The sequence below is a fragment of the Telluria sp. RB2R28 genome (assembly GCF_059685835.1).
The window spans coordinates 283,209-340,879 of sequence record NZ_JCASIK010000004.1 but is presented as its reverse complement, the minus strand read 5'-3'; the positions used below and the strand labels follow the sequence as shown (position 1 = coordinate 340,879).

Sequence of the window (57,671 nt, the reverse complement as noted above, 5' to 3'; positions counted from 1 at the left end):
CAGACCTGGACCCCGGGCGCCTGGCGTGTGCGCGGCACGGCCGCACTCGGCGCGGTGACGCTGGATCGCACGCTTTACCAACGACAGCAGCAACTCCAGGCACGCGTGAGTCCGCCGCTTGGGCTACCGTCCGAGGTCGAGTTCGCGTTTTCGGGCAATGCCAGTCGGGTCAGCTACCCGACGCGCCCGGCCTATGATGGCAATACCATGGAGCTGGGAGGCATCCTAGGCTATCGCAACAAACGCCACCTGACCCAGGCCACCCTGACGCGGCTGCATGACGACAGCAGCACGAGCCGCCCGGGCGGCGATCGTGAAGGCTGGTTCGGCAGCGTGCAATGGTATGGCGAAGTGTCGGAGCGTCTGATCCTCGAAGCGGGGCTGAGCCATCAGCACTGGCGCAGCGCCGACATCTATTCCGCCGGGTTGATCGAGGCGCGGCGCAAGCAGAACATGACGACCGTGCGTGCTGCCGGCCAGTGGAACCTCCGGTCCCACACGAGCCTGGTGCTGGAATGGCGCGGCACGTTTAATAAAGAGAACATTTCGCTCTTCCAATATAATAGCCGTGCCCTGCAGCTGAGCCTGCGTTGGGATAATTTCTGATGCCGGGTTTCGGTGTACACAAACTTAGGCGGATGATGTCCTGGGAATTGATAGTCTTCATAGCCGCCTCTGGCGCGGTCGTCCTCGGTTGCTTGCTTCCTGCGGGATGGATTCCTCCGCTTCCCCACGACAAGCTGTTGCACTTTGGGGCCTTTGCGTTACTGACAACGCTGGCCCTGCGCATCGAACCGGACTGGACACTGCGTGCGTTCTGGCTGACCGGTCTGCTGGTGGCAGGCTTTGTGATTGAAGTGCTGCAAAAACGCGTACCTGGCCGTAATTTTTGCTGGCGCGACATGGCAGCCAATGCAGCGGGCATCGCACTGGTGGCGCTGGTTTTCGTACTGGTCCAGGCCGGCTGATACAAGCGACCGACATTGCACGATGAGATACCGATGACATCTTCGAACAAACGCAAGAACGACGCCGAGATCGCCCCGAGCGAACTCGTGCCCGACCCAGGCGCAGTAATGGACGCCAATCCGGTACCGCAAGAAGTCAATCTGCACATCCATTTGCGCAAGATTCCGCTACTTTCGAACCTGACCGACGAAGAGATCCTGCAGGTCAAGTCGCATATCCGGATCCGCCAGTACACCAAGCGCGAAATCGTGCTGCAAAAAGGCGCACCGGGCGACAGCCTGCTATTCCTGCTCACCGGTTCGCTGCAGGTGATCGACATTACTGAGGACGGCCGGGCAATCGGTCTCCGCCTGTTGCAGCCGGGCGACTTTTTTGGTGAAATTGCCGTGATCAACGGCTCGATGCGCTCGGCATCCGTCGTGGCACTCTCAACGGTGCTGGTGGCCCTGCTGCCGCGCGCGATTGCCCTGCACCTGTTTTCGCACTCGCCGTCGGTGGCCAACCAGATGCTGCGCTTCCTGGCCGAAAAAGTGCAGCGCGATTCCGAATTTCGTGCCTTGCTCAGCATTCACAACACGTCGCGTCGCATCTTCACCTTCCTCGACCTGCTCAAGGAAAAGAAGGACGGTGACGTTCATGTGGTCGAAAACCTGCCGACCCACCAGGATATCGCCAACATGATCAATACCAGCCGCGAAACCGTGACGCGCGCATTGCTGGCACTGGTGCAGCAAGGCATCATCGAAAAAGGCGCGCACCGCATCACCATCGTCAAGCCGGAAGAGCTGCAAAAGCTGATCCAGGGCTGAACCGCACGCGCCGCCGTGCGGGCGCCATGCGGCTGCCTGCCTCATCAAAATGTCACCATTTGTAGTGCGCCGTAGAAACTTGTGACACCCTGCCACGTGTCAAATGGCGATACTTGCCATGTTATAATCGACGACTTATCCCCATTTTTTTCGCCACTGGACGCGTCTCGCGCGACCCCGATTCCCGATGCATTGAGCAGCGTTTTCTACCTATGATTTCCCGAAATATGTTGGGCGGCGTGTGGCGTTACCGCGGTTTCATCGCGGGTAGCGTCCGCCGCGAATTCCAGGCCAAGTACCGCAATTCGCTGCTCGGCGCAGCATGGACGGTGCTCAATCCGCTGGCCATGATCATCGTCTACACGGTGATCTTTTCGCAGGTGATGGGCACCCGCCTTCCGGGCGGCACCGGCAACTTTGCCTACAGCATCTACCTGTGCGCGGGCGTGCTGACCTGGGGCCTGTTTGCCGAGATCACCACGCGCGGGCAGAACGTCTTTCTCGAACATGCCAACCTGATCAAGAAGCTGCAATTTCCACGCATCTGCCTGCCGATCGTGGTGGTGCTCAACGCGCTGGTCAATTTCGCGATCATCTTCGGCCTGTTCCTCGTGTTCCTGGTCGCGACCGATGCCTTCCCGGGCTGGAGCGCGCTGGCGCTGCTGCCGGTGCTGGCGATCCAGATCATGTTCTCGATCGGCCTGGCGATGGTGCTGGGCGTGCTCAACGTGTTCTTCCGTGACGTTGGCCAGTTCTTCGCGATCCTGCTGCAGTTCTGGTTCTGGTTCACGCCCGTCGTCTATCCGGTGACGGCATTGCCGGCCGAAGTACGCCCGCTGCTGGTCTGGAATCCGATGGCGTCGGTGGTGCAGGCTTATCAGGGCATTCTGTTGCACGGCGAACTGCCGCACTGGGAGAGCCTGATTCCCGTGACCGTGCTGTCCGTGCTGCTGTGCATGCTGGGCATGCACCTGTTCCGCAAGCGTGCGGGTGAAATGGTGGATGAATTGTAATGGGCGCGATTATCGTCAAGGACCTGGGCAAGGCCTACAAGCAGTATGGCAACCGCTGGAGCCGCCTGGCCGAGTGGGTGCTGCCCGGTAACAAACCACGCCACAAGCTCAAGTGGGTTTTGCAGGACATCAACTTCCAGCTGGCGCCGGGCGACGCGGTCGGCATCATCGGCATCAACGGCGCCGGCAAGAGCACGCTGCTCAAGCTGATCACGGGCACGGCCCAGCCCACCAGCGGCAGCGTCTCGATCAGCGGCCGGGTAGCTGCCCTGCTCGAACTCGGGATGGGCTTCCACCCCGACTTCACAGGACGCCAGAACGTGTTCATGGCCGGCCAGTTGCTGGGCCTGGCGGTCGACGAGATCGCCACGCTGATGCCGCAGATCGAGTCGTTCGCCGAAATCGGCGACTACATCGACCAGCCGGTGCGGGTGTATTCGTCGGGCATGCAGATGCGCCTGGCCTTCAGCGTGGCTACCGTGCGCCGGCCCGACGTGCTGATCGTCGACGAAGCGCTGTCGGTGGGCGATGCGTACTTCCAGCACAAGAGCTTCGAGCGCATCCGCGAATTCCGCAAGCAGGGCACGACGCTGCTGATCGTCAGCCACGACCGCGCCGCCATGCAGTCGATCTGCGACCGCGCGATCCTGCTCGACAGCGGCCGCCTGGCCAAGCAGGGCACGCCCGAAGAAGTCATGGATTACTACAACGCGCTGATCGCTGAACGCGAAGGCAGCACCGTCGAGCAGGTACGCACGCCCGAGGGGCGGGTGCGCACCACGTCCGGCAATGGCAGCGCGAGCGTGATCGATGTGGCGCTCGAGAACGAGGCCGGCCAGTCGCTGGAAATGCTCAATGTCGGCATCCCGGCCACGCTGCGCATCCGCGTCCAGGTCAACAAGAACCTGCCGCGCCTGGTGCTCGGCTACATGATCAAGGACCGGCTGGGCCAGCAGATCTTCGGCACCAACACCCATTACCTCGACCAGGCACTGACGCAGCTGCGCGCGGGCGAAGTCATCGAGTACCGCTTCCGCTTCCCGCTGAACCTGGGCCCGGGCAGCTATTCGGTCACCACCGCGCTGACCAGCAGCGAAACGCACCTGGCCGATAACTACGAGTGGCGCGACCTGGCGGCCATCTTCATGGTCATGAACATGAACCGGCGCGAATTTGTCGGCAGCAGCTGGCTCGAGCCACAAGTGGAGATCCAGCGATGAGCCAGACCACGTTCTACCGCGCGTTCGAAGACCGCTATCGCGGCTCGCGCGACGTCATCAAGGAGCGGCTGCGCGCCTATGCCCGCTTCACCGATACCCTGCGCACGCTGCCGGGCGAGCCGGTGGCGCTTGACCTGGGGTGCGGCCGCGGCGAATGGCTCGAACTGCTGGGCGAGAACGGCTTCCGGGCCGAAGGCGTGGACCTCGACGATGGCATGTTGGCGGCCTGCCACGAACGCGGCCTGGCCGCGCGCCATGCCGACGCGCTGGCGGCGCTGCGCGCCTGCCCGGATGCCAGCCTGGCGCTGGTATCGGCCTTCCACCTGGTCGAGCACCTGCCGTTCGACCTGGTGCGCGAACTGATCGCCGAAGCGCTGCGCGCGCTCAAGCCTGGCGGCCTGTTGATCATGGAAACGCCCAACCCCGAGAACCTCACGGTCGGCGCTACCAGCTTCTACCTCGATCCATCGCACCTGCATCCGCTGCCGCCAGGCCTGCTCGGCTTTGCCGCCGACCACGCGGGTTTTGCGCGCCACCGCATCGTGCGCCTGCAGGAAGACCCGCAGCTGCACACGGACGCGCCGGTGGGCCTGATCACCGTGCTCGAAGGCGTCAGCCCCGATTACGCGGTGGTAGCGCAAAAAACCGCCGGGCCGGCGCTGCTGGCGACGTTCGATGCCGCCTTCGACGCGCCGCTGGGCGTCACGCTCAGCGCGCTGTCGCAGCGCTATGAACAACAACTGGCCGGCCAGCACGCCGAGATCCACCACATCCTGGGCCGCATGGGCCTTGAGGCGAGCCACACGGCGCGCGACCTGGCGGACGAACGGGCGCATACCGTCGAACTGGCGAAGGCGCATGCGGGCCTTGCACTGCAGCAGCAGCAGTTCGCGCAGCACGGCGCCCAGCTGGCACAACAGCTCGACGAATTGCGCCAGCAAGCGGCGCGCCAGGAAGCGCGCCTGGCCCAGGCCGAAGCGTATGCGACCGAGATGTCGCAGCGCGTGGTCGACCTGCTCGCCAGCAGCTCGTGGCGCGTCACCGCACCAATGCGCAGCGCCATGACGCTCGCCTACCGGCTGCGCAATGCGCAGCGCGAAGGGCGCCTCGGCAGCGCAGCCCGTTCGCGCGCAATGCGCCTGACCCGGCGCCTGGGCGGCGCCGTGCTGCGCCGGCCTGCCATGAAGCGCGCGGTACGAGCCGTGCTGCGCAAGGTGCCGGCGCTCGAAGCGCGCCTCTACAAGCTCATGCTGGACCAGAGCAGCGCCACCCCGGTGGTGCTCGACACGCAACCCGGCGAACTGTCGCCACGTGCGGCGCGTGTCTATCAGCAGTTGCAGCAATTGCAAAATCAATCGAAACAGAATCAGGCAAGGACCAGCGATGCGGATAGTCATTGATCTCCAGGGCGCCCAGTCGGAAAGCCGCTACCGCGGCATCGGGCGCTACTCGCTGGCATTGGCGCTGGGCGTGGCGCGCAACGCCGGCCCGCACGAGGTGTGGCTGGTCCTGAACGCAGCGCTGGGTGAAGCCGTCGCGGACATCCGCCAGGCATTCGCCGGCCTGGTGCCGCCGGAGCGCATCTGCCTGTTCGATGGCGCTGGCAACAGCGCCGAAGTGCATCCGGTGAACTCGCCGCGCGCGCGCGCCGGCGAGCTGCTGCGCGAATATGCCATCGCCCAGCTGCGCCCGGACGCGGTGCTCGTCACCAGTCTGTTCGAAGGCTATGTGGACGACGCCGTGGTCTCGATCGGCCAGTTCGACGATGGCGCCGCCACCGCTGCCGTGCTGTATGACCTGATCCCCTTCCTCAAGCCGCAGCAATACCTGCGCCAGCCCGAACAGCGCAGCTACTACGATCGCAAGATCGCGTCGCTGCGCCAGGCCGGCCTGCTCTTGGCGATCTCGGACTACTCGCGCCAGGAAGCGATTGACGCGCTCGGCCTGGATCCGTCGCGCGTGGTGTCGATCTCGACCGCCGTGGACGAGACCTTCCACCCGGCCGCACTTGACCCGGACCACCTGGCGGCGCTGCGCGCCCGTTTCGGGATCGTGCGCCCTGCCCTGATGTGCGCGCCGGGCGGCTTCGACGCCCGCAAGAATATCGACGGCCTGATTGCTGCCTGGGGCCTGCTGCCGGCGCCACTGCGCGCCGCGCACCAGCTGGTCATCGCCGGCAAGATCAATGACGACGAACGGCATCGCCTCGAACAACTGGCGCGCCAGAACAACCTGGCTGCGGACGAACTGGTCCTGACCGGCTACCTGAGCGACGCCGACCTGATCGACCTGTATCGCAGCGCCGCGCTGTTCGTGTTCCCGTCGCTGCACGAAGGCTTCGGCCTGCCGGCACTCGAGGCAATGGCCTGCGGCGCGCCGGTGATCGGCGCCGACAGCACCAGCATTCCTGAAGTGATCGGCAATCCTGACGCACTGTTCGACGGCCGCAAGCCGGCCGCCATCGCCGAACGCATTGCCGCCGTACTGGGCGACCCGGCGCTGCAGGCGCGCCTGCGCGCGCATGGCGCCGTCCAGGCCCGCAAGTTCAGCTGGAACCACAGTGCGCAGCGCGCGATCGCCGCACTTGAAGCCCACGTGGCGCAACCTGCCACGCCAATTGCCGCATCGGCCAAACCGCGCATTGCGTTCCTGTCGCCGCTGCCACCGGAACGCACCGGCATCGCCGATTACGCGGTGCGCGTGCTGCCGGCACTGCTGCCGCACTTCGAGGTGGAACTGATCGTCCAGCAGTCCGAGGTCGTGCTGCCGCCGGAACTGGCGCACCTGCCACAGCATCCGCCGGCCTGGCTCGACCAGCACCCGGAGCGCTACCAGCACATCGTCTACCAGTTCGGCAACAGCCCGTATCACAGCCACATGGTGCCGCTGCTGCAGCGCCATCCGGGCGTGGTGGTCCTGCACGACTTCTTCTTGAGCAGCATGCTCTCGTACGAGCAGATCACCGGCGCGATGCCGGGCATCTGGACCCGCAGCCTGCTGCATTCGCACGGCTACGCCGCAGTGCAGGCCAGCGTGGCGCCGGACGGTCTGGAGCAGGCCAAGCACGACTGGCCGGGCAACCTGGAAATCCTGCAGGATGCCAGCCACGTGATCGTGCATTCCGAGTATGCGCGCCAGCTGGCGCGCAACTGGTACGGCCCGCAGGCCGGCGCCGACTGGAGCCAGGCGCAGTTGCCGCGCGCCGTGCCGCTGGAAAACGACCGCGCCGGTGCGCGCCGCGCGCTGGGGATCGGCGCCGATGATTTCGTGGTCTGCAATTTCGGGTTCATTGCGCCGACCAAGCATTGCATGGCCCTGCTGCAGGCCTGGATCGCCTCTAGCCTGCACGCCGACCGCGCCTGCCACCTGGTGTTCGTTGGCGCCAACCACGGCGGCGACTATGGCCGCCAGATGAGCGAGACCATCGCCGCCGCCGGCGCCGGGCGCGTGCGGATTTCGGGCTGGACGTCGGACGAGGATTACTTCCGCTATCTGCAGGCAGCCGACGTCGGCGTACAACTGCGCACCGGTTCACGTGGCGAAACCTCGGGCACGATCCTCGACTGCATGATTTACGGCTTGCCGACCGTCGTCAATGCCAATGGCGCGATGGCCGAGTTCCCGCACGACGCCGTGTGGATGCTGCCGGACATGTTCGCGCAAGAGCAACTGGTCGACGCGCTTGAAACCCTGCGCACCGACGATGCGCGCCGGCTGGCGCTGGCCCGCGCCGGCTTCACGCTGATGGGTACGCGCAACAGCCCGGAACGCGTCGGCCTGATGTACAAGGCGGCGCTGGAACACGACGCGCGCCGCCGCCGCGTGGACGGGCGCGCCCTGAGCCGCGCCCTGCTCGCCACGCCCGGCCTCGAACCTGACGACGCGATGCTCCAGCGCCTTGCGCGCTCGGTGGCGCGCGCACCCGATCCGCTCCAGCCGCGCCAGTTGCTGCTGGACGTGACGACCATTGCGCGCAACGATCTCAAGACCGGCATCGAACGCGTGGTGCGCAACCAGTTGATGGAACTGCTGCAACTGGGCGCCATCGGCTACCGGATCGAGCCGGTCTACCTGGACAACAGCGGTGAACAGCCGCACTACCGGTACGCGCGCAACTACGCGGCCCAGCTGCTTGGCATCGAGGCCGTGCTGCAAGGTCCGGATCCGGTGGTGGACGTGCTCGCGGGCGACATTTATTACTGCGCCGACCACTCGCCGCATGCGGCAATGGAAGCGGCGCGCAGAGGCCTGTATGGCGCCTGGCGCGCGCGCGGCGTGTCGATCAACTTCGTCGTCTATGACCTGCTGCCGGTGCTGCGGCCCGAATTCTTCCCGGCGCATGCCGATATCACGCATGCCGCCTGGCTCGAGTGCGTGGCGGCCGAAGCCGACCGCCTGATCTGCATTTCGCACGCCGTGTGCGCTGATCTGGATGCCTGGCTGGTCGAGCGCGGCATCACGCCGCGCAAGGGCCAGTTGCGCACCGGCCTGCACCTGGGCGCCGACCTCGAACTCGACATGCATGCCAACGCCGCGCCGTCGCCCATCGTGCAGCAGATCGCAGCCCGCCCCAGCTTCCTGATGGTCGGCACGATCGAGCCGCGCAAGGGCCATCTGCAGGCGCTCGAGGCGTTCGAGCAGCTGTGGGCCGACGGCGTCGACGTCAATCTGGTCATCGTCGGCCGCGAAGGCTGGAAGGGCCTGGCCGACGCCGACCGGCGCACGCTGCCGCGCATCCTGGAACGACTGCGCGCGAGCCCGGAACTGAACCAGCGCCTGCTGTGGCTGGAAGGGATCGACGACGACACGCTGCAACAGGTCTACCTGGCCAGCACCTGCCTGCTGTTCCCGAGCGAAGGCGAAGGCTTCGGCCTGCCGCTGATCGAAGCCGCGCACCACGAACTGCCGCTGCTGGCGCGCGACCTGCCGGTGTTCCGCGAAGTCGCCGGCAACCATGCCTGGTATTTTGACGGCATGGCGGGCGCCGACCTGGCCGCTGCCGTGCGTGCCTGGCTGGCGCTGTTCGCTGAGGGGCGTCACCCGACGCCGCAGGGCATGCGCTGGATGACTTGGCGCGAACAGGCGCGCGCGCTGCTCGCCCTGCTCGATGGGTCAGCCCCGCCCGTGCCGGCGCCATGAGGCCGCTGCTTCGCAGCGCAGCGCCCGGCGCCCGACGCTGGCGGCCCGATGCAAGCTGGTTGGGCGTGGACGACGCCGCCGGCCTGCTGCTGGCCGCCGCACTGGGCCTGGGCTACGCCTGGTGGTTGTACGGCTACCCGATGCTGCGCGGCACGTCGCCGTTCTGGTGGCGCGACAATGCCGACATCACGCAGTACCTGGCCGGGTTCAATGCCTACGTCCACGAATCCTGGCACTGGCCGCTACTGCGGCTGAACTCGCTCAACACGCCCGACGGCACCGTGGCCACCTTCCTCGACACGGTGCCGCTGTACGCGCTGATGCTCAAGCTGGTGCACCCCGGCGCCGGCTACTGGAATCCGTACGGCCTGTGGATCGCGCTGTGCTTCACGCTGCAAGGCGTGGGGGCATGGTGGATCTGCCGCGAGGCGCGCGTGCGCAACTGGGCCGCGCTGGCTGCACTTGCGCTGCTGCTGGCCAGCTTCCCGGCGCTGACCTTCCGCATCTCGCATACCAGCCTGATGTCGCAATGGCTGCTGGTGTTCGCGTTCGCAGTCTATCTGCGCAGCTCGCGCCTTGAGCGGCTGGCCACCACGGTCTGGACGCCGCTGCTCATCGGCGCGTTCTACATCAATATCTACCTGTTTACGATGGCCTCGGCGATCTTCGCCGCCGACGTGCTGCGCCAGCTGCTGCGCGCCCCTGCCACACGCGCCTCGATCGGGCATGCGTTGCTCGCGCCGGTCGTCGTCTACGGCCTGCTGTTTGCCAGCATGTGGATCATGTTGCTGCCGCTGCCGCCCGGGGCAAGCAGCCGCGAATGGGGGTTCGGTTACTTCTCGATGAACCTGCTGGCGCCGCTGCATGGCGGCTATCTCCTGCAGCTGGTGCACCCGATGGCGCACGACGGCCAGGGCGAAGGATTCAACTATCTCGGCGTCTTCGTGCTGGGGCTGGCGCTGACGTCGTACAAGCTCCTGCAGCGGCGCGAGCCGGACTTCTGGCGCCGTCACGGCGCCCTGTTCGGCGTGCTGGCGCTGCTCACGATCTTCGCGCTATCGAATATCGTCTGGCTCGGCAACACGCGCCTGTACGCGCTGCAATTGCCGGAGTGGATGGAAACCGTGACGACCACGTTCCGCGCCTCGGGCCGCTTCTTCTGGCCGGTCGGCTACGCGATCGTGATCTTCGCCGTCGTCGGCGCCGCGCGCCACCTGGCCTCGTGGCGCGCGGCCGCGCTGCTGGCGCTGGTGGTGTGGCTGCATCTGTGGGACCTGCAGACGCACCAGGATTACGTGCGCCAGACCGTGGCCCAGAACGCTGCGCCATCGATCGACGAAGCGCGCTGGAACGCGTTTCTCGGCCCCGGCGTGCGCGCCATGCACTTTTATCCGCCGTTCCGTTGCGGCGAAACGGCCGGTTCGCATGCACTGCTTCCAGTGATGCGCTACGCAGTCGCGCACGGCTATCCGCTCTCAACCGGCTACATCGCGCGCGCCGCCAAGTCATGCGAAAACTATGGCGTGACCATCTCACGCCTGCCGGCCAGCACGGCGGTCGCCTTCGAGAAAAAGCTGTTCCCTCTTCAGGCCGATGCCGAGCGCCTGATGGGCAATGACGCTACCTGCGCCGACATGAACATCGTGTTCCTGTGCCGCCGTAACAGTATCCCACTTGCCAACGACAAACCATGAAGAAACGCGTATCCCTGGTTGCCCCGTTCTACAACGAATCGGGCAATGTGCATGAGTTCTTCCGCCGTGTGGCGGCGCTGGCGGCCACGCTGCCGCAGTACGATTTCGAGGTTATCGCCGTCAATGACGGCAGTCGCGATACGACCTGGGACGAGCTGCTCCAGATACGCGCCACCCACCCGTGGGTCAGCGTGATCGACCTGTCGCGCAACTTCGGCAAGGAAGCGGCCATGACGGCGGGCCTGGACCGTGCCAGCGGCGATGCCGTGGTGCCAATCGACTCCGACCTGCAGCACCCGCCCGAGCTGCTGACGCAGATGCTCGAGCAGTGGGAACTGGGCGCCGAGGTCGTGCTGGCGCTGCGCACCGACCGCAACACCGATGGACGCCTGCAAAAGTTGTCAGCCACGTCGTTCTACCGCTTCCACAACATGATTTCGAAAGTCGAAGTGCCGATGGATGTGGGCGACTTTCGCCTGATGGACCGGCGCGTTGTACAGGCGCTGCGCCAGCTGCCGGAGAATCACCGCTTCATGAAGGGCCTGTTCGCCTGGGTCGGCTTTCGCACCGTGACGGTGCCGTACACGCCCGCCAGGCGGCATGCCGGCGAATCGAGCTTCAATGCCTGGAAGCTGTGGAACCTGGCGCTCGAGGGCATCACCAGCTTCTCGACCGCCCCACTGAAGATCTGGACCTACATCGGTTTGGGCGTCTCGCTGCTGTCCCTGATCTACGCCATCACCATCGTGCTCGACACCCTCGTCGTTGGCGCGGACGTACCGGGCTATCCGTCGCTGATGGCCGGCATGATGTTTCTGGGCGGCGTGCAGCTGATCGGCATCGGCGTGCTGGGCGAATACGTCGGCCGCATCTACCATGAGGTCAAGCGCCGCCCGGTGTACCTGGTACGCGAAGAACACGGCAACGAAAGCATCGATGACGTTCGCTGAGCGCCTCCGGTACCTGCTGGCCCGCTATCGCGCGTTTCTCGTCTTCGGCGTGATTGGCGTGATCAACACGCTGCTGCATTCCGGCACCGTGATCCTGCTGGTTGAAACCGGACTGACAGGACCGGTCGCGGCCAATGTGGCCGGGTTTGCCGTTGCCAACACCGTCTCGTTCTTCGCCAACTGCCGCTATACGTTCCATGCTTCACCTGACTGGCAGCGTTACCGCAAGTTCCTGGCCGTATCGATGGTCAGCCTGGCGCTGACCGTCGCCCTGTCGGCACTGGCTGAGACGATGCACTGGCATTATTTGATCGGACTTTTGCTGGTCCTGCTGTTCGGTCCCGTGCTCACATTCGCGCTGCACCGCGCCTTCACGTTCCGCCCTCAGGCCTGATATGACCCAGCCCCTTGCCACGCCGTCACGTGACCATGCACTGGACGGCATGCGCGTCGTCGCCACGCTGCTCGTCATCGTCATCCACGTCAGCGCCAAGGGATTCGGGCTGATGAGCGAGCGCAACTGGTGGGCGGTCAACGCATGGGAAAGCATCGCGCGCGTATCGGTGCCCCTGTTCTTCATGCTGAGCGGTGCGTTGCTGCTGTCACGGCAGCACTCGGTCGCTTCGATCGGCCGGCGCGAGTGGCGCATCGTGTTGCCGCTGATAGCCTGGTCAGTGCTTTATCTCCTGTGGTTCCGCCACACCGGCCAGCAGCAGACCAACTGGCCAGCCCTGATCGTCAACGGGCCCGTGGTGGGCCACCTGTGGTACCTGTATGCGCTGGCCGGCGTGTACATTTTTCTGCCTGTAATGGCAGCATTCCACCAGAACACCACGCTGCGCATACAACTGTTCTGCCTGTTTTTCTGGTTTATCGCAGCCAGCGTCGTGCCGCTTGAAATCGCGCTGACCGGGCGCCGGGCGGTGGGGATCGACTGGGCCGCGCTGCATCTGTATCCCGGCTACATGGCGCTGGGCGCCGTGCTGTACCGCTACCTGCCGGCAGTGCCGCGCCGCCCGCATGTGGTCGGCGCCTGGCTCGCGTGGATCGTGCTGTCCGTGGCGATCGCGGTGGCGACCTGGTGGCGCAGCCATACGCTTGGTGGCGCCAATGAAACCTTCTATGTCTATTCCAGCCCGCTCGTGGTGCTGGCCGGCGCAGCCGCCTTCGTGGCCCTCCGCGCGCTGGGTGCAACGTGGGCGCCCGAGGGCACATTCAGGCACCGGGGCATTGCCTGGTTTGCCGCTACCAGCTTCGGCGTCTACCTGATCCATGTCTGGGTCCTGTTTGCTCTCGACGCCAAAGGGATCGACTACCGCTTCATCAACCCCTGGCTCGGCATTCCGCTGCTAACGCTGCTGGCCGCCGGGATCTCGGCGTTGTTGATTCGCATCCTGCAAGCCATCCCGTTCGTGCGCGCAATCGCACCGCGCTGAAGGTAACCCCGGGGTTTGTGCGCTCACGAACGGAAACGAGCCTGCCAGTCCAATTAAAGTACAGGCCACAACCTCCGCTTCAAGGAAACGCATGGTACTCGGACCACCCAAGGACGACACGCTCAAGAAAGACCTCGATGTGCAAGGAGGCGGCCAGAGCCGCGGCGTACCGGCCGCCGGCCAGGTCGAGGGCAATGCCGTCAATCCGATGGGCCCGACCGAGGACAATCCCGGTGTGAACCACTGGCAGGCCAGCTATATCGAGCACGGCGGCCTGGACGAGCGCGGCAACATCTTCTTCGCGGCCGTGGAAATGACCCGCATGCCGATGCTGATCACCGACCCGCGCCAGCCCGACAACCCGATCGTGTTCGCCAACGGCGCGTTCGAAGACCTGACCGGCTACAAGCAACAGGATATCCTGGGCCGCAACTGCCGTTTCCTGCAGGGCCCCGACACCGACCGCAACACCGTGGCCGAGCTGCGCCAGGCCGTCGATGAAGCGCGCGCGGTAGCAGTCGACCTGCTGAACTACAAAGCCGACGGCACGCCGTTCTGGAATGCGCTGTTCTTCGGTCCGATCTTCGACAAAGACGGGCAGCTGCTGTTTTTCTTTGCGTCGCAGATGGACATCACCGAGCGCCGCACGACACAGGAATCGTTCCTGCAGGCGCAAAAGATGGAAGCGATCGGCCAGCTGTCGGCCGGCATGGCGCACGATTTCAACAACCTGCTGCAAGTCATCAACGGCAACCTGGACGTGGCGCTGCTGGGCACCGAACGCCAGCACAAGGCGCTCGAGCCGATCCGGCGCGCCCAGCGCGCGACGATGCAGGCGGCCAAGCTCACCCAGCAACTGCTGACCTTTGCACGCAAGCAGCGGCTCGAGCCGAAGCGCCTGAGCCTGAACAGCCTTGTGGTCGAGTTTTCCGACATGCTGGTGCGCACGCTGGGCGACAAGATCGACCTGCAGCTCGACCTCAAGCCGGGCTTGCCGGCCTGCACGATCGACCCGACCTATCTCGAGATGGCGCTGCTCAATGTGGTGCTCAATGCGCGCGATGCGATGCCTGGTGGCGGTGCAGTCAAGGTCGGCACCACCGTGCTGTCCGAAGAGCGGCGCCGCCAGCTGGGGCTGCGCGCCGGCGACTATGTCTGCATCTGCGTGGTCGACGAAGGCCAGGGCATGACGCCCGATGTCCGGCGCCGTGCGACCGAGCCGTTCTTCACGACCAAGGGCCCGGGTACGGGTCTGGGCCTGGCGATGGTGCACGGTTTCGTGCAGCAGTCGCATGGCCGCCTGGACATCGACAGCGAACCGGGGCGCGGCACGCAGGTGCGCATGATCTTCCGTGTGGCTGACCAGGCCGAGGGGGCTGCGGACGCCGGCGCAACGGCGCAGGGACCGGGCGCCGATGGCAAGCAACGCTGCCGCATCCTGGTGGTCGAAGACAATATCGACGTGCGAGAACTGGCCGAGGCGATGCTGCAGATGGCGGAGTATGACGTGGTGGCCGCGCCCAGCGGCGAGCGCGCGCTCGAGATTCTCGATGCCGACCAGGGGTTTGACCTGCTGTTTACCGATGTGATCATGCCGGGGGGAATGAACGGACTGGAGCTGATCGAGCGCGTGCACGCCCGGCTGCCCGAGATGCCCGTGCTGGTCACGACCGGCTATATGGAGCAATTGCCAGGCTCGGACCTGCGCAGCGACGGCCTGAACGTGCTGGCCAAGCCGTACCAGCACCAGGACTTGCTGGACCGGATCAAGGCGGCGTTGAAGCGCGCGCCCTGAGGCTGGTTTGAACGCGTGGACGGGAAACCCGTCCGTGCGAACCAACGATTACTTCGGCCCGCCGCCGAGCAGGAACGCCAGCTTCTGCTTGCCCGGCTTGGCCGGTGCGTTGACCGGATCGGGATCCTTGCGCGGGCTGCTGGTTGGCTCGTAGGGCTTCAGGAACCACGGGTCGACGCGCTCGCGGCGCGAACCCGGGCCAGGTCCGGTGCGCGGTGTGCGTGGCGCGCCACGGCCGGCTTCGGCGTCGCGGCGCGGGCCGCGTTCGGTATCGCGTGGCGCTGCCGCGTCGCGGCTGCCATCGCGCACGAATTCGCGGCTGGCGTCGCGCGGTGGACGGGCAGACTCGCGGCCAGTGTCACGACCGGATTCACGGCCGCCAGCAGCATCACGCCCACGGCCGGCCGGCGCGACGAAGCCGTCGAGCGTGCCGCGCGTGATCGTCTGCTTGATCAGCTTTTCGATGTCGAGCAGCAGGCGCTCGTCTTTTTCGGAATACACCGACAGCGCGTCGCCCGAAGCGCCGGCGCGGCCCGTGCGGCCGATCCGGTGCACGTAGTCTTCGGCGTTGTACGGCAGGTCGTAGTTGATCACGGCCGGCAGGTCGGTGATGTCCAGGCCGCGGGCGGCGACGTCGGTCGCGACCAGCACTTCAACACCGCCATCCTTGAACGCGTCCAGGGCCGCCATGCGTTCCTGCTGCGTCTTGTCGCCGTGGATCGCCGAGGCCTTGATGCCACGCTTTTCGAGGTGCGTCGACAGGCGCGAGGCGCCGATCTTGGTGTTGGAGAAGATGATCACCTGCTTGAGGTTGCGCGAGCGGATCAGGTGCTCGACGACGTCGCTCTTCTGGCCTTCGTCGACCTTGTAGACGATCTGCGTGACCTTGTCGGCGGTGGCATTGCTGCGCGCGACTTCAATGGTCAGCGGATTGTTCAGGAAGGTGTTGGCCAGCTTCTTGATCTCGGGCGAGAACGTGGCCGAGAACATCAGGTTCTGGCGCTGCTTCGGCAGCAGGTTGATGATGCGCTGCAGGTCGGGCAAAAAGCCCATGTCGAGCATGCGGTCGGCTTCGTCCATCACCAGCATCTGCACCTGGCCGAGGCTGACGTTCTTTTGCTCGATATGGTCCAGCAGGCGGCCCGGCGTGGCGATGACGATCTCGACACCGGCGCGCAGCAACTCGGTCTGTGGCTTCATGTCCATGCCGCCGAAGACGACGGTGGCGCGCAGCGGCGTGTGCTTGGCGTAGGCCTTGACGTTTTCGGCCACCTGCACCGCCAGTTCGCGGGTCGGCACGAGGATCAGCGCGCGCACCGGGTGGCGCGCCGGCGACATGCTCGGATTGGCATGCTGCATCAGCAGCTGGATGATCGGCAGCGAGAAGCCGGCCGTCTTGCCGGTGCCGGTCTGGGCCGCGCCCATGACGTCACGGCCCTGCAGCACGACAGGAATGGCCTCGGCCTGGATCGGCGTCGGGTGCACATAGCCCTGGTCCGTCAGCGCGCGCAGGATTTCCGGCGCCAGGCCGAAATCGGCAAAGCGCACGGCCGGGACGGCGTCGGCAGCGACCAGCACGTCCACGTCTGGCGTGACAGCGACTTCGGTATTGTTCGGGGTATCAGACATAGTTTTTTCGGGAAATCATTCGTTCAGCTCTACGATCGGGCATGTTGACCCATCGCGATCGGCAGTACGCAGCGAGGGGTGACAACGGAAACCGGACGCCGGCGCAAGGCGGCGGGACCGGAAGATTGGCCTGCAAGCGGGCCGGAGAAAGCGGACGTAGAGACACTTTTAGCGGGTGACAAGATACCCGAAATCGGCACCCCTGTATATGCCCGCCACTTTTTTAAGCAGTTTATCAGAAGAAACACCGGGAAGTGTGCAGCGCGCGGCGATGCCATCCTTACCGGATCCAGCCGCGTTGCTGGGCGGCGCGTTCGGCGGCCGGGTCGAGCGCGTTACCGGCGATGCGGGCCTCGATGGCGGCGCGCACGGCAGGCGGCGGAATGCTGCCGTCGAGCCAGGCAGCGCCGGCCGTGCCCTGGGACAGGACCGGAATCGTCCAGCGCCCGCGGCGCAGGCAGGCCAGGCCCGCGGTGGTATCGACCACGAAGCTGCGGCAATAGCCGCCATCCTTGGCCACGAACGTGATGCCGATGCGCACGCCGCTGTCGGACGGGCCCGGCGTGGCCAGTTGCTCGGCCAGGGCCGTGACCAGCGCGCCGCGCGCGATCAGTACGCCGTTGTCATGGTCGAGCACGGCCACGCCCGTGCCCTGCCCCAGGTGATGCCAGCCGAACGCGCCCAGGATGGCGCTGCCCAGCAGGGCCGCCGCCAGCGTCACCCAGTGCAGACCGACGACGCGGTTGGGCGCGGGAGGTTGCGGCATTGGCATCGGGCGCCCGGGGCGCAGGCTGTTCAGGTGCACCACCTTGGCCCCGTGCGGCACGGCGCGCTGCGCGTTGGGACCGCCATCGTGGCCATTGGCCGACACCCCGATGCTGCGCCCGTGCCCGCTACGCAGTTCGGCCCGGAGCTGGGCCACGCGCGCCGCCAGGACCGGATCGGCCCGCGCAGCCCGTTCGACCGCCGCACGCGCCGGTTCGGCAAGGTCGCCGTTGATGTACGCAATGAGCAAGTCGTCCGAGAATGTCATGCTGGCTGGACCCCGATGAGCGGCTAGGAAGTGATCAACCCATGTTCGTCGAGGACATCGTGCAGCAGTTCGAGCCGGATCACGGGATTATCAAGCATCAGCATATTGTGCTTTTGCTGGTTGGGCAATGGCAATAGCTCGCACCAGCGATTGGCGACCCAGCCACAGTCGTCGAGCCGGAACGGCGGCTGCACCGGCCAGCGGTGCTGCGGGACTTCGTGCAGCGAACTGAGCACGCGGTCGAGCGCATCGGCGGCGCCCTGCAGCTCGGATGGAATGCGCACGATCTGGTCGTCTTCGGCCAGTTCGGCTTCGGCCACCCACAGGCCGTTGACGCGCTGCTCGGCGGTGACGACATTGAAGCGCGCCCCGCCACGGCACAGCACCTGCAGCAGGCCAGGGGATTCAGCGGTGGTTTCGGTGACCGAGGCGATGGTGCCGGCCGCCACGAAGCGCTCTTGCCCGGCGTCGGCTTTGCGCACCTCGTGCCCGCTGGTGAGCAGGACAACGCCGAACGGCGTGCCGTCGACGATGCAACGGCTGATCATGTCGAGGTAGCGCACCTCGAACACCTGCAGCGGCAGCACCCCGTCCGGAAACAGCACCGTACTGAGCGGGAACAGTGGCATGGAAATCGTCGACATGGGTTCATGATGACAGAATCGCCGCCAACACGGGACACGATTGCCCGGGCCCACGGCTGCTGCGGATCACCCCGCCTCAGAGCCCGCGCCGCAGCCCATCAGTCTTGCGGCGAGCGCAGCGGCAGGTAGCGCACCCACTGGCGCAGGCTGCCCAGACGCCAGACCAGGCGCGCCCAGCCGGGACCGGGTGCGGCCACCACGCGCACGCGCACCACCTTGCCCAGCACCGGCGGGCACACGTACTCGAACACGCCTTCGTCACTGAATGGCAGACGCACGTCGCGCCCGGGCGCAACCTTGAGCGGACCGAACACGATTGGCACCCGGTCACTGTTGCGTAGAAGCAGCACATCCTGCACGCCACGCGTCAGGCGGATTTCGCCCGGTACAGTCATGCCACTCACCGTCACGCCGGGTGGAAATGCCAATAGTAACTGGTGACTGCGCCCCTTGATCGGCGCCAGCATGCTCCACAGCACGGCCAAGCCAAGCGCCGCGGCCAGCACCGTGAATGGCAGATGGCGATGCAGAAATTGCCTCATATTGCACCCTCGTACTTACAAGAAAGGCGATTCCGGCTAGAATGTTTCATAAAATAAATTAACAAGGGACGAGCCCGATCGACAGCTCATTAACAAATTAGCAAAGTTGCGTGCGCCCCGTGAATGCGAGGGTGCGTATCCTGTGGAGACCTTACCGCTCCCATCTACTGCGCCACCACGGCTGCACTACACAAGGACATGCAGCAGACTCCCACCCGCCCTCCTGCCTCACCGCCGCCGCCCACCGCCGGCCATGCGCCACTATTGATGGCGCTGCTGGTGTTCGTGCTCACGCTGCTGGTGACCTGGGCAGCGTGGTCGAGCGCGCAGCGCAATGCCGAGGCGCAGCTGCGCGAAGCCTTCGATTATCGCACCCGCGCGATGACCTACAACATCAGCCGGCGCATGCTCGTCTATGAACAAGTGCTGCAAAGCGCACGGGGCTTCCTGCGCGGCTCGGTCGACCTGCCGCGCGCCGTGTTCGGCGAGTATTACCAGAGCCTGGACCTGGTGCAGAATTTCCCCGGCATCGGCGCGCTCGGCATCGCCACCCGGCTGGCGCCCGGCGACGTGGCGGCGCACGAGGCGCAGGTGCGCGCCGATGGCTTTCCCGATTACCGTGTGCAGCAGGCGCCAGGCGAGCCGCCAGCCGGGACAGTGCTGGCAGTCATCTCGCACATCGAGCCGTTCAATGCCCGCAACCTGCGCGCGTTCGGCTTCGACATGGCCAGTGAACCGACGCGCCGCGCGGCCCTGGTAGCGGCGCGCGACAGCGGCCAGGCGACCCTGAGCGGCAAGGTGGTGCTGGTCCAGGAAGACGATGGCAGCGCCGAATCCGGGGTGCTGATGTACCTGCCCGTGTATCGCACGGGCCGCCTGACCGACGACGCCGCGCAGCGCCGCGCCGCGCTGACCGGCTGGATCTACGCGCCGTTTCGCATGGATGAGCTGATGCGCCGCGTGGGCGGCGTCAGCGCGCCCGAACTCGACGTCACGATCCACGATGGCGACACTCTCTCACCGGCGACGCTCCTGTACCAGTCGGCCGGCGTCGCCACGCACACGGCGCCGCGCCTCTCCACGACCACGCGGATGATGATCGCGGGCCGTGTCTGGACCGTGCGGATGGGCTCCGGCGCCGCGCTGGACGCCACGCTCGACACCGCCAGGCCGCGCATGATCGCCCTCGCCGGCATCATGCTCGGCGCCCTGGCCAGCCTGATTGTATGGCTGCTGGCCAGCTCGCGCCGGCGCGCGCTGGAACTGGCGCACGCGATGACGCTCGAATTGCGCGAGTCGCACGACCGCATCGCCGCCGACGGCCGCCGTACCCGCGTGATTCTCGAAACCGCCTACGACGGCTTCGTCGCGCTCGACCGCCAGGGGCGCGTGACCGACTGGAACGCGCAGGCGTCGCAGATCTTCGGCATGGAAGCCGAAGACGCCATCGGCCGTCGGGCCGAGGAGTTGCTGCCCGCCGAAGGCCATGCGGCCTTCCGCAGCGCGTTCGACGCGTTTGCCAGGAGTGGCGTGGGCCCGCTGCCCGGCCAGCCGGCCGAGACCGAAGTGCTGCACACGAGCGGCCGGCGCGTGCCGGTCGAACTGGCGGTGGCGCTGTTGCCGCCCTCGGACGGCGCCGGCGCCACCGTATTCGTGCGCGACATCACGTCGCGGCGCGCCGCCGAAGAACGCGAACTGCAGCGCCAGGCGCGCCTGGTCGAAGCGCGCATGGCGCTGCACCGCGCGCAAAAGCTCGAAGCGGTCGGCAAGCTGACCGGCGGCGTGGCGCACGACTTCAACAACATCCTGCACATCATCAGCGCCAACGTGCAGCTGATGCTGCGCGCCGATGGTCCGCCCACGCGCAAGCGCCTGCACAACGTGCTCGATGCGGTCGAACGCGGCTCGAAACTGGCCGGTCAGCTGCTCGCGTTTGCGCGGCGCCAGCCGCTGCACCCGAGCGTGGTCAACGTGGCCGAGCTGCTCGACCGCAGCGACAGCCTGCTGCAGCGCGCCGCCAGCGACGCCGTCAAGCTCGAGCGCAGCAGCGCGCCCGACCTGTGGCCGACACTGGTCGATCCCAACCAGCTCGAGCACGTGCTGCTCAACCTGATCATCAATGCACGCGATGCGATGGACGGCGGTGGCCACATCGCGCTGCGCCTGGCAAACGTGACGATCAGCACTGCCGCCGGCCAGCTCGATGCCGAGCTGGCGCCGGGCGACTACGTGATGATCACGGTGGCCGACACGGGCCACGGCATGCCGCCCGAAGTGATGGAACACGCGTTCGAGCCGTTCTTCACCACCAAGCCGGAAGGCAAAGGCACGGGACTGGGACTGTCGATGGCGCACGGCTTCGTGCGCCAGAGCGGCGGGCAGATCCGGCTGGCGAGCAAGCCGGACGCCGGCACCACGGTAACGATCTACCTGCCGCGCCATACGGCGCATGTGCTGCCGACGCAGGCTGCGCCAGACATGGGCGCGCTGCTGTGATGCCGGCCGCCGGCTGTCAGCCGACGCGGGTGCGGTAGCGGCCCGAGATCCGGTTGCGCCCGTGCGCCTTGGCGTCGTACATCGCCAGGTCGGCGCAGTGCAGCAGCGCTTCGCCATCGTCGCCGCAATCGGGATACATGGCGTAACCAATGCTGCCGGAGATATTCAGTTCGCGCGGGCCGTCGATGAACGGTTGTTCCAGGCAGGCCAGGATGGCGACGGCCACGCGCTCGGTGTCCTTGGCCTGCGCGCAGCGCGGCAGCAGCACGGCGAATTCGTCGCCACCTACCCGCGCCAGCGTGTCCGATTCACGCAGCACCGCGCACGCGCGCCCGGCCACCATGCACAGCAGACGATCGCCCACCGCGTGGCCGTAGGTGTCGTTGACCGGCTTGAACTTGTCGAGATCAAAATAGATCAGGCCCACCTTGTGGCCGTCGCGCGCCGCGACCCGGATCGCCTGGCGCATGCGGTCGTCGAGCAGCACGCGGTTGGGCAGCTTCGTCAGCGGGTCTTCATGCGCCATGCGCCGCATGCGCTCTTCTTCCTGCTTGCGTGCGTCGATGTTCGAGAACGTGCCGACCATGCGCAGCGGTTCGCCACGTTCGCCCCATTCGGTGACGGTGCCGCGCGCCTCGATCCAGCGCCAGCTGCCATCGCGCATGCGGATCCGGTGGACCATCGCATAGTCCGGCGTGACGCCGTCGATATGCTCGCGCAAGGCCTTGCGCACGGAATCGAACTCGTCCGGGTGCACCAGCTCGCCCAGGCCCTTGCTGCCGAACCACGACACGGTTGCGTGTTCGCTGTCGAGGATGCGCTGCGCACTGGGAGAGAGCAGCGCCGTGCCATTTGTGACATCGCAATCCCAGACACCGTCGCCGACAGCGTTGAGCGCCAGCTTCCAGCGCGCCTCGGCGGCCGCCAGCGCCCTGAGCGCGCGCCGGCGCCGGTCGGCAGCGCCGATCGCCGCCCAGCCCAGCAGGCCCAGCACGAGCGAGACGACCACGCCCACATTGCGCATCATCGCACTTTGCTGGTTGAAGCGCGCTTCAGCATCGTGGACGGCCTGGCCGACCGTGACCACCAGGCCGTAGTCCGGCATCTTGTACCAGGCAAAGAAGCGCTCGATACCATCGAGTAAGCTGACTTTGCGGAACATGCCGCTGTTACCTTTGGCGCGAAGATGCGGCGCCTGCGCCATATTGACGCTTATATAGCGTTCGCCGTCCGGGCGCGAGCTGCGCGCGATGATGGTGCCGTCCAGCCGCATCAGGCTGACAGCGGCATCCGGGCCCAGATCGATGCTGTTGTAAAAGCGCAGGAAATACGACGGCGGAACCGCAGCAGCAATCACGCCCGTCAAGCGCCCGCCGGCATCGCGGATGGGGCGTGTAAACTGGGCCGACCACTGCCCGCTGACGCGATGTCTCTCGGGGCGCCCAACATACAACTGGTCGCCGGCCTGCGTGCGGTGAATGGCGAACTCGGGCAACTCTCCCAGCGCCAGCCCCGGCGGCCCAGCATCATCATTCGAGTACAGCAGACGGCCGGCGGCATCGGTGACGGTGAAATGGATTGGCATGCGCAGATGACGCGCGTGCTCGGCCACACCCTGGGCGAAATCGGCCGGATCGCGCTGCCACGTGCCGCGCAGCTGGACCAGCGACAGATCGATCAGCCCGACGGTGGCCTTGACTTCTTCCGAAAATGCGCGCGACAGGTTCTGGACATTGCTCTTGCCGCCGGCTTCGGCCAGCTCGGCAAAGCGCGCCTGCTCGACGGCGACCAGGCCCCAGACGACCAGCAGCATCAGCGCCAGGTACTGCAGCAGGTGGCGCAGTACGCGGCGCCTGACGTAGCCGCCGAACACGGCCACGGATGTATGGGACGACATGGGATAAGGCATGGAAGACGGCCGGATCGAGCCAGGCAACAGACGGCAGCACATGGAATGGATAGCCGGGCGTCAAAACAATTCCTGGTACTACCAAAAAAAACGCGCCCGTCGTTGGACCCGACATTATACTGATTTATGCGCCAAAAGTTGCAAAGGGGAATTTAAAGTTGCGTAACGATATACGGGACAACCACGCTTCATGCGGGTGAGTCGCAGACGATGCATACTGAATAGTCATTTCGACAAGTTTGATCCGAGGGTGCTAGAGTAACGCCATGAAAGTCTTCTACAACGTCCTCGGCGTGCTCGCTGTACTGCTGGGCATCCTCGGCATTTTCCTGCCGCTGCTGCCGACGACGCCCTTCCTGCTGCTGGCCTCGGCCTGCTTCGCGCGTGGCTCAGTGCGCCTGCACCGCTGGCTGATCGGGCACCGGGTATTTGGCAAGTACATTGCCAATTTCGAGGCCGGCCACGGCATTCCGCTCAAGGGCAAGATCGTGGCGACGGTGATGCTGTGGGGCTCGATGGCATGGTCGTCGCGCCACTTCGACAGCATCGCGATCCTGATCATGATGGGCGTGATCGGCGCCTGCGTGAGCACGTATATGTGGTGGTACCTGCCGACCCTCAAGCTGCCGCCCACTTCCGCCACACCCACCGAACCCATCGTTTCCCGCACCGAGCTGCCGTAAATTCCCGTTTTTTCAGCGCGTCGTGATCTGCTGACCGTTTTTGTACTATCATTAGTTACATGAAACGCGACAGCAAACTCTCTTCCGTCCTCCACGTGCTGCTGCACCTGGCCCACAGCGACCGCCCGATGACCTCGGAGCAGATGGCTGGCATGCTCGGCACCAACCCGGTATTGGTGCGGCGCGTGCTGGCCGGCCTGCGCAAACGCGGCTACATCAGCTCCGAGCGCGGCCATGGCGGCGGCTGGACCGTGACGTGCGACCTGGCCCAGGTCACGCTGCGCGATGTCTACGATGCCGTCGGCGCGCCCACGGTGTTCGCGATGGGCAACCGCAACGAGCACAGCGACTGCCTGGTCGAGCGCGTCGTGAATGCCTCGCTCGAAAGCGCCTTTGCCGACGCCGAAGCGCTGCTGGTCGAGCGCCTCGGCCAGGTGAGCCTGGCCGACCTGTCGCGCGACTTCAACGGGCGTTACGACAATCACCTTCATACGAGGCCCAAGCATGAACACGACTGAACCGACACCTGCATCTGTTTTTGACAGTGACTACGACGCCATCATCATCGGCGGCAGCTACGCCGGCCTGTCGGCCGCGCTGCAACTGGCGCGCGCACGGCGCCGCATCCTGGTAATCGACGCGGGCCAGCGCCGCAACCGCTACGCCGCCAATTCGCACGGCTTTTTGACGCGCGACGGCCAGCCGGCCGCCGACATCGCCGCCGGGGGCCGCGCCAACGTTGCCGCCTATCCCAACGTGGACTGGCACGATGGCACCGCGACCTCGGCACGCCGGGATGGCGATGCGTTCGTCGTCGAACTCGATGGTGCCGGCACCGTACGCGCTGCACGCCTCGTGCTGGCCACCGGCGTGCGCGACGACCTGCCACCCATCGACGGCCTGGCCGAGCGCTGGGGCAAGAGCGTGTTTCACTGCCCGTACTGCCACGGCTACGAACTGAACGAGGGCCGCATCGGCGTGCTGGCGAGCGGCCCGCTGTCGGTGCACCAGGCGCAGATGCTGCCGCACTGGGGCCAGGTGACGTTGTTCACCAACGGCGTGTGCCCGCTCGACGACGCGCAACGGGCCGACCTGCACGCACGCGGCGTGGAGGTCGATGAGACGCCGGTGCGCCGGCTGGTGAATGTCGCCACGGTCGTGCTGGAAGACGGACGCCAGGAAATCATGAGCGGGCTGTTTACCTACGGGCGCGTGCACATGGCCAGCCCGATTGCGGAGCAACTCGGTTGCGCATTCGATCAAGGGCCGCTGGGGCCATTCATTCGCACGGACGAAGGCCGGCAGACCACGGTGCCCGCCGTGTTCGCCGCTGGCGACGCGATGCGCGCCGCCAGTTCGGTGGCGCTGTCGGTGGCCGATGGCGCGATGGCGGGCGTCGGCGCGCATCGCTCGCTGCTGTTTGGCGTGACGCCGTTTGCGGCGCCGATGATCCCTGCCGCGGCATCGGCGTCGCCTGCGGGCACGCGCGAATGAGCTTCTGCCGGTTTGCGTTGGCGTGACGGATAATGGCAACGTCACTTCACGGGAACCGCTTATGGAAATCATTGTCCTGGGTACGTCGGCCGGCACGCCGACCCGGCAACGCAATATGTCCGGCCTGGCGCTGCGCCTGCGCGGCGCCAGGCAGTGGATCCTGATCGATTGCGCCGAAGGCACGCAGCACCGCATCCTGCGCACACCCCTGTCCGTCATGAGCCTGCGCGCCGTGTTCATCACGCACCTGCACGGCGACCATTGCTACGGCCTGCCGGGACTGCTCGCCAGCGCCGCCATGGCGGGCCGCAGCGACGCCTTGACGGTCGTCGGCCCGCCGCCGCTGCGCGGCATGATCGAAGCCATCATGGTGGCGAGCCAGCTGAGTCTACCCTTCCCGCTCGTCTGGCTGACGCCGAACGACCTGGCTGGTGACCTGGCCGATGCGCCGCTCATGCCCGAGCTGGCGGTGGATGCAACGGCGTTGTCACACGGCCTTCCCTGCTGGGCCTATGGATTCACGGAGGCGGCAATGGCGCGCCATCTGGACACGGAAAAATTGCGGGCGGATGCCGTGCCGGCGTCGCCGTTGTGGGGCGATCTCCAGCAAGGGCGCGATGTGACGCTGGCCGATGGGCGCGTCATCAAGGCGACAGACTACCTGCTGCCGCCACGCAGGGCGCGGCGCATCGTCGTCGCCGGCGACAACGATCGGCCAGAGCTGCTGGCCACCGCAGCGCATGGCGCAGACGTGCTGGTACACGAGGCGACCTACACCGAAGACGTGCTGCAAAAGATCGGGCCGGGCCCGCAACACACTTCAGCAATGCGGGTAGCGCGCTTTGCCGAAGAAGCGGGCGTGCGCAATCTGGTGCTGACGCATTTCAGTCCGCGCTATCAGGACCGTGGCGCGCTGCCGATGTCGCTGCTGGAGGATGAGGCACGCGCGCAGTACAACGGCAATCTGATCCTGGCGCGCGATCTGGATCATTATGTGCTGGACCGCAGCGGCGCCCTGGTGCGCACGGAGCAAGCGCCCACCGGCGTCAGGGCGGCGCCGCCAACTTCCGACACACAACCGCGTTGAACTGGCACCGTATTACGCTGTTTCACCAAATTCGGTTCTGGCGACCTGCACCCGTTTCATGGCGGTATCCGGATCGATGCCCGCCATGATCAGGTTGACGATTTCCTGCTTGTCCTCCTGCCCCATCCAGGCGCATTCCTTGCGGTGCGAGCAGAAATAGGCGTACCACGAAACGTCGGCGGGCCGCTCCTTGCGCGGCTTCAGGCGTGCCGACACGGCGGCGCGTGCGGTCGCAGCGTAGTCGGCAAGCTGCGCGTCGATCGTGGTCCAGTCGAATGCGGCAACGGCGTGGCGGTCAGCGTCCCAGTCGCCCTCGTACTGCGCAGGCGGCCGCATGGTCGTCGGCCCAACGGCCAGCGACGCCAGATTGGGGTAGTCATGGGCCGCGCAGAACGCCTCGACGAACCGGAGTTTTGCGCCAATACCAACCTGCACTGCGCGGTCGAGGATCAGGTCTTTCGGATACAGAAGACGGGCTTGCCTGAGCAAGTCCTTGTAGTTGACAGGCATGCCCTGCGCAGCGCCCGCGTGGTGCCGCAGAGCGTCGACCAGACGCACGCCGACGTCGATATCGTTGTGCGTACGCTGTGTATCTGCGGCGGTGTGAATAACCATGCGAATGTCTGTCAGAAGAATCTGGCCGTGGCCCTAATCCGTCATTATGCATGGCTTTGCACGCCCGATGAATGGTGCTCGACCAGATTCCACGCCCCGCGGCAAGCGGATATGGCATGTCAATGTTTCGCCGAACGCTGTGCTTCATGATTTCGCCCTACAATTGGACGAATAACGTTCTGACATACAGCACTCACACCGATGGAGGCTGCAGGCGTCTTGCCTGGGAGGCCGACCATGATGTATGAATTCCTGTCCAACAATGCCGACGATCTGATCCAGCGGTGTATCGACAAAGTGAACAAGCGCCCTCAACGGAACGCATCCAGAGAGCAACTGCGTACTGGCATACCCATGTTTTTGGAGCAATTAACCAAAACGCTGCACGCAGAAGAAATGATTGACACAGCGGCTGCGATGGCCATCTCTGGCGCCTCCGGGGGCGAGAGAAAGGACGCATCAGAAATGGGCGCGACGGCTGCCGCGCATGGCGCCGCGTTGCTTGCGCTGAATTACACGGTGGACCAGGTGGTCCACGATTATGGCGACTTGTGCCAGGCGATCACGGACCTGGCCATCGAGCGCGACGCACCATTTTCAGCGAATGAATTTCGTACCCTCAACCGCTGCCTGGACAATGCCATCGCCAGTGCCGTCACTGAATTCTCATTCCAACGCGACTGCGCCGTCTCTGATCGCCACGCCTCCGAAACCAACGAGCGCCTTGGTTTCCTGATGCATGAACTTCGCAATTCACTGAGCGTGGCCACCATGGCGGTTGCGGCGATGGAAGTTGGCCATCTGTCCATTTCAGGCGCAACCGGCGCCTTGCTCAAACGTGGGCACGCGGCGATGCAGCGCCTGATTAACCTGTCACTGGAAGATGTGCGAACCGAGGGCGCAGCGTCGGGGCCGAAGGGTGTTTTTTCGCTTGCCGATTTTATTCACGAAGCACGTGATTCGGCGCAACTTGAAGCTGACACGCGAGGCTCGGCACTCGTCGTCGCTGACGTCGACAAGCTGCTGGCCATTCAGGGCGATCGGGATCTGTTACTCGCCGCGCTGGCCAATCTGCTCAATAACGCGCTGAAATTTACATGCGCGCATACCGCCGTCTCACTGACAGCCTATGCGGAAGGGCAACGTGTTCTGATCGTTGTGCGAGACCACTGTGGTGGTTTGCCAGCGGGGAATGCAGAAAAAATGTTTTCACCGTTCACGCAACGTGGCGATGATCGCTCGGGGCTGGGCCTGGGCTTGTCGATTGCGCGCCAGAGCATTTCGCGTAATGGTGGTCAGCTGTCGGTGGAGGATTTTCCGGGTGTGGGCTGTGCATTTACGATGAGTTTGCCTCGTCATCTGGCGCTGGATGGGATTCCGCCTGCTGAACCGACGCATTGAGTGATTAAAAAAGGGTCAGCTTGTCAGCTAACCCTTTTTATTGCTGGACCTCCGGCTTGTGCAGGGCTTTAGGGCAAGTTGCGTAGGTCACTGACGTTCATTATTTCTTGACTCGCACAGCATCAAAAAACCAACCTTGCCAAAAAATGACCAAGTGGTTTGGCTTGGTGATAAAGACCGAAGTAAAGCTCAGGTCGAAGACCGTAACTGGCGTAGGCATACCGAGTTCCTTTGAACTCGCATGAAACGCTTCGCGCAAATGAAGCTGTGGTTCGACCTTGTGCGCTTCGAACGCCGTTTTTCCGCAGTCCATTTTTACAAATTTTACCTGCTCTTTTCTTATTGTAAAAACTTGGCCAAGTAGTTGTTGTGCTTCATTCTCGTCGAGGGGGGCAATCTCCGCACCGTCAAGCGCAGCAGTAAATCGCCATTCACCAGTGACTCTGCGCTCAATCGAGTCCGAGGCGTGAGCGGATGGCAATATGCTCATAGCAATGAGTACAATAAACAACAATAAATTGCAGCGCTTAGTCAAAGCCGTACATGCAAGAAAAGACATCTCCATTCTCCTCATTTACTGGCGGCAGCTGAAGTATCTTTCATAAGAAACGGGGCGCATTCTTCAGCTCGCCGCTTTATGAGGCTCGGTGCAATGGACGTATTTCCTCTTGCCGTCCACGACCACTTGGACCTTGATCATCAATGCCATATTTGCGGCCGCCCCAGCAAAGTCCCCTTTATTCACAAGATTAGAAGTGGTCGAGGGGCCCTTTGCCCCGGCATTGTAAGACAAGCTGCATAGCGCATCGAACTTGGCTTGATTAAGTGGAACATTATTATTACGACGCGAATCGAGTCGAAGCCCAGCTTGATGTGGCTAACTACATCGCCGGCCTTTACAACTGCGAGCGCTTGCATTCTGTATTGGGCAATCTGCCGCCCAGCGTCTATGAATGCGCAATGGCAAAGAAAGAACTTATCGTCGTGTCCAGAAATACTTGACCACTACAGTCTTGCCGACAGTGTTGTAGATAGGGAAGCGGTAAAGTGCCCTCAGCGTGCTCGTAGTCGAAATATTCGAATGTGATGTCGGCTACCAACGCCGTCGAGGCGCTCGCGCGTGACATCGTGTGCTGCGAGATGGCTAGCTGCAGCACACGATGTCAGCTGGAGGCGTGATCGCGCCGCGTTTCGGCCTCACCTACTTCTGAGCGGCGCACGTTGAGTGCCGCAGTTTTTTGAGTGTGAGGTTAGAATGCACATCCAAGATAGCTTCGACGCCAGCGGCGCGAAACTGTTCAAGGTTTGAAATGCAGATGCAAGAGGAGTTATCGAATCGGCCATGGAGGCTAATATCTCGATTGATAAGGTCCCGCGCCTTGGCGCGGCGCAGGATGCATTAACTGATAGCGGAAAATTGTTAGTGATATCAGTTAGCGGATAGGTTAGTGCCATTCGAGCCTAATTTAAGCTTTGGCCTGCATGTCATGGATCTCAAGCCCTGCTCCCTTGTGCTTCTGGCTGTTCTTAGCAGACACGACCTCTTCAGAGCGTGTTTAAATCGACTACGCAGCCGATTTGAGAATTCGGTACACAGATGCGATACCAACGGAGCAGGAATCTGCAATTCCCTGTTTCGTCAAACCCTCGGCGTATAACGACAGTACCTTGGATGCCTTTGCTTTTGCTGTGGAGGCTCGGCCTCTGTACTTTCCGGCCTCCTTTACAACGGCGATGCCTACTTTCTGACGTTCAAGCACGATTTCCCGCTCGAACTGTGCGATGGACCCGAATAGGTTAAAGGTGAGACGTCCTTGTGGCATGCTGGTGTCAACATTCATATCGAGAATGCGAATGGAAGCGCCAGCTACAGCAGCTTCAATCTCAATCATGTGGACCATCGAGCGTGCGACCCGAGACAAGCTAGTGAACACCAGGACATCACTATTATTAAGCTTTGCCAAAACCTCTGAAAATTCTATTCGATCAGCCATTGACGCTGCTGATCTGTTCGGAATAAATCGCCTGATCGGTGCAACCTGCGGCCTTGAGCTTTGCAACCTGATCAGCCAACCCCGCAACCTGTGAAATCGTGCTTGTTCGTGCGTATCCGTAAATTTTCATCTACTAAGCCCTATAAAAAGAGTCCGGACCCAGAGATATTATCACTAGGATCTAGAACTTACGATGCCTTTGATAGTTTTTAAACAAGAGTTAGCGAATACTACTGGACCCTGCCTCAACGATCGACAGCTTGCTCATTCATTTGCAGCAACGCTGAGCTGAAAATTCGTATCGCCATGTCAAGACAAAGTCTCAGATAATCCTTCCGAAGTCGTAAAAATCGAAATCTCGCAGGTCCCATGAGTTGGCTCGACAGCTGTCGAAATAGTTAGAATTGTTATCGCTTGAGTCGATAGATGCAGGCTCTCACCAAATTATATTGACTAACGGAAAATATAGTAATACATTGTCTATATTTGAATTCTATACAGAAAATATGACTACCGAGAATTTTCTTTTAAAAGAATCTGCGTTGGCAGGAAACTTACTTCCTATCGTAGGCGCAGGCGTGTCGATGTCGCTGTTAAGTCCTTCTGGAGTGCGCGTCTACCCATCCTGGGCGGAGGTATTAGAGAAGGCTGCGGCAACTTTACAAATTCACGGAAAAAATCCTCAGGCGTCTGCGATCCGAGCCCTCGCGATAACTCAAGAATATCAAATGGCCGCAGATTTTGCGAAGAAAAACTTTGTTGGTTCTACCTGGCAGGATTTCTTCAATGCTACGTTCGATATCCCCATAGAGAGCATAGATGAAAGTTCATTAGACCTCCCAAAAAGTCTATGGAAAATCAGCAAGAAATTAGTAACACTGAATTTCGATAAAGTCTTGAGGATAACATGTCCCACGCGCACAGTCATAGAATTTGATAATACACAGTCATCACAATTAGCAAACTTTCTGGACCCAAATGATTTGCGGCATTTTGTATGGCATCTGCACGGCAGAATTGACAACCCAGAGTCTATAATCTTCACGGGAGAAAGCTACAAAAACCTTTACTCTGCGGATTCACATTTTGCTGCCGCGATCTCAGCTTTATCTAGTATATTGACCACTAAGCGAATGTTATTTGTAGGTTGCAGTTTATCTGATGCAGAACTTCTGCATAAGATTTCTGAAATGTCTAAATTGTTCGCGGAAAATGTCGGCCCTCATTTCGCACTTGTGCATAAAAATGACGAGCAAGTGGTGCGCGAGAAGTTGAAAGAGCTACCATTTGAGATTATTTGTTTCTCCGACTTTGGCCCACCACTAGTCCAGCTAATTGAGAAATTACGGCCGTCTTCTGAGAAATCTATCACTGCTTCAGATATAGAAAAAAAGAGTGCGATAAACGAAGTACAAAGGATTGCGATTTTAGTTGCTGATCCAATAAATCGCCGATACACCGATTCCGGTTTGATGCTTGAACTCAAAAAACTGAAAGGTGACGTCCATTATTACTCATTAGATCTTGAAAATCTCCGGGCGCTTGAAGATTTTAAGTACGTATTTATTGTCAGCAGTGTCTTAAAGGGTAACCTCGTTGTAGAGGATGCAGCGTTTGCTTCGATGCGGATCGGTATTGATGATTTGCTTGATAATATTTCTACAGCTAACTTACTGGGAATATTTGTCTTTTTGGACTCCTTAGAGCTCGACGTAGAAGCGTTAGAGAAAGCCAAGTCATGCGGTATGCCGGTAGCCATTTACGGAAAATTCGATCAAGCACAGTACAGTAGCGTTGCCTTTAAACTATTCAAGAAGAAAACGTTGGATTTAGGTGCAGATAACATTTTAATAAACTCAAACGACTTTGCTCTACAGGTATCAAGCGATCAGTGCCGCGAATACCGCAAGCTATCGCCTTTGTCGGATCTGATAGATCCAAATAATAAAAGGAACTTTGTTGGTCGAGCCGACGACTTACGGATCCTGTGTAAGAGAGTTTTAGAAGCTAATGAGAGAAATGATATTGTGACACTAAAAGGTGCCGGCGGCATGGGGAAGACGGCACTAGCAAAACGTGCTGCGCTCGAGTTTAGATCACGATATCGCTTCTCAGCTGGAATTAACTTCATCGACTGTGAGTTTATTGATAGTTCCGTGACTCTACTTCAGCAATTTGGAGTGGTGTTCGATCTATCTGCATCTAACGATATTCGTGGGAGTATGCGTGAACATAAGGGTTTGGAAGATAGATTAATTATTCTCGATAATGCCGAAAGTTTGCTGCTACTTGATGACATTGATGAGATCAAGAGCTCTATTAATTTTTTCGCATCTTACTGCACAGTGCTTTTGACAAGCCGCGAGCTTCTCGAATTTGACAATGAATCGGTTATTGAACTTAGAGCTATGACCACTGATGAAGCGTACCAGCTTTTTCTGACTGGCCTCGATAATCGTCAGTTTTCCGCCACAGAGGAAAAATTTATTCGCCAAGAAATATTGGAAGAGCTCTTGGACAATAACCCACTAGCAATTAAGTTGGTTACGAGGAACGTCCCGAAGACAAAGAATATGGGATTTCTTGCTAGGGAACTAAGTGAGGATGTATTTGCAAAATTGAAGGATGAAGACGTTGACATATTTACGTCAAAATCTGATCGGAATGTTGAAAGAAAGCGTTCGATTTTCGCTTCTATTCAATATTCCTATGGGAATCTAAATGATAAAGAAAAGTCCGCTTTTGAAATTTTATCTCTTTTCCCGTCGGGCATAAGCATCGAAGGTTTCAAAAGAATATCCGCCTTGTCACCAAATAAAAATAAACGAAAAAATAACTCTCAAAATAATCCTGCTACCAGTTTAATCGTCACAGATTCTTTGATCAAATCATTGGAATCGAAATCGCTCGTCGAGATGGATAAAAGCAATGTTTCCCTTCAATCTATAGTGGGACGTTTTGCAGAGCACGCATTTATCAAACGTAGTGCTGCAGACATCCGCAAATATAGAAGGAACACTTTTTTCTATAATAGTGACTTTGCTGATTACCTCAGCGATATAATGTTTCGTGAATCGCACATGGTTGGCAGGTACTTTTGGAAGTACCAAAAGAATTTCCTAAAGACGTTTCGGGAAATTGGAAAGCTCGATCTTGATTCGGAAGTTATTTCCGAATATGTGTTGAATATTTCGAGACTTTGCATGCATACTTGTGCTTACAAAACATTCTTAGAAAATTTGAAAATTGCAGAATTGAATTTCGAGCCTGGATCAGTTTCGGAAAGTTCAGTAAGGATCATGGAATTGAATCATCAATATTTCGATGGCGATTTTACGAACGCTTTCGCTGATATGCAGAATGAGTACCCACTGAGTTCAGTTGCTCTTATGTCTGATGCCGATCTGGAGAGCAGGAGTATGGCTACAGCTGCCTTGGGCATGTACCAGATGGAAGGATATATTGTTGAGGTACTCCCTTTATTGCCGCGGTTCATGCGCGCTCATGAAGGATATCCAGATTTATTATTTAGTACAGGTGACTTCGATCATGCGCTAATAATCAATTCTACAGACGACTTTATGACTTTCGAAGCAAAGCTCGCCATCGGCATTCTAAGTATTGAGGAAATTGACGAATACATAGATTCGCTGCACAAAAGTCAGCACCTAGAACGCATGCAAGCGAATTACGTTAGAGTAAAGATGGCAGGCGCTACAAAGATCCCTATTGATCAGTTTGTTGTTATAAATCCATATACCAATGGAATTAAATTATTAATGTTAGCAATGATAGAAACCAATATTGAAAAAAGCATAAAATATTTTGATAGTGCATTCGATCACCTCGTGCATATAAAATATTACCATGTTGAGGCGCACGTGCTTTTTTCAATGAGATTAAAAAAAGCCAGAATGGAAGAGAGATTCAAAGAAATGGCTGGTCTTGCGCTAAAAATGGCTCATCAACACTCATATAGGTACTTGGAGTATTTGGCAGTCCGTAGCTTAGACGAATTCTCACAAGAATATAGTGCATTTTTTTACAAACTAAGTGATGAGGCAGAGCAAGGGTTGGCGACCATAAAAGCGAATCAGAAAAAATATGGCCTTACAAAGTCAGATGTAGCAAAATATCATAGAGTTAAAAATCGACGAGATGGCTAAGTAGAGAAAATTTTGTGAATTTAATGCGCATAACAAGTTATCAGATGGACTAATTCTTACTTTATACGGCGTCGTGGCTCTAGATTTTCAATCCCAACATCTTTATGGAAAGACTCCTATTGGGCCTTTACATTTGCCGAGGCTTTCACGTCTGATCGGCACTAAATATGTAATTTGGAAACAGCAAGCATTGCCAAACCTCCCATCAAAAAATGAAAATGTTTAATAATAAGGACGCTTTTTCCTAACAAAAAAAATCCGCTTTTCCCTTGGGAAAGCGGATTTTAGGTTGGTCATAGCGCTGTCAACGACAAACGTTGGTTTGCCCCGAAAACTGACCCGCTTAGCCGCATAGTTTTGCATCAGAAAATCTGACCCACGCTTAAGACACAATCCTTCTTATAACATCGAGTGGAAAATTGGAGTAATCAACGTGTCATTACTGGTAATTATCCGACGCTGGCCCATGCGCGACCAGATTCCACGGTGGGAAATCGCCAGACGACTTGGCATCTCAAGAAACACCGTCCGACGCTATCTATGCTAGGAAACGACAGAGCCGTCCTGCGCAGACAGGCGCTCACCCAGTGCAATTGACAAATACGCTTTCCAACTTTCTGGCTTGCTAAAGACCGAGTCGGCCAAGTCACGCAAGCAGCGGCGCACCTCGAAGCAGCTTCATGAAGAACTAAGGGAATTAGGCTCTGAAGGGTCTTACAACCGGGTCGCAGAATTCGTGATGGTATGGAGGGCGAGTCAAACTGACAGGGTAAATTCAGCTAGCAAGCGCACATTCACGACCATCAAAACACCTACGATATCACCTTGAGAGCTCAAAGAAACGCACGTCTTGTATGCACACTGCCTAGGTGGGGGCTGAGCACAACCTATAACACCAGGTCGACACGACTGCGGGCAACTAGATGCATACATCTAGCGGTCGCACGTACTGCCATTGAATGTTTGTTTCCAGCATATTAACGAAATTTTTCGACTCGGAAATTCATGGATCCTAGTCGATCGTCTGATATATCGCCATGGTTAAGCTCCAACTTTGATGCTATATGAGCCTACTTTGACAATATACAAATCGTTGATAAGAGCCGTGTGATCGAAGACCGGCGTGGGCCTCGCGCTTAATCCTGAGTCGCTCGGCATGAACGCTCCTTCATCGCATCGCACGGAGCTTAGGATTACCGAAAAAGGGTTCGCTTAAATAGCTAACCCCTTAATTTTATTGGTAGGCCTCCCGTGAGGCGAACAGGGCACCAACGGATTATGAGTCCGCAAAAATGGGGATTCAGGCTCGTTGAATAATGTTGAATATTTCGACAAAAGCTTTAAAAATCATAGTCTTAGAATTTTATCACGGGTTCTTGGTGTTGATGAGAGTTCATTGATATACTTAAAATTCACTTACATAGCCGTTACATGAAACTCATCAGCGGACAAGGGCACAGCGATAAATGTCGAGAGTAAAACTGACAGCAGGCCGGATTGAGGCCTTCAGGTGCGAGGACGGGAAATCGCAGTCGTTCCTGTGGCACGCGACGGTGCATCAGCTAGCACTGCGGGTTACCAGCACCGGAGCCAAAGCATTTATCTTTCAGTCCACCCTGGCGAGCAAGACGATCCGCATGACCATCGGTTCGCCCAAGGCCTGGACAATCGAACGCGCCGAGAGCGAAGCCAGGAGGCTACAAACCATCGTCGACAGCGGTAAGGATCCGCGCCAGGTCAAGCAAGACGAAATCGAAGCCATGAAGTTGGCTGCAGCCGCGAGGGCTGCCGCTGACCTGGCTGCGAAACACGCAGCAACGCGAGACGCCCTCACTTTGAAAACAGTCTGGGAAACTTATGTTGCGGACCGGTCGACGCACTGGGGCGAGCGCCACTACGCTGATCACCTCAAGCTAATTAAACAAGGAGGGGAACCACGGACGCGAAGCAAGAAAAAAGTGACGGAACCTGGTCCGCTCGCAGCCCTCGCTGACGTGCGCCTTGTCGACCTCGCACCAGAACGAATCGAAGCATGGGCAAAGGCAGAGGCGGCCAAAAGGCCTACAAGTGCGAGACTTGCGCACCGCATGCTCAAAGCTTTTCTGAACTGGTGCATCGAACATCCTGTCTATGGCAGCGCCGTCACCACCAATGCTGCGCGCAGCAAGAGGGCTCGCGAGGTCTTGGGCAAGCCTGGTGTTAAACGTGACTCGCTACAGCGGGAACAACTTGCTGCATGGTTTGCCGCAGTTCGAAGCCTTGGCAACCCTGTGATGGCGGCTTATTTGCAGACCCTGCTTCTCACCGGGGCGCGGCCGGGCGAAATCATCACAATGAGGTGGGACGATCTGAACCTTCGATGGAAAGGGCTTACGATTCGAGACAAGGTAGAGGGCGAACGGGAGATTCCGCTGACCCCATACGTTGCAACCCTTCTTGCTGCCCTACCCCGCCGGAATGATTGGGTGTTCTCAAGTACGAAAGGTGGACATATCACTAGTCCAAACTATCAACTCAACTCCGTATGTGCTGTTGCTGGCATAGGAGGGCTAACGTTGCATGGGCTTAGGCGATCCTTCAAGTCGCTGTCAGAATGGCTCGACTTGCCTGCTGGTGTGATCGCACAAGTCCAAGGGCATAAGCCGAGCGCTACGGTTGAGAAACACTATACGAATCGCCCCTTGGATCTTCTCCGAATTCATCATGAGAAGCTGGAAGCTTGGATTCTAAAGCAAGCAGGCGTCAACGTTCGCTCGGGAACTCCCGCATTTCATGCAATTGCTGCGTGAGAGAATGGTATCTGCCGTGCGAGTGCGTCGGGCATTGAAGACCATGCCTTGGCATTTCCGAAAAATTCTTGCAATTGATTTTAAAGAGGTCCGACGGGCGCAGCATCCTGCGGATCGACGCTTTCAAATGCGGAATAACCCTTCAGAATTCTACTTCAACGTGCGTAGAAGCGGTATCAGCTGCCATTCTGCAAATTTCTTTGCCCGTATTCTTCAGTTCTGGATGGAACTGACAGCGCCATTTTCGAGATAGATATAATTGCCACTTCCGTAAACCCACTGCTCGTGAACGCCGTAGGAACCGGTACTACGATTAATTTTCTCTGGCTTGCCCCAGTTGGACGCGCGTACCTGCTCTGCGGTCATGCCAACCCTAACTCCTCCTCTAGCTTTGCGCGTGGCAGCAGCAGCGGCGGCGACAGCGGCCGACTTTTCACGCCGTTTACGTTCAGCACTACGAAACTGCTCAGGCGACATAGGGAGTATGTGCTCAATATCACCTTTCTGCCTTCGCTCTCCTGGACGGAGCAAATTTTTGAACAAGGGATACTCGGCCTTCCCATCGAAAAGCGGGTACTCCTCGAGGTAAGCGATTTTCCCGTCAGGAAAGCGAACTTTTACGTATTTCCCACCGGTCTCGTCTTCGTCAAACGCTTCGACGACGAATGAAGTTGCCTCCGTCACAACAAATTTACCACGTCCGCCGGCTTCGCCATAGCGGAAGTTCTGAAGAAATTCATTGCGATGGAAGGCGTCCGCATCTGGGACGATCCAAAACGTTCGGCCCAAGTATTTTTCACGCGCGGCTTCCAAGACTTTTTGCGTTGCTGAATGGCGAGAGTTCGCCGCCTCTGTTACCGACGCGTACTGAGCATATACTGGCGCGCTGAGCGTCACAACAAGAACAGTGAACCAGTAGCGTACAATTATTGACATGGAATTTATCGAACCTTAATCTCAAGCGAGAATCATAATGGTTTGCGTCAAAAGTTGTCAAAAATTTAGCTCGCTACGCCCATCAGCTTCAACTGGTGCTGGACGGAGCAGAACAGCAACAGCGTTTCCTCTCCCCTATACCTGCTGAATCTGCTCAGATCAGGTTCGTGCAGCAAAATTCAACGCGAATCGTTGCCCGTTTCGAGGTTGCCACGCCAGCAAAACGGCAACGGCCCCTTTAGAACGCACATAGCTGTTGCTGCCGCCCAGTGCGGAGCATTATTGCCTGCAGCGCGGTCGCTGTGTAGACGTGGTATCTCTCTGGCGCGCAATGCGCCTGAGCTAATCGGCTAGGCTGCGTTTGTCAAACAGGCCAATGGCATGCTAGGTTCGTGCGTTTATCTTGGGCTCCCGTGCCTCGACGCGCTCCTCCGCGGTGGCGCGCTTTGTAACCGGTAAATGAAGGCGCAGTTGCGACAAGGCTGTATCGGCCCGGCTCTCGCCTCCCGCAACGGCGAGCAGGCACCATTCATATGCTTTTATCGAGTCCCTCGGCACGCCTACTCCGGCCATGTAGACACGTCCGGCGGCGTCTACTGAACAATCTCTTGAAGCCCGCATGGGGTGCGGGTCTTGTTATGACTCTGATAAAAGTTACTCGCAAAGTTACTCCCGCAAAGGACTCGCTGCTCGACATGTACTTTTCAGGAACTTCGGTCCTTACCTGCTCTGCCGAAGGGGATTGAACTAAGGTTCGCAAGTATTCTACTCGCCTGCCAGCTTCATAGCGCTGGTGCTAGTCAATGCGGGGTACTCAGGCAACCGCACGCGAGGGCAACCAGCACCAGTAAGTGTCCAGCACGGCTGTCTCCTGTTGCGCGCGCGGCAGACAGGTCAGAAGCGGTTGGCTGGGGACGCTAAGCTGTTGCCCGCAACCGCAACCGCAACCGCAACCGTAACCGTAACCGAAAGCGAAAGTAGTTCAGCGCGTGCAATTTGGCGGGATGCGTCGTTAATATTTCCGCACGCTTTCCGAACGCACGCACGCGCGTGTGTGTAAGAAAATTCAGGGAGAGCATTCGCCACTTGTACTTCGGGCGGGGTCTGGCCTCATTGAGCAGCAAACGCTCTTGCACACGGCCGCCACTCACTCAGTTGCCGTTTGGCGATGAGGTTGGCCGTTCACTCAGGGCAAAGACGCTTGAATTCATTCGCGCCATAGGCTGTTCAATAAAGCAACAGTTTGAAGGGCAGCCGGTCGTCGATTTTGACATCCGTCATTGCATTTGTTACTGTTATATTTCTTCCTAACAAGTTTCCCAGAGGCTCAAATTGCGTTACATTCTCGCCATCATTTTGCCGCCACTGGCGGTCCTTTTATGCGGCAAACCAATCCAGGCCGTACTAAATATTTTTCTCACTCTGCTGGGCTGGATTCCGGGCATGATTCATGCAATTCTCGTAGTGAACAGCCTTAAAGCAGACCAGCGCGCCGCCCGGATCGAAAAGGCAATCAAGGCGGCTGCGTAGGCAGCTAAAACAGAGAGAAGCGCGGGTTTTGCATAGACACAACTTGACCAGCCGCTAGCAGCTTGTGCGGAACTCAGGCGCGGGTTCTGTCGCGTTAGCAAGCGCCGGCGGGCCAATCAGGTAAACTGCGGCGCCCGAACCGAGGACGAATCGACATGCTCAACTTCAAAGCGATGCGCTTTCCGATCGATGTGATTCTGGTCTGCATCCGCTGGTATGCGGCCTACCCGCTAAGCTACCGGCACCTCGAGGAGATGATGGAAGAGCGCGGCGTGTCGGTTGACCATTCATCGATCAACCGGTGGGCCATTCGTTTCCTGCCGCTCATCGAGAAGATGGCCCGGAAACACAAGCGCCCGGTTGGCGGCAGCTGGCGCATGGATGAGACCTACATCAAGGTCAAGGGCGTCTGGAAATACCTCTACCGCGCTGTCGACAAGCAGGGCAAGACCGTCGACTTCCTGCTGACAGCCAAGCGCGACATAGCTGCGGCGAAGCGCTTCTTTGACAAGGCAATAGGAGCGAACGCCGATCCGAACAAGGTCACGATGGACAAGAGCGGTGCCAACAAGGCGGCCATTGATGCGATCAACGCCGGCCGCGACGTGCAGATCCTTGTGCGCCAGGTTAAATACCTCAACAACATCGTCGAGCAGGACCATCGAGCCATCAAGCGGGTGACCAGGCCAATGCTCAACTTCAAATCATTCCGCGCCGCCGGCTCCGTGCTCGCCGGCATCGAACTGATGCACATGATCCGCAAGGGCCAGTTCGCAATCAACGGCGCCGATGCCATGTCGTTCGCCGACCAATTTTCTGCGCTGGCAGGAATGGTCTGTGCAGTTTGAGCGGTACAGTGCCGTTCCGGAAAAATTCCGCCGCTTGACCAGCAGCGCGACAGAACCGACCAAGATCACGTCAATCGGAAAGCGCATACCTTTGAAGTTGAGCATGTCGATTCGTCCTGGATTTGGGCACCGCAGTTTACCCGACCGCACCGCCGACGTTCGCCAATGCGACAGAACCGGAAATCGACGGTCTTACCCTGCTTGTCGACAGCACGGTAGAGATACTTCCAGATGCCCTTGACCTTGATGTACGTCTCGTCCATTCTACAGCTCGTGCCGAAGTGGCGCTTGTGCTTGCGCGACTGCTTTTCGATCACTGGCAGAAAACGGATGGCCCAGCGATTGATCGTTGAATGGTCGACCGACACGCCGCGCTCTCCCATCATTTCTTCGATGTGCCGGTAGCTCAGCGGATAGGCTGCATACCACCGGATGCAAACCAGGATGATATCGGTGGGAAAACGCTTTCCTTTGAAGCTGAGCATGTCAAATAGTTAAGTCTTCGGGTGGCACAGTCTACCTGACAGGGCCAGCCACGTCGTCAATTCGACAAAGCCAATTGGCCAGCGTCCCTTTTGGAATGCTGACGCGTGCCGCCACCTGCTCAATGGACAGGCCCTGCGCCAGCACCAGCTTCACGGCTTCTTCTTTGAGTTCCGGGGTGTACGTCTTTTTCAATGTCTTCTTAAAGGCTCCTGTTGGTGGACTTTACCAGACAAGAGTGTCCGAAAAAATCAGAGTACTCAGAGTTCGTTCATGAGACCTCGTACTTCAAGATTGATGGGATGTGAAATACCTTGTTTTCGGAGCAGCATCGCAAAAATATGTACCAATAGTCAATGAATATTTGCAATAATCCATACAGCAGCCTGTCTGGAACTGAAAGCAAACAAGAACCACAGCAGTGTTGCCGTACGTTCTAAATTGACAATATTGCAACGTTTGCTTCATTTCCCGCACTCTGGCTACGATCATTCTGAAAATTCATGACCATCAATTCCTCAACAGCGAATTTTGAGACCTACGGTCAGCCGAGTGCTGCACAACATTCGGAACTAGCGCAATTCGTTTCAAAAGACCCTACCTTCCCATCCGCCTACCTTAGGGCGGTCGCTGCGATCGCCAGCTCTGATGGTGTGCTTAACGTTGCTGACTTTAATGCCCTAAGCGACGTTGCATCGCTGTTCAACGATTCCGCATTGGCTCAAGTCGTGTTGCTAGAAAACGTTGAGCATCCGCTGCCGTTGAAGGTTGCACTTCAAGATCTAGAGCGCGCGTCTGCAGGGATTGACGAAGCTACTGCGGCAACCTTCTTCAAAGCAGCACGTGGGCTCCTTGCGGTGCAGGGCACCCGTAGCAGGGACATGGCCAAGAGTTTAGCCAACGCATTGCGTTATCAATTTCGCCAAAATGAGTTGGAAGCGTTCGCCGCTGACGAGCAAACTATCTGGAGCAGAGTCAGTACCGGCTCAGTGCGGATGATCAAAGGGCATAAATATGCAGACTTGGCCGATCTGTGCGTTCGAACCACCGGCGATCTAGCTCTCGCTGCTGCTGTCCTTGAATTCGAACAAGGCTCACTAGACAAAGCCGAACTAACTCAACGAATGACCGTCGCATGTGCCCGTGCAACTCAGGAAATCTCCGCGTTTAACCAACGAATCGCAGAGATGGAACGGACCCATGACGCATCTGCAGCCTTCCTTCAATCAGCTTATGCGCTTCAAAAGCAAGTGAGCCAGCGCCTGGTAATGGCCGATGCGCGGATTGCATTCGAACGCGAAACTTTCGATGAAGATATGGAGGAATATATCCATGATGCAGGGAATGCGTTCGAACGAGACATCGTCGATCGCTTGAAAACCGACCAGTGGAAACGTACTACTGCGTGGGAAAGTATCGCCAAGTCGACATTCGGAAAAGAGCTCGAGCGAAGGGTGAATCGAATAATTTGCCGCCGTGAAGACTCGCTTCGGCTCATTCGCGAGGATCTGCGGCTGTTTCAAGAGGAAATGGCGCTATCTCGCACCACCCTTTTACATCGTCTGCATCACACCCAACTAGCAAAAGCAGCGCCTGGCCTACGCTGGAGTACGCGCATCAAAAATGCGGCAGAAGACGCCGCGAATAAAACGCTTGCCGCTGGCAGTGCCGCAGCTATTGGAACCGGCGCAGCTGTGTATTTTTTGGGTGCGTCCGTCGTTATGCCGGTACTAGCCCCAGTCGTACCAATCGTGGGCGGGGCGCTTCTAATCGCTGGTGCTGTCAAATGGGTAATGAACCCAGACGAACGTAAATCCGACGAAATCGGGCATCAGCGTGAAACGTTTGAGAAAGCGTTTCGAGGGCAGCTGGAGGCGGCGCGCCGAGAGTTAACAGCACAGTTGGATGCTACCTCGCAGCAGTTCCATTCAGCTGCGGAGCGCTTTGTGCGACCGGTAATCCTTGAGGCTCAAGCAGCGGATAGGCTAGCTTCTCTTCACCTAAAAATAGCACGTAAGTTAAACGATCATACGCAAAAAGCGCTTTCAGACATGCTCGCATCGTTCGCCACCTAGGTTTACAATATTTTATGGCTCCGCTTCCTAAAAAACGCCCTTATGTAACTTGCTACTGGTGCTTGTTCGGTCGCGGTGACGGGACTACCAAGGAAACTAAATTAGAAGACCCAGGTAGTAGACGAGCGAGATGCGCGCAGCGGCCCAATGTCTAAATTTCGTGGTAATCAGATAGCTTCATAAGCGTCAATAGCATGTTTGTGAAGTTGCCTTTCAGCAAGCATATGGTTAACTTGCCCATTGCACCACTAGACGCAGAAACCACGAACATGAATCAACCGAATTCGTACGATTTTAAATTATCTCTAGAGCAGCTTTCCCTTATAAGCACCGACGAGGTAACAAACGGCTTCAGAATGCTACGTGCGCATTACAATGCGGAACGTCAAGCATTAAGCGCGGAAGAGCTGGCGGTAGCTGCCGAAATGAAAAACTACAGTGCTGCGAACATTCATTACGGTAAATTTGCCCGACAGCTTTGCGGCTTGCTGGACTATGCCCCTCCAGAGGCCGATAAGAATAATGACACACGTTGGACGTATGTATTGGCTACTTACCCAGGTGACAGAAACGCCAAGGGCGATCACCTGTGGTTCTTGCGTCCGGAGGTTGCGCAGGCGCTTGAGGAGTTGGGACTCGTGCGCAAGCGCGTGGTGGACGACCCCGTAGCAGAAATCGAAGCAAAGCAGGCGTATCTGAACACTCTAACTGAAAAAGACTGCGCTGCAATGATTCGCGCTCGCCTTGGGCAAGGTGAGTTCCGAGACAAGCTTGTGCGGTTCTGGGGCGGCTGTGCAGTGACAGGGTGTACGACGCTGCAACTGTTGATAGCCTCGCATGTGAAGCCGTGGCGTGATTGCGATGCCTCCGACGCGAAGGACCTCAGCAACGGACTGTTGTTGACGCCAAATCTCGACGGGATGTTCGATCTCGGATATATCAGTTTTCAAGATAATGGAGAAATTATCCTTTCGCCGATGCTAACTAGCCAAAGTGCATCCGACCTAGGTGTCTCGGAGAAGATGAAACTGCAAAAGGCTTTACTCACCGAGCAGCAGCAGTTCATGCAGTATCACCGTTCGAATATCCTGCTCCGATAAGCAGTACAAACACCTTTGAGAGACTATGAAAAAAAATATTGCCGCTGCTGCCGTTGCTGGGCTCCTCGTCGCTGCGTTCTTTCTTGGGTGGGAAAAATTCCAGCCGGCAGATCCGCTAGAAGCGAAAGTACGTACATTGCAGGCTGAAGTGATCTCGCAGCGCGAAGAATTGCTCGGTTATACCAAATATACTGATTACCTGTACGCCAGCAAGAAGCAATTGCAAGGACAGATGAGGTTCATTGCCGCGACTGTCGTGCGTAGGGAGGGCTATATGCGCGTTGTCGACAAAAGCATCCTAGGTATGAAGTTCAACTCGATCGTTGCGATATCGTACACATCCGAATATTCGTTCGGGTACGCGCTGAGGCCAGGAGATTACGACATTAACAGTACGGCCACAGGAATCAACGTCACTCTAAGAAAACCGGTCCTTGTCGCGGGTCCGGCCACTAGCAAATTGAGTCATCAAATATTAAGTGGCAGTGTTTTTGCCAATAGTCAAGCGGCAGTTATTGGCCTCTACCAAGGCCTCGATAAGCGTACTTTGGAGAGTGGACGCGTGCTTGCTGCGGATGAGGCAGTCGTTGCTTTGTGCGAAAAGAAGCTTGTGGCGTTCTTGCATGATTTTTTCGCAAAACAGCCTGGAGTAGCACGCATTCCAAACATTACTATTTCGTACAAATCATGAAATGCGCAAGCGTGCGCAGTAAAGTGGATTCGATTTCACGAGGTTCTGTCGCATTAGCGAACGGGGTGGGCCTGTCGGGTAAACTGCGGTGTCGAATCCAGGACGAATCGACATGCTCAACTTCAAAGGGATGCGCTTTCCGATCGATGTGATCCTGGTCTGCATCCGCTGGTATGCAGCCTACCCGTTGAGCTACCGGCACCTCGAGGAGATCATGGAAGAGCGCGGCGTGTCGGTCGACCATTCGTCGATCAACCGGTGGGCGATTCGTTTCCTGCCGCTCATCGAGAAGATGGCCCGGAAACACAAGCGCCTGGTCGGCGGCAGCTGGCGCATGGACGAGACCTGCATCAAAGTCAAGGGCGTCTGGAAATACCTCTACCGCGCCGTCGACAAGCAGGGCAAGACCGTCGACTTCCTGCTGACGGCGAAGCGCGACATGGCCGCGGCGAAGCGCTTCTTCGACAAGGCTATGGGAGAGAACGGCGATCCGAACAAGGTCGCTATGGACAAGAGCGGGGCCATCAAGGCGGCGATCGATGCTATCAACGCCGACCGCGACGTGTCGGTCCTTGTGCGCCAGGTTAAATACCTCAACAACATTGTCGAGCAAGATCATCGCGCCATCAAGCGGGTGACCAGGCCGATGCTCAACTTCAAATCGTTTCGGTCCGCCCGCTCCGTGCTCGCCGGCATTGAACTAATGCACATGATCCGCAGCGGCCAGTTCGCAATCGACGGTGCCGAGGCCATGTCGTTCGCGGACCAATTTTCTACGCTGGCAGGAATGGTCCGTCCAGTTTGAGCAGTGCCGTGACGTCCCGTGGAATTCTCGCCGTTTGATCAACAACGCGACAGAACCGCTGCGGCCATGTCGTTCGCCGACCAATTTTCTACGGTGGCAGGAATGATCCGTGCAGCTTGAGCGGTGCAGGCCGGATCGGGGTAAATTCCGCTGTTTGACCAACAACGCGACAGAACCCAAAGAATTGCATTCTCTGCAATAATTTCCGAGCCCCGGTAGTCCCCCATTTTAGAGCGATCTAAAAGTAGAGGTTAAGCCGTTATTTCACAGTAATAATAAAATTTCCAGGAAGAAATACTTGGTTTATAATTCAACGACAGAGTAATTTTTTTTGCTTACAAGCCATTGGGACGCGTGGGCTGACTATTTACTGGCTTCGTAGCGCGTACGCTGCCGCAGCTTCAACTAGCACATCACTTTACAGGGGTTACGATTCGATGTCTATTTTTAACGTCCTTAACGAGCAGGGCTTAGGGCTCAGTGAGCAGCAAAAGCGCCAGATCGAAGCCAAGCTTGGCGAAATGCTTGAGTACAAGGCGAAGATTGGCGTGCTTGGTAAAACAGGAGCCGGAAAGTCGTCGCTGTGCAATGCGCTGTTCGGCCAGCAGATCTGCGAAGTATCAAACGTCGCTGCGTGTACCCGGAGCCCACAAGAAGTCTTAGTTGAAATTGGAAGTGGCCAAGGCATTACGTTGGTGGATGTACCCGGCGTCGGCGAGAGCCGTGAGCGTGATGAGGAGTATGGCGCCCTGTATCGTAAATTGCTGCCGCAGCTTGATGCGGTGCTGTGGGTGCTTAAGGCAGACGATCGCGCGTATTCGGTCGACATCGAGTTTTATAACAATCTCGTGAAACCGTATCTAGAGCGCGGCATTCCGTTCATCGTCGTGCTGAACCAGGCTGACAAAATCGAGCCCTTTAGGGAGTGGAACGTCAAGGAGCGCCGTCCAGGTTCCGCGCAAGCGAAAAACATCGATGCCAAGGTGATGGACGTGGCTGCTAGCTTCGGACTGAAACAATCGCAGATCATCCCAGTGTCGGCAGAAGAAAAATACGGTCTTAGTCGTTTAGTGGATGAACTGATCTTCTCCTTGCCGGACGACAAGAAGGTTTCGGTGTTTAAGGAAATCCCGAAGGAAAATATCTCCGCTGAGGCAACTGAAAACGTTAAGGGCTCGCTCTTGCGTAGGATCGAAGGCGTCGTCAAGGGTGGCGCAACAGGCGCAGCGATTGGCGCTAAATACCTTGGCAAGCCCGGCGCCATTGCAGGCGCCGTTATTGGCGCGATCGGTGGCCTATTCGCCTGGTGGTAAGTACCCATGCTACGTTGCGAAATTCGGTTTGAGCGGCCGGTTGAAAAACTTGCATCAGCACGCAGCGCCTTCGGTTTCCTGCGCGACTGCGTGCCGAGTCCGGCGCATGCGACTGCCTGGAACCGTGGGGACACAACCTCGGTAGACATTGGCGTAGTCGCTGTCGGTAAAACTGGCTATGGCAAGTCGACTAGCCTGAACGCATTGCTCGGCGTACGTGCGTTCGCCACCAGCGACACGAGCGGCTGCACGCGGACGATGCAGTCCGTCGAGTACCGGTTTGCTGGGACCAAAACGGCGCATTACTTCTCGTTCTCTGATCTGCCTGGCATTGGCGAGAATCTAAAGCTGGATCGGGAATACATGGCGCTCTACCGCGAGGCGCTCGGAACGGCGCAAGTCGTGCTGTATTTTGTCCGAGCCGACCAGCGAGACTTCAGTATCGACCAGCGCGTCTTTGATGAGCTAATCGGCAAATCTGATGTGAAGAACAAGGTCATTCTTGTGGTCAACGCCATCGACAAGATCGAGCCGCTCAACCGCAGGCTACCGTTCGCACCCAACCGCGCGCAACTCGAAGCGCTTCGTGAAAAACTTGATTACCTGTCAGTCATGTTCGGTATCGGTACTGACGACATCATTCCCATTGCTGGAGCGACCGGCTTCAACCTTGACGCCTTGGCCTCGGCCATCGCACGCAGGGTCGGACCATACGTTGGTGCCAGCAGGCAAACTGTCGCACGCTTGCCGGTTGCGAGTCGGGCGCAGCTTCAGACGATTGCTGAATTCCTTCCCAGTTCGCTCTATCCTGCTGCTAGGGCTGCGGCCGAGCAGGCGGGTGATACGTCGTTGTCGGCGACCCTGGCTCATCTAGGCTTTCTCGCAGCATCGGCCGGAGCCTTCTCGCAGCAAGACTGATTTCGGAATCAGCTAGGCAGCACCTAGCACCGCTCCGGGCTCCGTCGCATTAGCGAACGCCGGCGGGCCGGTCAAGCAAGGCGGAGATCGCGCGACCTTGGCATTGGCTGCCAATTTGCTGAGACGGTGGTGTAGAGACGCCGACGTGGATGCAGAGGTCGCAGTCGGAGCGAGAAGGTGTCGACCCAGGAGTACGAACGCGTGCGCCGTGCGCTGGCAAATGTCAAAAAGGGAGCGAGACAGCTTAAAAAAGGCGCTAGTCTACTTCGCAGCCGACCTCAAATGAAGTACGGCTTCATCGCCAAATATCGAACGATCTGGGCGACACGAACAATATGTCGCCTGCCCGGCGTCTCGAGCAGTGGTTTTTACGACTGGCTCGGCCGGCCAGTAAGTGCGCATTAACGTGAGAATGCCCAGATCCTCAAGGTGATCAGGCACAGCCACGAAGCCAGTGGTGACACATACGGTTCGCCGCGCGTAGTGCAAGACCTTATCTATGGTGGCTTTGCCTGCAGTGAGAACCGCGTGGCACGGCTAATGAAAGCCGCCTGCATTAAGGCCCACCACAAGCGTCGCCTAGCACCTGGGCAACTCGATTCGCTAGTCCACGCCATTGCGCCAAACCTGCTAAACCGGCAGTTTGAAGCGACAGGCCCGAACCAGCAGTGGCCGCAGACTTTACCTACGTGGCCGCGCGAATGCTGGCTGTTCGTCACTGTCGTCCTCGACCTATACTCGCGGCGTGTGATGGGCTGGTTGATGCAGCCGACGATGAGGGAGCAGCGGGTAATGGATGCCCTGCTGATGGCCATTTTCCGCCGTCTGCGGCCTCGGGCAGTATTGCATCACTCGGACCAGCGCTCGCAATACACCAGCGAAGGCTTCCAGCGCTTGCTCGAATCGCACAGCATCGTTTGCAGTATGAGCCGTCGTGGCAACTGCTGAGACAATGCTGCAATGGAAAGCTTTTTCTCCATGCTTAAGACGTAAGCGTCTTCCCAGTAACGTCTGTACCCCCTGAGTTGCTGGCGGCATGATTGAGTGCGCACAAAATAAATTGTGCCCACAAATTCAGTTATGGACACAAAAATTCAATCAGTCATTTCACCTGACAAGCGCGGTCCATACTGGCTCATAAGCTACAACTACTGAACGGATCACTCCTTATCAAACACGAGGAGCGGCTTGAGGTTGTTGATGTCAAATTTTTTGAAGGAAAAGTTCCACCGCTGCTCCGCAAACCGTAGCAATTTTTCGCCTCGTTTTTCTACATGCGAGGGCAACCAGTCCGAGTAATCTGTCGCGACCTCGGTTTCGGAGAAACTACCGTTTGCAAACCGAGGTCGCTTCGCATTTTCTTTGCTTTTTCCTTTGTACGGGTTGTTCTGGAGCGCAGAGTTTTTACTTCTCGAAAGGAGCAGGAGATTTCCCAGCGAATGACAATAGCTGTTGCGCTTTCCCTTCTTGTTGCGGGTCCCTAACTTGTCATTGAACCCGGTCCATTGGATTGACTCCTGGGGGTAGATGTGTTCAATAGTTTCGTTACCAACCGATCCCCACTTGACCTTGCGATCTCCCCGATGCACGGTGCGTAAGTGGTCCTCATACTCATAGAGCAGGACCTTGGTCAGCGAAAGCCCGTAATACCCCTCTCCCTCTTGCAGATCGCGCTTGATTTGGGTTGCGAATGCCTCGAGATTGATCCAGCCATGCCAGGTGAACTCGCTATCTTCGTAAGTCCATTCGCCGTTCACCCACTGCCCAAAATTTTCCACCGAAGCTTTTAGATACCTGGCAACATAAACGAGCGACTCTTCTGTACTCATCGCGACGCCATCTTCGCGCAAGGTTCCTTCGTATAAAAAATAGGCAAGTCGGTAGAAATCCTTGCGCCCGGTATGGCTGCGCCGGCCACTCATCAAATAGATCAGCACGATGAAACGTTCGATCTGTATGAGCAATTGGACCAGTTGCTTGTCTTGACCCTCGGTCTTGCGCAAATCAATCGCTACCTGCTTTCCCTCGACCAGACGCATGTACGCAGCAAGAATAAGCGGGTCAAATACTGGCCGGTGAACGTGTTCGATTCGCTCCAACCACAGCAATTGTTGTCCAGGCATATCGCGGGGACGACGTATGTGTGACCACAGGAGTGCGGCAAGCCGCATGCTGTTCAGGTATCTGGTCAACTCGTCGCCGGTGAGTGTGCCGGCGGTAGCACTAGCGACGCTGAACTGGCTCTTGAAAAGTAGGTTCTCGAGCCAAGCCCCCTCTGAGGTATCGGCCTTGAAATAGACTAGACTATGGGTACGCAGAAACTCGTCCTCATCAAGAGGCGTCTTGCCGCAGCGCCCGAGCCAACTGTAGATGTCGCTCCAGGTCGAGTTGACCGCAGTCCGCATTTCGGTCTGGTACTGCTCGCAAGTTCCCGCATAAATGGCAGGACTGCGAATCATGGTCGTCAGGTAAATCAGTCGGTTTTTCAGCAGTTCGAGGCGGGTCAGGGGACGGCCCCGATGATTGATCGATTCGAAGGCGACGTGGATGTTGAACTGAGCCGGGTCGACCTGGACAACGTTAAAAAGGAGCTTGTTTTCAATCTTATCGCGCAGCTGTACCAGTACCTCAGGCGAGAGACAACTGACCTTAGCTCTTAGTGTTTCTAGGGCGCTTGAAAGGTTTTGAGTGTAGGCGCTGCCGAATTCGGCTGCGCGCGCGACATACGCGGGATCCTTGAAAACCTGGAAAGCAAGATATGGCCACGCGTCATGTGTGCTTCCATACCTGAACTTTGGTTTTTCGACCGATCCAAGGAAGCGGTTGCGAACCTGTTGCGCGTCTTTGGAGAGTCCGCCCAAACAAAGTGCGTCGGCCAGCGCTGATATCAGCAATACCGTCGTGGTTAACCGCTGCTGGCCGTCGACTACCAGCGCCCTATTGCCAGTCCCGGCCACCTCAAGGATTAAGGTGCCCATGAAATGGCGCGGATTATTCATCCCGACACATTCCAAGTCGGACCAAAAATCTAACACATTTTCGTCCTGCCAGGCGTATCCGCGCTGGTAATCCGGCGTTTCAAAAGCATGGCGCGAAAACAATTCTGCCAACGATACTAACTTCATGTCGTGTCCCAGGACGTGGTAATCGCCATGATCATACGCCAAAGCAATTCCTAACACTGCTCTCAGTCCCACCCCTACACGTCTTTCGTGAGCACTTGCCCCACAAAACCGCTGTGCCCATCTCGACCGTGCTTGCGCCCCCACTTAGATTCACGCGCAAGCTCCTTTTTCCAGCATTTGACCGAACACGAGACGGCGTTCCGCGATTTGGCTCACCCACGTCTTCAGGTATCCAGGCTGAGTTGCCAGCAATCTCCGCAACCACCAATGAATTTGTGGCAGCAGCTAAAGCCAATTTACGCCGCCGGCGTCACCAGGAGAGCAGAATCCTGCCCAAGGGACTAGGCTAGATCCACGGGTGTGCAACTTGCTGGCGTGCCGGGAGTGCTGAGTGGCCACACGTCGGCACTGGCTTGGAATCGCCAGGGTTGAAGCAGGAACAAACGCGACGCTCTATGGCTTGGGTATGCGAGCCGTGCCCCCCGGTTGTTGATCTTGGCCGGAATTACTGATTCTTTTCTCAGTCGTCAATACAGAATGTCGCATTGCAGAGTACGCGTTGCCCAAGTTGCCTACTTTCTCTTAAATATGCTTTCAGGAATTTAGTTTTTTGTACATAATTCCTGAACGAATACTCAATGAAGCAACCTTGCCGAGCTGCTAAGTGCTGTTTACAAGATCTGCCTACCTCAGCGTTCTTAGGTACAAGCCGGGCTATCAGACATGGCCCTGCCCGGCTTCCGAACCCAGACTAATCGAACCTCGCCCATATGCACACCAGCAACATTGCAGTACTGCAAGAAGAAGCCCAGCGCCTGATCTCTCTTGAACGCGAAATCCTCGAGCAAATGCTACATGAACCCAGCATTCTCGGCGAAGCGGGCAACGGCCTGCGAGGCACATTCACACGCAAACAGACCAGCTTCGACCTAGAAACCCTTCATGGCGAGCACTTAAAGCTGAAGCAACTCGAGCTCGTAATTGCCGTTGTTGGAACCATGAAGGCGGGCAAATCAACTACGATCAATGCTATCGTCGGCACTGAGGTCCTGCCCAACCGCAACCGCCCAATGACGGCAATACCAACCCTGATCAGGCATACGCCGGGTCAGGTCGAGCCAATACTGGAATTCGACAACAACGTGCCCATCGAAGCCTTGATGGTCCAGTTGCGCAAGACGGCAGACCGTTTAGACAACCAGCCGCTCGTGCGGCGTTTGGAGGCCGACAACGACATGGCTCGGGTGCTGGAACAGGTCGATGCGGGAGAGGCATTCCCTACCCAGTATCGCGGCGCGGATGCGATCTTCGGCTTCCTTCGCACCTTGAACGACCTGGTACGACTCAGTGCCGCACTGGACGTTCCGTTCCCGTTCGCGGACTACGATGAGATCCATGAGATTCCGCTGATACAGGTCGAATTTGCGCACCTGCAAGGCACCGAACAGTCACAGGGTACGCTGACCCTGCTAGACACCCCGGGCCCTAATGAAGCTGGTCAGCCGCACCTGCGCAAAATGCTCAGCCAGCAACTGGCCAAGGCCTCGGCAGTACTGGCAGTTCTCGATTTCACCCAACTGAAGTCGGAGGCAGACGCGCAAATTCAGGCCGAGTTAAAAGAAATTGCTGGGGTGGCCCAAGGGCGAATGTACGCCCTGGTCAACAAGTTTGACGAGGCCGACCGCAACAGCGACTCGCCCGATGAAATCAAGCGCTTTGTGGCGGATGAGCTGACCGAAGGGCGGATTGCACAAGGCTGCATTTTCCCCGTGTCCTCGCGCCGCGCCTATCTGGCAAACCGTGCGCGTTCAACACTCGCTGCACAACATACACTGCCGTCGGCCGACGAGCATCCCTGGGTTGCTGACTTCGGCGTGGAAGCGTTCGGCAGCAGGTGGGCGAAACGGATTGGGGATGCTGATGAGGTACATGAAGCGGCAGCGGATATGTGGGACCAGTCCCTGTTCGAAGCGCCTGTGAACGACATCATCCGCTTTGCGCAGAGACGCGCCGCGATCCTGGCGCTGAGCTCGGCCGCATCGAAATTGCTTGATACCGCGACCCGTCTGGCGAACTTTTTCAATACCCGCGAAACGGCGCTGGGTAAAAGCTCGCAGGAACTGCGAGCGCAGATCGAGGCGCTCCAGAGCGACATCAACCGCGTTGAGGAAAGCGAGAGCGGCGCGCGTAGGGTGGCAGATGCCACCCTGAAGGATCTCAAAAAAGATTCTGACGCAATGATGCAAAAGGTGAAAACCCAGATCAGTATCGCAATCGAACATATCTTTGAGGAGCGGAAGAAAGAAGAGGAGGCGCAGGCTGCCGTGCTGCGCAAGGCCGTAGCCCCAACTCCCGTCAGATGGATGCTACGCGTCAGTGATTTTTTCGAGGGTGTGGCAGGGAACTCGCGCGATCACGAACGCTCGGACACACCCTATTTCGATTCCAACAATCCGGTCATGCGATTCACCTCGCGCGCCGAGGCGGAAGCAAAACTGACTGCCGTACACAAGGAACTGAAGCGCATCATTGAGGCCGGAGAGTCGAGCATGAAGGACTCGATGTCGAATGCACTGGGCAGTTTTCAGCAAAATTTCACTGAGAATGTTCTAGCGCGCGCTCGGCTGATCATCGATGAGATGCGTAGCCGCCTCAAGGAGGACGGCTTTGATCTGCGCCTTGACATTCCCGCCGCCGCTACGCTCTCCCTGGCAAGCGCCGGTTCGCAACTGATGGGAGAGCTGATCGCTGAAAAAACCGAAACGCAAAGCAAGAGCCGCCGCCAAAGCGGCGCTTGGGGCACGGTGTGTAGCTGGTTCGGCACCGATGACTGGGGCTGGGAGGACTATTCGGTAGATGTTGACGTCTTCGAAATTGACAGTCGGGCAATCAGGAAAGCGGTTGGGAGGGACATCGACGCCCTCTTCGAGGGCCTGGATGACGCACTGGTAGAAAAAATCCGGACTCCGTTACGAAAAGGGATCGACAACTTCTTCCGCCAGTTCAGGGAAACCGTCGAGAATATCCGGGGCGACATGTTGCAGGGCATGGAGGATAAACACCGTAGCAAAACCGAGCAGGAAGACCTGCTGCGCTGCCTGGCTGAACTCAGGAAAAACCTGCCCGCCATCCTGGCCGACACCGATGGCCTGAACCGGGATGTAAACGAAGGTCTTAGTCGCACGGACGGAGTACTGGGATGAGCGTAGTGATCGGAAAAGACGCTGCACTGCTTGAAGTCCTTGGCGTGCTGCCGGAAAAATTTGTTGTCGACTTCGCCAATGGCATCGATGTCAGCCGCGATCACATTGCCATGCAGCGCCAGCACACCGGGATGTTCGACCGGCTGTATGACGGTTTCACCGGTAAGGGGCAGCGGCGTCAGGTCGAGATCAATGCTAGCTTGGCAGACGGGGTATCTGGTTCGCTGGTCTGGTTGACCGAGATGACGGGATCACTGGCAAAAAGCAACCTCGCAATCACCAAGGTGAAGCAACGGGTGGTTATGCTGCAGGGGGCTATGACCGAGGTAGCGCTTCATGCGGGCGACACGCGCGAGCAGTTGCGGCAGCTCGATCAGCACCTGAACCGACGCGTTAATGGCTTCGCCGAAGAGTTGGTTCGCATCGACATGGTCCAGCGCGCCGGTATCCATATGGATCTTGTGCTGAGCAAGTGGCAGTCTGGTGTCTTTGCCCAACTGCCGCTGGCCGGACGCTGCTATGCGGCTCTGGAAGAGCTGCGTTGGGGTGCATTCGGCGACTTTTACCGCAACACGGCAGTAGCGCAGCGTTCCACTCACCTCGAATTGCTGTGGCACCGCGCACTCGGGCAGTTGGCGGCCGACGCCAGGGTCACAGGCAGTGACCGCATCGACACCGCCGGCTGGCTCGCCGCTCATGACAGCGCACGCTCGGCTGAACTGAGGGAAGGCCTTGCCTATCTGGGCGACTGGGCCACCCCGGAACGTACGCCGTTTGTCTTTGCTGCTGCCAACCTGCCTCGTGACCTGCCCAAGCTGTTGCCGCGCCGTTGTTCGGCAGAGCGCCTGGCAGGCGCCTTGGTGACTGAGGTCTTCGATGGAGCTGAAGGATGAGCGGGCTACGCGTGGGCCTGGTGCTGTCCGGAGGCGGCGCCAAGGGCGCCTACCAGGCAGGCGTGGTCAAGGCGCTGGCAGAAATGGGGACGCAGGTGGAAGCGGTAGCTGGCGCCAGTATTGGCGCGCTTAACGGGGCTATCCTTGCTTCGACCCCTTCGCTCACTGCAGGAGCGGCGAGGATGGAGGAAGTATGGCAGACACTAGCTTCCGAACCGCCACTGAAACATAATCTTCCAGCTTACCTGAAGCTCGCACTGGCGGGCGGAATGACTCTATCGGTTACCGATCTCGACGTCCACCTGAAAAGGCTGTCCGAAGCGGCAGGACTGGACATTCCTGCCGACTTTTTCCAGTGCATGGGTGAAGGCCTGTTCTCGTCGGCCCCACTGCAGACATTGATCAACCGTTACCTGGACCCGGAAGCATTGCAGCGTGGCGTACCGCTCTACATTGCAGCGTACGAAAGCCGCGATGGCACAAAAGACCTTCTGGCCGCGCTCGCAGCCGAAGCAGGCCTGCGCGATACCAGGCCCGCTGAGTTCTTCCATGTGCAGTCAATGCCACGCACACAGCAGCGCGACGCCCTGCTCGCATCGGCTGCAATTCCGGTACTATTTGCGGCACGCAAAATCGGCGAGAAGTCGTATACAGATGGGGGACTGGGTGGATGGATTGCATCGAAAGGTAATACCCCGATTACGCCCCTTCTAAAAGCCGGGATTCGTAACGTGATCGTCACTCACCTGTGTGACGGCAGCCTGTGGAGTCGGCACGCGTTCCCTGATGCCAACATCATCGAGATCCGCCCGCAGACACCGATCGCACGCAACGGTGGCTTCAGCGACCTGCTGGGCTTCGACCAGCAGAAGATTCCATCGTGGATCGCCCAGGGTTATGCGGATACCCGTGCATGCTTGCAGCGCGTAATGGATGCTTCGGCCGCACGCGGGGCACTGGGCCTGTCGGAGAATGATTTGTCCGTGCACGATGACTCTTTGCCGGAACTTGATGCGGATCTTGGCGCCGCCATGGAACGGTTACGCCGATGAACGACTGACCAACAGGTCAAGCGGTCACATTTGCTACCTGACCTGTACGAACGGAGTAGATGGCCGCACTGTGAACTTGGGCATCAAGGCGCGGATCTTCATCTGTCCTTACCACTAAACAAAATCGCAAGGGCTCGGTTAGTGATGGCCGTAATCAGCGCCTTGCGGCACTCCCCATACTTCTCGGCAAGGCCAGGTAGCGCTCCGGAAACAATTTGCCAGTGCATGGTGTCGAGTCGCACCAGAGGCCCCAATCGCCGGGAAATTATCGCCAGACAGCTTTTTAATTTTAACGTCCATCGGTAGTTGTGTATATCGTCTATGGATCGCTACAATAGCTCTACAAATGCGGCGTATTCCCGAGCCAATCCAAACAGATTATTGAGACTAGAGCCATGTCAGGACAAGATCTACGAGACAAGATGGCTGAACGAGCGGAAACTTATGCCCAAAGGTCGCTTCAGTCCTACGAAATTACGTTTTTGAAATTTATAGGGACATACGTTACCGATGAAGCGCATCAGAGATTGTTGTTCTCAATTCTGACAGACTACGTTTTTCGCATATTTTTCATGTCGGCCGCAGCGCGCTTTCCGGACGATAATTCATTAAAATCGGATGCGATTAAAAAATTTCTCAGAGAGAGGACATCGATCCCGGACGACGATATCGACAGAATTCAGCGACTTTTAAAAGCGGCTCTTGGATTCAGATACTCGGCTCGGCCTAAGAACGAACGAAAGGCAAGGATTCGTGAAAAGGCTTCGGGAAGATGCTATCTCTGCGGCTCTATCGTCGACGAGGAAGAGGATGAGAGTGAAATTGACCATGTGTGGCCACACTCGCTTGGCGGAAAGAATAGTAAGGACAATCTAAGAGTTGCACATGCAGCGTGCGCAGCGATCAAGGCGGATTCTGCTACGCTTGCGGACGTGCTGACCGGCGGAGCAGCCTTTGCCGTAAAGCCAAGTGGTCTTACATCGCCCGCACATGAAATGGTATTGTGGCCACATGAAGTAACAAAAAAAAATGATTTCAACGGCTATAGACGGAAAATTCTCGTCTCCAACATGCGCCTAGTCGTCTTAATGAAGCAGAATTACAAATGCTTTAGCTGTGGAGTAGATTTCTCGGACGCAGGTGAGCCTGAAATCTTGAATGAAGAGGACTCCAAGGAATGGAGTATCCTGAG

The 57,671-nt window shown here is 58.6% G+C and carries 45 protein-coding genes and 2 pseudogenes (2 of these 47 cut by a window edge); 34 read left to right on the top strand and 13 right to left on the bottom strand.

All coding sequences use genetic code 11. From position 1 onward, the window contains the following. From AC56LV_RS17205 to AC56LV_RS17150, 12 genes are all read left to right on the top strand, one after another. Positions 1 to 606: the 3' end of a tetratricopeptide repeat protein gene (locus AC56LV_RS17205; protein ID WP_499559393.1), read on the top strand. It extends 678 nt beyond the left edge of the window; only the last 606 of its 1,284 coding nucleotides appear in the window; the start codon falls outside the window, past its left edge; it ends in the stop codon at positions 604 to 606. Between the two features lie 32 nt (positions 607 to 638). Then, entirely contained in the window at positions 639 to 968 is a 330-nt protein-coding gene (locus AC56LV_RS17200) for a VanZ family protein (protein WP_499559391.1), read from the top strand. A gap of 33 nt (positions 969 to 1,001) precedes the next feature. Beyond that, entirely contained in the window at positions 1,002 to 1,778 is a 777-nt protein-coding gene (locus AC56LV_RS17195; protein WP_499559389.1) for a Crp/Fnr family transcriptional regulator, read from the top strand. A 212-nt stretch (positions 1,779 to 1,990) separates the two neighbouring features. Beyond that, positions 1,991 to 2,791, top strand: coding sequence for an ABC transporter permease (locus AC56LV_RS17190; protein WP_499559388.1), 801 nt, complete (start codon positions 1,991 to 1,993; stop codon positions 2,789 to 2,791). After that, complete coding sequence (locus tag AC56LV_RS17185; protein WP_499559386.1) at positions 2,791 to 4,011, top strand: ABC transporter ATP-binding protein; 1,221 nt, start codon at positions 2,791 to 2,793, stop codon at positions 4,009 to 4,011. Before AC56LV_RS17190 ends, AC56LV_RS17185 begins: the two co-directional genes overlap by 1 nt. Next, positions 4,008 to 5,411: a class I SAM-dependent methyltransferase gene (locus tag AC56LV_RS17180; protein ID WP_499559384.1), complete on the top strand. Its 1,404-nt coding sequence runs from the start codon at positions 4,008 to 4,010 to the stop codon at positions 5,409 to 5,411. The genes AC56LV_RS17185 and AC56LV_RS17180 overlap by 4 nt, the downstream gene beginning before the upstream one ends. Next, positions 5,395 to 9,150: a glycosyltransferase gene (locus AC56LV_RS17175; RefSeq protein WP_499559383.1), complete on the top strand. Its 3,756-nt coding sequence runs from the start codon at positions 5,395 to 5,397 to the stop codon at positions 9,148 to 9,150. The genes AC56LV_RS17180 and AC56LV_RS17175 overlap by 17 nt, the downstream gene beginning before the upstream one ends. Next, positions 9,147 to 10,844 (top strand): DUF6311 domain-containing protein, encoded by a 1,698-nt coding sequence (locus AC56LV_RS17170; RefSeq protein ID WP_499559381.1) that lies wholly within the window; start codon positions 9,147 to 9,149, stop codon positions 10,842 to 10,844. Before AC56LV_RS17175 ends, AC56LV_RS17170 begins: the two co-directional genes overlap by 4 nt. Beyond that, positions 10,841 to 11,794, top strand: a complete 954-nt coding sequence (locus AC56LV_RS17165) for a glycosyltransferase family 2 protein (RefSeq protein WP_499559379.1) — start codon at positions 10,841 to 10,843, stop codon at positions 11,792 to 11,794. Before AC56LV_RS17170 ends, AC56LV_RS17165 begins: the two co-directional genes overlap by 4 nt. Further along, positions 11,781 to 12,188 carry a GtrA family protein gene (locus AC56LV_RS17160; RefSeq protein ID WP_499559377.1) on the top strand — a complete coding sequence of 136 codons (408 nt, stop codon included), beginning with the start codon at positions 11,781 to 11,783 and terminating at the stop codon, positions 12,186 to 12,188. The genes AC56LV_RS17165 and AC56LV_RS17160 overlap by 14 nt, the downstream gene beginning before the upstream one ends. 1 nt (position 12,189) lies before the next feature. Next, positions 12,190 to 13,230: an acyltransferase gene (locus AC56LV_RS17155; RefSeq protein ID WP_499559375.1), complete on the top strand. Its 1,041-nt coding sequence runs from the start codon at positions 12,190 to 12,192 to the stop codon at positions 13,228 to 13,230. 91 nt (positions 13,231 to 13,321) lie between these two features. After that, positions 13,322 to 15,025 (top strand): PAS domain-containing protein, encoded by a 1,704-nt coding sequence (locus AC56LV_RS17150; protein WP_499559373.1) that lies wholly within the window; start codon positions 13,322 to 13,324, stop codon positions 15,023 to 15,025. A 48-nt stretch (positions 15,026 to 15,073) separates the two neighbouring features. Here the strand turns inward: AC56LV_RS17150 and AC56LV_RS17145 are convergent, their stop codons facing one another. The 4 genes from AC56LV_RS17145 to AC56LV_RS17130 form a co-directional block, all read right to left on the bottom strand. Next, positions 15,074 to 16,654 carry a DEAD/DEAH box helicase gene (locus AC56LV_RS17145; RefSeq protein ID WP_499559371.1) on the bottom strand — a complete coding sequence of 527 codons (1,581 nt, stop codon included), beginning with the start codon at positions 16,652 to 16,654 and terminating at the stop codon, positions 15,074 to 15,076. Between the two features lie 280 nt (positions 16,655 to 16,934). Beyond that, a complete protein-coding gene (locus AC56LV_RS17140) occupies positions 16,935 to 17,687 on the bottom strand; it encodes a hypothetical protein (protein ID WP_499559369.1) in 753 nt (250 codons plus the stop codon). A gap of 23 nt (positions 17,688 to 17,710) precedes the next feature. Beyond that, positions 17,711 to 18,331, bottom strand: a complete 621-nt coding sequence (locus AC56LV_RS17135; protein WP_499559368.1) for an LON peptidase substrate-binding domain-containing protein — start codon at positions 18,329 to 18,331, stop codon at positions 17,711 to 17,713. 98 nt (positions 18,332 to 18,429) lie between these two features. Then, a complete protein-coding gene (locus AC56LV_RS17130) occupies positions 18,430 to 18,873 on the bottom strand; it encodes a hypothetical protein (protein WP_499559366.1) in 444 nt (147 codons plus the stop codon). 198 nt (positions 18,874 to 19,071) lie between these two features. Between AC56LV_RS17130 and AC56LV_RS17125 the strand changes: the two genes are divergently transcribed. After that, entirely contained in the window at positions 19,072 to 21,369 is a 2,298-nt protein-coding gene (locus AC56LV_RS17125) for a CHASE domain-containing protein (RefSeq protein WP_499559364.1), read from the top strand. Positions 21,370 to 21,385: 16 nt separating this feature from the next. On the opposite strand, the gene AC56LV_RS17120 is transcribed toward AC56LV_RS17125, so the two are convergent. Then, positions 21,386 to 23,266: a bifunctional diguanylate cyclase/phosphodiesterase gene (locus AC56LV_RS17120; protein WP_499559362.1), complete on the bottom strand. Its 1,881-nt coding sequence runs from the start codon at positions 23,264 to 23,266 to the stop codon at positions 21,386 to 21,388. A 278-nt stretch (positions 23,267 to 23,544) separates the two neighbouring features. On the opposite strand from AC56LV_RS17120, the gene AC56LV_RS17115 reads away from it, so the two are divergent. The 4 genes from AC56LV_RS17115 (at position 23,545) to AC56LV_RS17100 (ending at position 26,542) form a co-directional block, all read left to right on the top strand. Further along, positions 23,545 to 23,961, top strand: coding sequence for a YbaN family protein (locus tag AC56LV_RS17115; RefSeq protein WP_499559360.1), 417 nt, complete (start codon positions 23,545 to 23,547; stop codon positions 23,959 to 23,961). Positions 23,962 to 24,020: 59 nt separating this feature from the next. Further along, a complete protein-coding gene (locus AC56LV_RS17110) occupies positions 24,021 to 24,479 on the top strand; it encodes an Rrf2 family transcriptional regulator (protein ID WP_499559358.1) in 459 nt (152 codons plus the stop codon). Next, positions 24,466 to 25,455: an NAD(P)/FAD-dependent oxidoreductase gene (locus tag AC56LV_RS17105; RefSeq protein ID WP_499559356.1), complete on the top strand. Its 990-nt coding sequence runs from the start codon at positions 24,466 to 24,468 to the stop codon at positions 25,453 to 25,455. The genes AC56LV_RS17110 and AC56LV_RS17105 overlap by 14 nt, the downstream gene beginning before the upstream one ends. A gap of 61 nt (positions 25,456 to 25,516) precedes the next feature. Next, positions 25,517 to 26,542, top strand: a complete 1,026-nt coding sequence (locus AC56LV_RS17100) for a ribonuclease Z (RefSeq protein WP_499559355.1) — start codon at positions 25,517 to 25,519, stop codon at positions 26,540 to 26,542. A gap of 12 nt (positions 26,543 to 26,554) precedes the next feature. Here AC56LV_RS17100 and AC56LV_RS17095 read toward each other — a convergent pair whose 3' ends face one another. Continuing rightward, the gene (locus tag AC56LV_RS17095) at positions 26,555 to 27,157 is read right to left on the bottom strand and encodes a hypothetical protein (RefSeq protein WP_499559353.1); all 603 of its coding nucleotides are present in this window, start codon (positions 27,155 to 27,157) and stop codon (positions 26,555 to 26,557) included. 237 nt (positions 27,158 to 27,394) lie between these two features. Here AC56LV_RS17095 and AC56LV_RS17090 point away from each other — a divergent pair, with 237 nt between their 5' ends. Continuing rightward, positions 27,395 to 28,558: a sensor histidine kinase gene (locus tag AC56LV_RS17090; protein ID WP_499559351.1), complete on the top strand. Its 1,164-nt coding sequence runs from the start codon at positions 27,395 to 27,397 to the stop codon at positions 28,556 to 28,558. A gap of 100 nt (positions 28,559 to 28,658) precedes the next feature. Here the strand turns inward: AC56LV_RS17090 and AC56LV_RS17085 are convergent, their stop codons facing one another. The 3 genes and pseudogenes from AC56LV_RS17085 to AC56LV_RS17075 all read right to left on the bottom strand — a co-directional run bounded on the left by AC56LV_RS17085 (position 28,659) and on the right by AC56LV_RS17075 (position 30,682). Next, on the bottom strand, positions 28,659 to 29,117 hold the full coding sequence (locus AC56LV_RS17085; protein ID WP_499559349.1) for a hypothetical protein: 459 nt from the start codon (positions 29,115 to 29,117) through the stop codon (positions 28,659 to 28,661). 63 nt (positions 29,118 to 29,180) lie between these two features. Next, on the bottom strand, positions 29,181 to 29,351 hold the full coding sequence (locus tag AC56LV_RS17080; RefSeq protein ID WP_499559348.1) for a hypothetical protein: 171 nt from the start codon (positions 29,349 to 29,351) through the stop codon (positions 29,181 to 29,183). Positions 29,352 to 30,123: 772 nt separating this feature from the next. Continuing rightward, a pseudogene (locus AC56LV_RS17075) lies at positions 30,124 to 30,682 on the bottom strand (recombinase family protein). Between the two features lie 376 nt (positions 30,683 to 31,058). Between AC56LV_RS17075 and AC56LV_RS17070 the strand changes: the two are divergent. The 3 genes from AC56LV_RS17070 (at position 31,059) to AC56LV_RS17060 (ending at position 37,507) form a co-directional block, all read left to right on the top strand. After that, on the top strand, positions 31,059 to 34,718 hold the full coding sequence (locus tag AC56LV_RS17070; RefSeq protein ID WP_499559346.1) for an SIR2 family protein: 3,660 nt from the start codon (positions 31,059 to 31,061) through the stop codon (positions 34,716 to 34,718). A gap of 622 nt (positions 34,719 to 35,340) precedes the next feature. Then, complete coding sequence (locus AC56LV_RS17065; protein WP_499559344.1) at positions 35,341 to 35,547, top strand: hypothetical protein; 207 nt, start codon at positions 35,341 to 35,343, stop codon at positions 35,545 to 35,547. Between the two features lie 637 nt (positions 35,548 to 36,184). Continuing rightward, positions 36,185 to 37,507, top strand: coding sequence for a tyrosine-type recombinase/integrase (locus tag AC56LV_RS17060; protein WP_499559342.1), 1,323 nt, complete (start codon positions 36,185 to 36,187; stop codon positions 37,505 to 37,507). 213 nt (positions 37,508 to 37,720) lie between these two features. Here AC56LV_RS17060 and AC56LV_RS17055 read toward each other — a convergent pair whose 3' ends face one another. Continuing rightward, positions 37,721 to 38,443, bottom strand: coding sequence for a hypothetical protein (locus tag AC56LV_RS17055; RefSeq protein ID WP_499559340.1), 723 nt, complete (start codon positions 38,441 to 38,443; stop codon positions 37,721 to 37,723). 1,332 nt (positions 38,444 to 39,775) lie between these two features. Between AC56LV_RS17055 and AC56LV_RS17050 the strand changes: the two genes are divergently transcribed. Together AC56LV_RS17050 and AC56LV_RS17045 are read left to right on the top strand one after the other, a co-directional pair. Continuing rightward, positions 39,776 to 39,973, top strand: coding sequence for a YqaE/Pmp3 family membrane protein (locus tag AC56LV_RS17050; RefSeq protein ID WP_499559338.1), 198 nt, complete (start codon positions 39,776 to 39,778; stop codon positions 39,971 to 39,973). 155 nt (positions 39,974 to 40,128) lie between these two features. Next, a complete protein-coding gene (locus AC56LV_RS17045) occupies positions 40,129 to 40,821 on the top strand; it encodes an IS6 family transposase (RefSeq protein WP_499559336.1) in 693 nt (230 codons plus the stop codon). Between the two features lie 179 nt (positions 40,822 to 41,000). Here AC56LV_RS17045 and AC56LV_RS17040 read toward each other — a convergent pair. Both AC56LV_RS17040 and AC56LV_RS17035 read right to left on the bottom strand, forming a co-directional pair. After that, positions 41,001 to 41,306 (bottom strand): annotated as a pseudogene (locus tag AC56LV_RS17040) (IS6 family transposase); the annotation flags it as partial. A 31-nt stretch (positions 41,307 to 41,337) separates the two neighbouring features. After that, positions 41,338 to 41,499: a transposase gene (locus AC56LV_RS17035; protein WP_499559334.1), complete on the bottom strand. Its 162-nt coding sequence runs from the start codon at positions 41,497 to 41,499 to the stop codon at positions 41,338 to 41,340. A gap of 308 nt (positions 41,500 to 41,807) precedes the next feature. Between AC56LV_RS17035 and AC56LV_RS17030 the strand changes: the two genes are divergently transcribed. From AC56LV_RS17030 to AC56LV_RS17000, 7 genes are all read left to right on the top strand, one after another. Then, on the top strand, positions 41,808 to 43,379 hold the full coding sequence (locus AC56LV_RS17030) for a hypothetical protein (protein ID WP_499559332.1): 1,572 nt from the start codon (positions 41,808 to 41,810) through the stop codon (positions 43,377 to 43,379). A 269-nt stretch (positions 43,380 to 43,648) separates the two neighbouring features. Continuing rightward, a complete protein-coding gene (locus AC56LV_RS17025; RefSeq protein ID WP_499559330.1) occupies positions 43,649 to 44,479 on the top strand; it encodes an HNH endonuclease in 831 nt (276 codons plus the stop codon). A gap of 25 nt (positions 44,480 to 44,504) precedes the next feature. Next, positions 44,505 to 45,170 (top strand): hypothetical protein, encoded by a 666-nt coding sequence (locus tag AC56LV_RS17020; protein ID WP_499559328.1) that lies wholly within the window; start codon positions 44,505 to 44,507, stop codon positions 45,168 to 45,170. 112 nt (positions 45,171 to 45,282) lie between these two features. Beyond that, complete coding sequence (locus AC56LV_RS17015; RefSeq protein ID WP_499559326.1) at positions 45,283 to 45,975, top strand: IS6 family transposase; 693 nt, start codon at positions 45,283 to 45,285, stop codon at positions 45,973 to 45,975. 437 nt (positions 45,976 to 46,412) lie between these two features. Then, complete coding sequence (locus tag AC56LV_RS17010) at positions 46,413 to 47,288, top strand: GTPase family protein (protein WP_499559324.1); 876 nt, start codon at positions 46,413 to 46,415, stop codon at positions 47,286 to 47,288. Positions 47,289 to 47,294: 6 nt separating this feature from the next. After that, complete coding sequence (locus AC56LV_RS17005) at positions 47,295 to 48,206, top strand: GTPase (protein WP_499559322.1); 912 nt, start codon at positions 47,295 to 47,297, stop codon at positions 48,204 to 48,206. 420 nt (positions 48,207 to 48,626) lie between these two features. After that, a complete protein-coding gene (locus AC56LV_RS17000) occupies positions 48,627 to 49,154 on the top strand; it encodes a DDE-type integrase/transposase/recombinase (protein WP_499559688.1) in 528 nt (175 codons plus the stop codon). A gap of 212 nt (positions 49,155 to 49,366) precedes the next feature. Here the strand turns inward: AC56LV_RS17000 and AC56LV_RS16995 are convergent, their stop codons facing one another. Next, positions 49,367 to 51,331: a DUF262 domain-containing protein gene (locus tag AC56LV_RS16995; protein ID WP_499559320.1), complete on the bottom strand. Its 1,965-nt coding sequence runs from the start codon at positions 51,329 to 51,331 to the stop codon at positions 49,367 to 49,369. Positions 51,332 to 52,101: 770 nt separating this feature from the next. Between AC56LV_RS16995 and AC56LV_RS16990 the strand changes: the two genes are divergently transcribed. From AC56LV_RS16990 to AC56LV_RS16975, 4 genes are all read left to right on the top strand, one after another. Continuing rightward, positions 52,102 to 54,534 (top strand): dynamin family protein, encoded by a 2,433-nt coding sequence (locus AC56LV_RS16990; RefSeq protein ID WP_499559318.1) that lies wholly within the window; start codon positions 52,102 to 52,104, stop codon positions 54,532 to 54,534. Further along, complete coding sequence (locus tag AC56LV_RS16985) at positions 54,531 to 55,427, top strand: diguanylate cyclase regulator RdcB family protein (RefSeq protein ID WP_499559316.1); 897 nt, start codon at positions 54,531 to 54,533, stop codon at positions 55,425 to 55,427. Before AC56LV_RS16990 ends, AC56LV_RS16985 begins: the two co-directional genes overlap by 4 nt. Then, the gene (locus AC56LV_RS16980) at positions 55,424 to 56,479 is read left to right on the top strand and encodes a patatin-like phospholipase family protein (RefSeq protein WP_499559314.1); all 1,056 of its coding nucleotides are present in this window, start codon (positions 55,424 to 55,426) and stop codon (positions 56,477 to 56,479) included. Before AC56LV_RS16985 ends, AC56LV_RS16980 begins: the two co-directional genes overlap by 4 nt. 422 nt (positions 56,480 to 56,901) lie before the next feature. Then, a protein-coding gene (locus AC56LV_RS16975; RefSeq protein WP_499559312.1) for an HNH endonuclease crosses the window boundary here: on the top strand, positions 56,902 to 57,671 show its 5' portion. Its footprint extends 64 nt past the window's final position; only the first 770 of its 834 coding nucleotides appear in the window; the start codon lies at positions 56,902 to 56,904; the stop codon falls past the right edge of the window.

Excerpts from the sequence above, each read along its gene's own strand:
- AC56LV_RS17200 (WP_499559391.1), top strand. The coding sequence starts at position 639 with ATGATGTCCTGGGAATTGATAGTCTTCATAGCCGCCTCTGGCGCGGTC.
- AC56LV_RS17195 (WP_499559389.1), top strand. The coding sequence starts at position 1,002 with ATGACATCTTCGAACAAACGCAAGAACGACGCCGAGATCGCCCCGAGC.
- AC56LV_RS17190 (WP_499559388.1), top strand. The coding sequence starts at position 1,991 with ATGATTTCCCGAAATATGTTGGGCGGCGTGTGGCGTTACCGCGGTTTC.
- AC56LV_RS17185 (WP_499559386.1), top strand. The coding sequence starts at position 2,791 with ATGGGCGCGATTATCGTCAAGGACCTGGGCAAGGCCTACAAGCAGTAT.
- AC56LV_RS17180 (WP_499559384.1), top strand. The coding sequence starts at position 4,008 with ATGAGCCAGACCACGTTCTACCGCGCGTTCGAAGACCGCTATCGCGGC.
- AC56LV_RS17175 (WP_499559383.1), top strand. The coding sequence starts at position 5,395 with ATGCGGATAGTCATTGATCTCCAGGGCGCCCAGTCGGAAAGCCGCTAC.
- AC56LV_RS17170 (WP_499559381.1), top strand. The coding sequence starts at position 9,147 with ATGAGGCCGCTGCTTCGCAGCGCAGCGCCCGGCGCCCGACGCTGGCGG.
- AC56LV_RS17165 (WP_499559379.1), top strand. The coding sequence starts at position 10,841 with ATGAAGAAACGCGTATCCCTGGTTGCCCCGTTCTACAACGAATCGGGC.
- AC56LV_RS17160 (WP_499559377.1), top strand. The coding sequence starts at position 11,781 with ATGACGTTCGCTGAGCGCCTCCGGTACCTGCTGGCCCGCTATCGCGCG.
- AC56LV_RS17155 (WP_499559375.1), top strand. The coding sequence starts at position 12,190 with ATGACCCAGCCCCTTGCCACGCCGTCACGTGACCATGCACTGGACGGC.
- AC56LV_RS17150 (WP_499559373.1), top strand. The coding sequence starts at position 13,322 with ATGGTACTCGGACCACCCAAGGACGACACGCTCAAGAAAGACCTCGAT.
- AC56LV_RS17145 (WP_499559371.1), bottom strand. The coding sequence starts at position 16,654 with ATGTCTGATACCCCGAACAATACCGAAGTCGCTGTCACGCCAGACGTG.
- AC56LV_RS17140 (WP_499559369.1), bottom strand. The coding sequence starts at position 17,687 with ATGACATTCTCGGACGACTTGCTCATTGCGTACATCAACGGCGACCTT.
- AC56LV_RS17135 (WP_499559368.1), bottom strand. The coding sequence starts at position 18,331 with ATGTCGACGATTTCCATGCCACTGTTCCCGCTCAGTACGGTGCTGTTT.
- AC56LV_RS17130 (WP_499559366.1), bottom strand. The coding sequence starts at position 18,873 with ATGAGGCAATTTCTGCATCGCCATCTGCCATTCACGGTGCTGGCCGCG.
- AC56LV_RS17125 (WP_499559364.1), top strand. The coding sequence starts at position 19,072 with ATGCAGCAGACTCCCACCCGCCCTCCTGCCTCACCGCCGCCGCCCACC.
- AC56LV_RS17120 (WP_499559362.1), bottom strand. The coding sequence starts at position 23,266 with ATGTCGTCCCATACATCCGTGGCCGTGTTCGGCGGCTACGTCAGGCGC.
- AC56LV_RS17115 (WP_499559360.1), top strand. The coding sequence starts at position 23,545 with ATGAAAGTCTTCTACAACGTCCTCGGCGTGCTCGCTGTACTGCTGGGC.
- AC56LV_RS17110 (WP_499559358.1), top strand. The coding sequence starts at position 24,021 with ATGAAACGCGACAGCAAACTCTCTTCCGTCCTCCACGTGCTGCTGCAC.
- AC56LV_RS17105 (WP_499559356.1), top strand. The coding sequence starts at position 24,466 with ATGAACACGACTGAACCGACACCTGCATCTGTTTTTGACAGTGACTAC.
- AC56LV_RS17100 (WP_499559355.1), top strand. The coding sequence starts at position 25,517 with ATGGAAATCATTGTCCTGGGTACGTCGGCCGGCACGCCGACCCGGCAA.
- AC56LV_RS17095 (WP_499559353.1), bottom strand. The coding sequence starts at position 27,157 with ATGGTTATTCACACCGCCGCAGATACACAGCGTACGCACAACGATATC.
- AC56LV_RS17090 (WP_499559351.1), top strand. The coding sequence starts at position 27,395 with ATGATGTATGAATTCCTGTCCAACAATGCCGACGATCTGATCCAGCGG.
- AC56LV_RS17085 (WP_499559349.1), bottom strand. The coding sequence starts at position 29,117 with ATGTCTTTTCTTGCATGTACGGCTTTGACTAAGCGCTGCAATTTATTG.
- AC56LV_RS17070 (WP_499559346.1), top strand. The coding sequence starts at position 31,059 with ATGACTACCGAGAATTTTCTTTTAAAAGAATCTGCGTTGGCAGGAAAC.
- AC56LV_RS17060 (WP_499559342.1), top strand. The coding sequence starts at position 36,185 with ATGTCGAGAGTAAAACTGACAGCAGGCCGGATTGAGGCCTTCAGGTGC.
- AC56LV_RS17055 (WP_499559340.1), bottom strand. The coding sequence starts at position 38,443 with ATGTCAATAATTGTACGCTACTGGTTCACTGTTCTTGTTGTGACGCTC.
- AC56LV_RS17045 (WP_499559336.1), top strand. The coding sequence starts at position 40,129 with ATGCTCAACTTCAAAGCGATGCGCTTTCCGATCGATGTGATTCTGGTC.
- AC56LV_RS17030 (WP_499559332.1), top strand. The coding sequence starts at position 41,808 with ATGACCATCAATTCCTCAACAGCGAATTTTGAGACCTACGGTCAGCCG.
- AC56LV_RS17025 (WP_499559330.1), top strand. The coding sequence starts at position 43,649 with ATGAATCAACCGAATTCGTACGATTTTAAATTATCTCTAGAGCAGCTT.
- AC56LV_RS17020 (WP_499559328.1), top strand. The coding sequence starts at position 44,505 with ATGAAAAAAAATATTGCCGCTGCTGCCGTTGCTGGGCTCCTCGTCGCT.
- AC56LV_RS17015 (WP_499559326.1), top strand. The coding sequence starts at position 45,283 with ATGCTCAACTTCAAAGGGATGCGCTTTCCGATCGATGTGATCCTGGTC.
- AC56LV_RS17010 (WP_499559324.1), top strand. The coding sequence starts at position 46,413 with ATGTCTATTTTTAACGTCCTTAACGAGCAGGGCTTAGGGCTCAGTGAG.
- AC56LV_RS17005 (WP_499559322.1), top strand. The coding sequence starts at position 47,295 with ATGCTACGTTGCGAAATTCGGTTTGAGCGGCCGGTTGAAAAACTTGCA.
- AC56LV_RS16995 (WP_499559320.1), bottom strand. The coding sequence starts at position 51,331 with ATGAAGTTAGTATCGTTGGCAGAATTGTTTTCGCGCCATGCTTTTGAA.
- AC56LV_RS16990 (WP_499559318.1), top strand. The coding sequence starts at position 52,102 with ATGCACACCAGCAACATTGCAGTACTGCAAGAAGAAGCCCAGCGCCTG.
- AC56LV_RS16985 (WP_499559316.1), top strand. The coding sequence starts at position 54,531 with ATGAGCGTAGTGATCGGAAAAGACGCTGCACTGCTTGAAGTCCTTGGC.
- AC56LV_RS16980 (WP_499559314.1), top strand. The coding sequence starts at position 55,424 with ATGAGCGGGCTACGCGTGGGCCTGGTGCTGTCCGGAGGCGGCGCCAAG.